The sequence below is a fragment of the Corynebacterium sp. 51B genome (assembly GCF_008930785.1).
GTDB lineage: Bacteria > Actinomycetota > Actinomycetes > Mycobacteriales > Mycobacteriaceae > Corynebacterium > Corynebacterium megadyptis.
This window is the reverse complement of record NZ_PQMK01000002.1, coordinates 57,672-114,615: the sequence shown is the minus strand read 5'-3', so window position 1 is coordinate 114,615 and position 56,944 is coordinate 57,672. Positions and strand designations below refer to the sequence as shown.

The window sequence follows — 56,944 nt, the reverse complement described above, 5'->3', positions numbered from 1 at the left end:
AAGACTCCGCCCCTGTGCGCCGCCTCATGAGCTTCCTGCCTGACACCGTCGGTGCGCTCATGACCTCGGATCCGTTGGTGATGACCCCGCAGCGTACTGTCGCCGAGGCGCTCGCTATGGCCCGCAACCCCGATCTGCCGACCTCGCTGTCCTCTATGGTGTTCGTGGTGCGCCCTCCCACAGCGACCCCTACCGGCACCTACCTGGGATGCTTGCACCTGCAAAAGCTGCTGCGTGAACCTCCTTCGGAGCTCATCGGCGGCTTGCTCGACCCAGATCTCCCACCGCTGTATGCCGATGACCTGCAGGAAACTGCGGCCCGGTATTTCGCCACCTATAACTTGGTGTGTGGCCCTGTGTTGGACGATGACGGCCACCTCCTCGGCGCCGTCGCCGTCGATGACTTGCTCGACCACATGCTGCCCGAGGACTGGCGCGAGACCGGCATCCGCCCCGCCCAGTCCGATACCACCACGCCCCTACAGGAGGCCTAGCTGATGAGCGATTACCGCAATAGCCTCGATACTCCCATGGCCACGCGGCGCCGTGGCCTCCGCATCAATGCGGACGCTGTGGGCGCCATGGCGGAAAGGGTTGCCCGTTTCTTCGGAACTGGCGAGTATTTGTTCTGGCAGACCATCTTCGTCATCACGTGGATCGCGTTGAACCTTGGCGCGTGGAAGTGGCAGTGGGACCCCTACCCCTTCATCCTGTTGAACCTGGCCTTCTCCACGCAGGCCGCCTATGCGGCGCCGCTGATTCTATTGGCCCAAAACCGGCAGGAGGACCGCGACCGCGTCTCCTTGAGCGAGGATCGTCGCCGCGCCGCCCAGACCAAGGCCGATACGGAGTTCCTCGCCCGCGAGCTGGCGTCGGTACGCCTCGCGCTGGGTGATAGCGTTACTCGTGATTATCTGCGCCGCGAGATGGAAGATCTGTCCGGTTTGCTTGAGCGCATCGAGGCGAAGCTGGATGATGAGTCTGCGGCACGCATCGCCCGTGAACACGGCGATCACCAGTCCTCCGAGTTCCATGAGCCCACTCAAGGCGATGTGGTAGACACCAACCGCCGCCCCCATAGCTAAAGCCTACAGTCAGGAAAATCGCACACCCCGATGTCTCATATTGAAGAATCCCTCGTCCGCCAGGCCCTTTCTCGCGTCGAAGATCCCGAAATTGGTCGCCCCATCACGGAGCTCGACATGGTGAAGTCGGTGGAGGTCACCGGCAACGATGTGGCAGTGGTGATCTATTTGACGATCGCCGGCTGCCCCATGAAGTCCACCATCACCGAGAATGTGCGCGCCGCTATCGAGGAGCTCGACGGCGTGGGCGAGGTCTCGGTCAGCACGGATGTGATGAGCGATGAGCAGCGCCGCAATCTGCGCCTGCGGCTGCGCGGCAGCCAGGATGATCCGGTTATCCCCTTCTCGCAGCCCGACTCCACCACCCGCGTGTTCGCCGTGGCCTCCGGCAAGGGTGGCGTGGGCAAGTCGTCGATGACGGTGAATCTGGCCGCTGCCCTCGCAGCGCGTGGGCTCAGTGTGGGCATTCTCGACGCCGACATCTACGGCCATTCCATCCCGCACATGCTCGGCAGCACCGAGGCGCCCAACATGGTCGAAGACATGATCATGCCGCCCCAGGCGCACGGCATTAAGCACATCTCCATTGCTCACTTCACCGAGGGCAATGCCCCTGTGGTGTGGCGCGGGCCGATGCTGCACCGTGCGATCACCCAATTCCTCACCGATGTGTTTTGGGGCGATATCGACGTGCTCTTGGTGGATCTTCCGCCCGGTACCGGCGATGTGGCGATCTCGATTTCCCAGCTGCTACCCACCGCCGAGTTGTTGATCGTCACCACCCCGCAGGCCGCCGCCGCCGAGGTGGCGGAACGCGCCGGCACCATTGCTCAGCAGACGCGGCAGCGGGTGCGCGGGGTTATTGAAAACATGGGGGCCATGGTGCTTCCCGACGGCAGCACCATGGACATTTTCGGCTCCGGTGGCGGTGCAACCGTGGCCGCCCGCCTCACCGAGCTCCTCGGCACCCAGGTGCCGCTATTGGGATCGGTGCCGCTCGACCCCGCGCTGCGGGAACAGGGCGATACGGGCACCCCGATCGCCGTGCATGATCCCAGCAGCCCTTCCGGCGCGGCGGTCACCGCAATTGCCGAGCAGCTGGTGCGCCGCGAGGGCTCACTCACCGGCGTCCAGCTGGGAGTGAACCCGAGGCGCTAGCAGCTGCGTGAGTCGCACATAGACACCACCCCGCCTGCGTGGAGGATCTTTTCTCTCACGAGGCGGGGTGTGGTGCGTTCAGGAGCAGCGCGGCCTAGGTGATGTCATCCCAGCTGAAGTTGCGGTTCTGCGGCCCGCTGGGCGGCATCTGCTGTGCCGGAGGCTGGGCGGCGGAATCGGCGTCTTGGCCACGGGTATTCGGCACCACCGTGCTTCCTGAGGCGGGTGGCACCGAGTTGCGGTCCCGATAGGCCTCGCCTTGAGTATCGCTGGCCATGATCTTCTTCGGATCAAAGGAGTCCAGATAGGAGCCATCGCCGTCGAAGAGCGCCTTGGTCAGGGCGGCTTTGGGCCCCATGGCGGTGAACTTCGACAGCTCTTGTACGGGCCGAGCCACCTCTTCGAACTCGGGGCCAATCTCATCATTAAGAGTCTGTTTGGTGCGGTTGATTGCGTCGCGGGCGGCGATGAACGCGGCACGGACGTCTTGGATAACTCCAGGCAGCCGGTCGGGGCCGACCACGATAAGCACCACTACGCAGACGACGAAAATCTCGCTCCAGCCGACGCTAGAAAACACCAGTCCCTCTTTCTTCTTCGCACCATCTCGCTACAGCAGGACACTACTTGTTTCAGATTCTAGCGCGCCACGCCAGCGCGATATGCACCAGGAGCAGCAGGCACACCCGCAGGAAAAAACAGCGGTGCTCTAGCGCCCCTGGACGTGACGAACAGCGCGGTAGAACACCTCGACGCGATCCATCAAGCTGGGTGCACTAGCGCGACTTATCTCGTCTGCGCCTGGCCCTTCCGGGCAAGACATTTCAATCTGGGCGAGCTTGGCGATGAGCGAACGCGGCGCCCGCAGCCCATCATTGACCCTTTGCCGCACTGACTCGGCGGCTTGACGCTGGCGATGAACCTCATGGCGGCACAAAGGGCAATGCACCAAGTGCACCCGAGCGCGGTCGGCGGCGATAGGGCTGAGCTCGTTATCCACGTAGGCGGCAATGGCCTCGGGTCCTAGGTGCTCGACTGAGTCGAAGCTATCGGCTTCGTTGCGGTAGTCGCTGATCATCTCCGTCGGTCACCTCACCATCTATGTGCTCGTATGTTCTTGTGTGCTGTGCTGCAGCAGCTGCCGCAGCAGTTCCGGCGCTAGCTGTGGTGCGGCACCAATAGCTTCGCGTTTTCATCATCCGCTGCGGCGGCCCGCTCCAACGAGGCGCGGAGCTGGGTCCGGCCGCGGTGAATCCTGCTGCGTACAGTTCCCATTTTTACCCCGAGAGTATCTGCAATTTCATCGTAGGACATGCCAAGTACGTCACAGAGCACGATCGCCACACGAAAATCGGGCGACAAACTATCGAGAGCCTCCTGCAAGCTGGGATCCAGATTGGCCACCTGATAGGCCTGCTCAGGGGTCAAGACGGTGCCGGGAACACGCTCATAATCCTCCGGCAGCGATTCCATCCGGATCTTGTTGCGGTGGCGCACCATATCGAGAAACAAATTAGTGGTGATGCGGTGGAGCCATCCCTCGAAGGTACCCGGTTGGTAGTTTTTCAGCGAGCGAAACACACGCATGAAGGTCTCTTGGGTGAGATCCTCGGCGTCGTGCTGATTACCGGACAAACGAAAGGCGAGGCGATACACGCTGTCTGCGTGCTCCTCGACGAGTTCGGCCCAAGTGGGCATCGATCCTTGTCCTGCGTCGAAGGCAGCAGTGCCGTGCAGCGGTTCCTCACACGCTGCAGCTGTAGGTGAATCTGCAGCGGCGGGCGAAGCGAGGGCAGGACGATCAGTCATGACAGCCATTGTGCCGTATGGAGATAAGAAATAACTGAGTTCCACACAACAATCCCGTAACGCTCAGCTGGGGATGAGCTGTCAGCACAGCTACTGCCCCCTTTTATGGCACTTGAGCCACACCTGTCACAGCTTTGCTGCTGGTGGTGCGTTGTTCCCCCGCCCTGCGCACCGCCATCTTAAAATAAGGCGCGTGACTGAGACTGCATACCGTGCTTTGACTGACTACATTCGCTCTACCGCCGTCACCAGCGAGAGCCTGCAGGCCGCAACGGAGGGCGCAGCGGAATTCGGCGTTCCCACACTCGACGCGATCAGCGGATCCGTATTGACCCTGTTGGGCTCCCAAGCTGCCCGTGGCGCCGAACCAAGCGCTATTGCTGTCACCCCCGCCGCCGCAGTGGTGGGCCTGCATCTCTTCGAAGGCATGGGCCCAGCTGGCCATCTCACCTGTATCGACCCAGAGCTCGAGCACCAGAAACTGGCGCGCCGGAGCTTCACCGAGGCAGGTATCGCCGCCTCGCGCTTCCGCTTCCTGCCCTCGCGTCCCCTCGAGGTGATGGGCCGGCTGGCCACGAACTCTTATGACATCGTCTACGGCGATGTGGCCCCGCAGGACATGCAGGCCTTTGTGGACTCCGCGTGGCCACTGATCCGCCCCTCCGGCATGATCGTCGTGGCAGCGAGCTTGCTCGATGGCACCGTGGCTGATGAGTCCCGCACAGACCGAGACACCGCCGCGGCCCGCGCCCTCGACGAACAACTGCGCGACTATCACGATGCCCTCGTCACCCGCCTCCCCCTGGCCGGCGGTCTCAGCATCATCAGCAAGCGCCCCTAAGCCGCGAGGACAGCGTCGTCACGCATACTCGCGACACCACACCATAGACGTCAGCGCCTGGGCTCTTCCTTAAGGGAAAAGCTCAGGCGCTGAAACGTGTGGATCTAGCTAGACGATCTCGTTTTTGCCCACGCAGACCACGCCGCCGGGGCTGACCTTGAAGCGGGACTTATCGCGCTCGTGATCGACGCCGATGAACTCGCCCTCGCTCACCTTGACGTTCTTGTCCAAGATGGCGTGGCGCACCACCGCGCCCTTGCCAATGCGGACGCCAGGCATCAGCACCGCGCCTTCGACAGTGGCGCCGTCCTCCACGATGACATTGTTCGACAGCACCGAGTTGCGCACCGTACCGCCGGAGATGATGCAGCCGGAGGAGACCATCGAGGACTGCGCTATGCCGCCTTGCACGAACTTGGCCGGCGGCAGGTTGCCGATCTCGGAGGTGTGGATGGGCCAGTGCTTGTTGTACAGGTTAAACACCGGGTGGACGCTAATGAGATCCATGTGGGCCTCGTAAAAGGCGTCCACGGTACCGACATCGCGCCAGTAGCCATGATCGCGCTCGGTGGAACCGGGCACCGCATTGGCCATGAAGTCGTAGACGTGGGCGTCGCCGCGCTCCACGAAATAAGGGATGATGTCTCCGCCCATATCGTGCTCGGAGTCGTCATTGTCTTCATCATCCAACAGGGCCTTGATGAGGGCCTTGGTGGTGAACACATAATTGCCCATGGAGGCATAGGTAACGTCCGGATCGTCCGGGGTAGCCGGCGGGTTCTCGGGCTTCTCGAGGAACTCGGTGATATTGCCGTCTTCATCGGACTGGATGCAGCCGAAGGCGGTGGCCTCGGAGCGGGGCACGCGAATACCGGCCACCGAGACGGACTTACCGGACTTGATGTGCTCCTCCACCATCTGGGAGGGGTCCATGCGGTAGACGTGATCGGCGCCGAAGACGATAACGTAATCCGGTTCTTCGTCATAGATCAGGTTCAGCGACTGCAAAATGGCGTCTGCGGAACCCGTGAACCAGCGCTTACCCAGGCGCTGCTGCGCGGGCACTGGGGTGATGTACTGCTCAGCGAGACCAGAGAGCTGCCACGACTGAGAGATATGGCGGTCCAAGGAGTGCGACTTGTACTGGGTGAGCACGCAAATCTGCATGAATCCCGCGTTGACAAGATTGGAAAGCACAAAATCGATGAGGCGATAGGTGCCGCCAAAGGGAACGGCTGGCTTGGCGCGGTCAGCGGTGAAGGGATACAGGCGCTTACCTTCGCCGCCAGCAAGGACAATTGCTAGAACATGTGGTTGGCGTTTCACGCCTTCCAATCTATCCCCTTTTATGTAGACGCGCCGGAAAAGTGGGTTACCCCATACACACTTCCGCCCCCTCGCTCGCGAGGTCACACTACTGTGGGGATTATGCGAGTTGGAATGATGACCAAGGAGTACCCACCGGAGATTTACGGCGGCGCAGGCGTGCATGTGGCGGAGCTGACCCGCTTCATGCGCACGCTGGTGGACGTCGATGTTCACTGCATGGGTGCGCCCCGCGATGAGAAGAATGTGTATGTCCACGGAGTGGATCCCGCGCTCGAGGATGCCAACCCCGCGATCAAGACCCTCTCCACGGGGCTACGCATGGCCACTGCCGCAAACAACGTGGATGTGGTGCACTCCCACACCTGGTACTCGGGCCTGGGCGGGCACCTGGCGGCGCGTCTCTACGACATCCCCCATATCGCCACCGCGCACTCCCTCGAGCCGCACCGGCCATGGAAGCGCGAGCAGCTCGGCGGCGGCTACGAGGTGTCCTCGTGGTCGGAGAAGAACACCATGGAATACGCCGATGCGGTGATCGCTGTGTCGGCGCAGATGAAAAACGCCATCATGGACGCCTATCCGCGCATCGACGAGAACCGGATTCACGTGGTTCTCAACGGCATCGACCCCGAGCTGTGGCATCCCCGCCCCACCTTCGATGATAACGAGGACTCCGTGCTCCGCGAGCTCGGCGTGGACCCGAACAAGCCCATCGTCTCCTTCGTGGGCCGCATCACCCGCCAAAAGGGGGTCGAGCACCTGGTGAAGGCCGCTTCTCACTTCGACGAGGGCGTGCAGCTGGTGCTCTGCGCCGGCGCGCCGGATACGCCCGAAATCGGCGAGCGCACCGCCACCTTGGTGCGGGAGCTGCAACAGCAGCGCGATGGCGTGTTCTGGGTGCAGGAGTTTTTGCCGAAGCCGAAGATTCAGGAAATCCTCACCGCCTCGGATACCTTCGTCTGCCCCTCCATCTACGAGCCGCTGGGCATCGTCAATCTCGAGGCCATGGCCTGCGGCAGCGCCGTGGTCGCCTCCGATGTGGGAGGTATCCCCGAGGTGGTCAATGACGGCGTCACCGGCAGCCTCGTGCACTACGATGCCGAGGACACTGAGGCCTTCGAACGCGACCTGACCGCCGCGGTCAATGAGATGGTGGCTGATCGCACCCGCGCCAAGGACATCGGCGAGAAGGGCCGGCAGCGCGCCGTCGAGCAGTTCTCCTGGGCCACCATCGCCGAGCAGACCATTGATGTCTACCGTTCTTTGATGTAACTGCTCGTAGCCGCACTCTTGCTCCCGCCCCAGCACGCCGCTGTGGGCGGGAGAGATGTTTTCAGGGCAGGCGGGGTGGCGTCGATAAGCGAGCGGCGGCAGCGCGGGCGTCACGACTAGGCTGGGGCCATGACCCACTACCCCACACACAGCACCCAGCTTGCGCCGGTGGAACGACATACGATTTTTCAAAACTCGCTGATGACGGCGCTGCTCGATGGCATTTACGACGGCGACATGACGGTGAGTGAGCTGCTGGGGCAGGGCAATTTTGGAATTGGCACCTTCGACGCCCTCGATGGGGAGATGATCATCGTCGATGGCCAGTGCTATCAGGTGCGCGGCGACGGCACGGCCCGCCCGGCGCGCCTCGACCAGTGCTCACCGTTCACGGTGGTGACCAACTTTGTGCCGCGCATTAGCGCCCACGCGCCGAATGACATGTCGCGCAGCGATCTCGGCGCCTATATCGATTCGCTCCAGCCGAGCGAAAATTACATGTATGCCGTGCGGATTAGCGGCCAGTTCCACGACGTGTCCGTGCGCACGGTCACCCGACAGGAAAAGCCCTATCGACCTATGGTGGAGGCAACGGCAGACGATACCGAGATGCATTTCGCGGATGTCTCCGGTGTGATCGGCGGGTTCCGCACCCCCGTCTACGAAAAAGGTATTTCCGTTCCCGGCTGCCACGTGCACTTCATTGATGATGCGCGCAGCCGCGGCGGGCATGTGCTGGATTTCCGCGTCAAGGACGCAATTATCGAGCTCTGCCCCGCAACGGAGCTGAACCTGCGGCTGCCGCTCTCCTCGGATTTCTCCCGCGCCGACCTCGCACCGGAGAACCTCGATGAGCAGATCCACACCACGGAAGTAAAAAGTTAAGTACTATCGACGCCGCAACGCTCTACCCATTGTGAACTGGGTGTGCGCCGCAGCCAATCGGTGCCCGAACAAAGTTGTCGAAAGAAACACTAGGTACGTTATGAGCCACCGCCCCGAGTTACACGTCACCGCCGAAGAAGGCATTCTTGCGGCCCCCGCTGGGGTGCTGCTGCACGACGACGTGTGGCACGTTTTCAACCAGTACAAGCCGAGCGCCTCGGCCAGCTCCCGCTGGGGGCACCAGGCCTCCCGTGCCCTGCCCTATGACTGGGACGTGTGCGATGATGTGCTCGCCACCCACGGCGACGAGGTCGAGCTGCGCGCCGGCTCAGTGATCCCCGTGGGTAAGGGCATCGACATCTTCTTTACAGCCGTCTCCGCAGACGCCACCACCATCAAGGTGGCCGAGATCGCCGACGCGGACGCCACCACCGAAACAGTGGCCGATGACATCTCGCACCTCGATAGGCACGTGGACAATGTGCACACCGTGGTCTCGGACTGCCACGGCTATTCCCACTTCCGCTCGCCCTGCGTGGTTCCTGATTGGCGCTCCACGCAACGCGATGATCACCACGGCTGGATTATGCTCGCCGTGGCCGGTTCTTCCGACAACCCCGACATTGTGGTGTTCGAATCCGCCGATCGCCGCGACTGGAACTTCGTGGGCCCGCTGCGCTGCGTCGGCACGCCCAGCGGCGTCAGCCACTATAAGCGCATCGTGTCTCCCCGCCTGATTCGTTTGCAGGATGAGGTGGACGAAAAGATTTATGATGTTTTGCTGCTGACCGTTGAAACCGACGGCCGCGATATCTCCGGCTATTTGGTGGGCACTCTCACCGATTCCGAGTTCAGCGTGATCACCCCCTTCACCCGCCTCGACCGGGGCCATGACTTCTCGCGCCCCCGCAACACCAATGTGGTGACCGGCTTCAACACGGATCCCGCGGCGCGCTACGCGTCGAGCACCATGTTCGGCCTGATGAACGGGGTGGGTCGCGGTGACGATCCCACCACCCATCTGAGCCTGCGGCAGGAAAACTGGGCCAATTGCCTCACCCTGCCGCGCCGGGTAACCCTGCAGGGCGGCATCCTCTACCAAACGCCGCGCGCTGGGCTTCCCGACGCCATCCGCGCCTCCGAGCACGCCCGCGCCTTCATTGCCCGGCTGGATGCCCAGCCGAGCGAGGACGCCGTGGTCGATATCGAGCTCCGCGATGCCACAGGCGCCGTCGCTGCACGCGTGTCCTATTCTTCCGATGAGATCGCGCTGGATCGCAGCATGAACCCGCACCACGAGGGCAGTGTCCCTGCCGTGGCGGAGCGCAGCAGCGAAGAAACCGAGGCGCTCTCCCTCATTGTGGATGGCTCCACCGTGGAAGTCTTTGCCGACGGCGGCTTGATCGCCATGGCCTCGCGGGTGTATTTCGATGGCGGCTGCCAGTCCATCACCTACACCGCCCGCCATGGCGCCCGGGTGGAATCGACCATGGAGATCGAGCCGCTCTAAACGCCACTCGCCGCCGCGGCTCGCCGCTCATCGCTTATGGGCCCGCACCCCCTGCATACACAGAGGGGGTGCGGGCCCAGTGCTGTTTTTTGAGCTGTGCCGGCGCTACCGGCTGCTCCGGCTAGTCGCCGACGCGAGCGAAGCGGGTGATGCTGGCGCGGGCGGTGATCTCCATGCGTTTGGGCAGCCCAGCCACGCGCTCGTTGAGTACATCCGGCTCGATGTGGCGCGCCGAGGGGCTCATGCCAATCTGGGCGGCGATAGAGGGCTGATCGAGGCTCATCCGGAACTCCACCAACTGCGGCGGCTGCACCGGGACGAGATACTCCGACATCTCCTCGATCAGGCGCTCGGTACTGCCCTGCTCCACATCCAGAATGCCGAGCGGCTCCCGCAGCTCACTCAGGTGCCCGGGTTCTGCGTTGAGCACCACCACGTTCCCGCCGGGTGCGAGCACGCGGGCAAACTCCGCGGCATTGTGCGGGGCGAAGATCAGGGTGAGGGCGTGGATAGAGTGATCGAGCAACGGCAGGCGCTCTAAAGCATCAGCGACCACGGCGCCGACGCGCGAGTGAGAGTCGGTGAGCTTTTCCGCAGCGGGAATAGAGACGTCGATGCCCACGCCACGGGAATCATCCACCGCATCCAGCGTGTGCGACAAATAGTAACCCGTGCCGGCGCCGATCTCGCACAAGGCGGGGGCGATATCGTTGCCCACTCCCGCGTCTTCGAGGGCCTCGTGCACGCCTTGAGTCACGGCTTCCACGAATGGTGCGTAGTGCCCCTGCGACAAAAAGGTTTCGCGATCTGCCACCATCTGGGCGTCATCGCCATCATGGGCCAGCCGGCCATTCGCCGCGAGGGTGACAAAGCCCTCGGCAGAGACCTCATAGATTCGCCCTGTCACCGACACGAGGCTGCGGTAGCCATCGTAGGACACCAGCGGGGTGCCGTCCACAGGGTCGGCGAGAAGGTCACTTACATCATCGAGCACAGCTACCGCCTATCTAGATCTTTGTTCGGTTCATGCGCCGCGCGGCATTGTCGCCGCGCATGATGGTTTCCGCAGCATAAGAGCGCAGACAAGGAATCCTCCTCGCTGCACTGGGCACAGAACATTTTTGCCCATGGTACAACCAGGAGGAGGAGCACCCAAACTTCACCCGTGGCCGTGCCGAGCACAAGCGCTAGGGCGAAGAGGGAAGCGGGAGGCTAGGCCTCCGCGACGTCAAGAAGATGGTGGCCAAGCTCGGCTGCTTCATCCTTGCTCAATTCCACCACCAAGCGGCCGCCACCGTCAGCGGGGATCCGCACCACGATTTTCCGGTTTTCTTCGACAGCTTCCAATGGTCCATTCCCCGTGCGCGGTTTTTGAGCAGCCACGATAAGCCTTCCACTATGACAAAAAATAGTTACAACTACCCATACATTCTACGCCGTGAAACGAGACCATGCGTTGCTTTTGTCCGGTGTACTCGGCCTTCACTGGCCCACAGTGGGCCAGCTCACGGTGTGCTGGGAGTGGTGGGAGTAACGGCGACGGCGGCATCAACGCCGAGCGATTCCAGCGGCGGCCGGCTGGCACACGAATCACGCTCGAGCAGGACTCGGGCCACGCTATCGGCGGTATGGGCCAGCTGCTGCAGCGGACGGTGCTTGTGGCGTTTGACCCCCAGGTCCGCCTCGGCGATGGCGGCGGGGCCGAAGCGTGCTGCGATATCGAGCACAATTCCGATTTCCACGCCGAAGTCAATGATGAAGGAGCAAGCGCGGGCACTTAAGCGACGCAGGGCGTACTCCCCCGCCAAGGGCTGGGAGATGTGGCCGAGCTCGGGGTGCAGAATCCGCAGCAGAGGTTTGGCGGTGAGCTCGGTGACGCGGCCACCGCCGTGTGGGTCCTCGCCGAGTGGTCGTCGATAGGCGGCTTTGACGAGGTGGATCGAGGGATCGGCCAGCGGCGCTATCAGGCGCCGCACGAGGTGCGGTGGCGGATTCTGTAGATCGGCGTCCACAAACACCACATAGTCGCTGCGGGCGGCGGCGAGGCCGCGCCAGAGGGCCTCGCCCTTGCCGGGGTGGGGCTCAATAGCGGGATGGATCTCGCGCCAGTTGAACACCCGTGCCCCTGCGGCGTCGGCACGAGCAGCGGTGCGGTCCTGGGAGTCGGAGTCGATGACGATGATCTCTGTTGGATCATCCTGCTGTACGGCCGCAATCACCTGGGCCACGGTGGCTTCCTCGTTGAGGGCAGGAATCACCACCGATACGCTGGCGCCGCCGAGGTGCTCGGAACACTGAGGGGACGGCGCAGACGGAGTCATATGTCTCGTTATATCAGGAGCGTGGCAGCAGCATCGATTCGCGCGCATCTATCTAGCGCGGGGCGTGCCGCCTAGATCAACCCTCGTTGCGCCCGCACCGGCGCCATATCGCCGGAAATCGCGGCGACCATGCGGCAGACATCCACGGTATCGCTCACTTGGTGGACCCGAAACGCCGCCACCCCGTGCGCTGCGGCATGCGCTGTGGCCGCGAGGGTGCCCGCCACCCGCTTATCCACGGCACGGCCGGTGGTCTCGCCCACAAAGTCCTTATTCGACAGCGCCATGAGCACCGGCCAGCCGGTAGCCACGACCTCATCGATGCGGCGCAAAAGCTCAAGTCCGTGATAGGTGTTCTTGCCGAAATCGTGGGTGGGATCAATCAGCACCTTATTCTCCGGTACCCCGCACGCCACGGCCCTTTCAGCGAGGGCACTGGTCTCAGCAATCACGGCGGCCACCACATCGTCATAGCGCACCCGGTGTGGGCGGGTACGCGGCTGCTGCCCGCCCGTATGAGAGCACACATAGCCCACCTTCTTCTCCCCGGCGAGCTCGACCAGCTCCGAATCCACCCCCGCCCACGTGTCATTAATAAGGCTCGCGCCTGCTTCCACGGCGGCGCGCGCCACCTCGGTGCGCCAGGTGTCCACCGAAATCGCTATCTTGGGGTGGCGCTCATGGGCGGCGGCAATGATCGGCACCACCCGGTCCACCTCTTCCGCAGCGGACACGAACTCGCCGGGCCCCGCTTTTACCCCACCGATATCGAGAATCGTGGCTCCTTCGCGCACAACGCGGTCGATGCGGGCGAGGGCGGCGTCGTCGCTAAACGTGGCCCCCTTGTCATAGAAGGAATCGGGGGTGCGATTGATGATCGCCATCACCGCCGGTAGCGGGCCGGGCCGAAACGCGGGGGACAAAGCGGGCATGAGGATCTCTCTCGTATGTGCTCGGGTCTACCCTGGGCTAGGCCTGCGGCGCCGCGGGCGGCTCGGCCAAGCCGAACTCGCTGTGCACGCGGGTGATGTGCTGCACGGCCTCGTCTATATCGTCGGTGATGATGAAGCGATCGACATCGTCTTCGTCAATAAAGCCCTCCTCGATCACCCGATCCAGCATCCACTGTTTCAGCGGGGCCCAGAATTCGGTGCCGATGAGCACGATGGGATAGTTGGTGATCTTGCCCGTCTGGGTGAGCACGAGCGCCTCGAAGAGCTCATCCAAGGTGCCGAAGCCGCCGGGCAGGCACACAAACGCCTGGGTGTATTTGAAGAGCATGGTCTTGCGCACGAAGAAGTAGCGAAAGTTCAGGCCCAGATCCACCCACTCGTTGAGGTGCTGCTCATGCGGCAGCTCAATGCCCAAACCCACGCTCAGCCCATCGGCATCGCTGCAGCCGCGGTTCGTAGCCTCCATCAGGCCCGGACCGCCGCCGGTGATCACGGCATAACCGGCCTCGGCGAGCGCCGCGCCGAGCTGCCGGCCCAGTGCGTAATAAGGGTGATCGGGCGCGGTGCGGGCAGAGCCGAATACCGTCACCGCCGGCGGCAACTCCGCCAGGGCACCGAAGCCCTCGACGAACTCGGACTGGATGCGCAACACCCGCCAGGGATCGGTGTGTAGCCAGTCGGCGGCGGCGGAGTGATCCAAGAGCCGTTGATCGGTGGTGGACTCCTGCGGGGACTGCTGCCGCATCAATACCGGGCCGCGGAGGCCACGGCGGGGCGAGTCAGGGGTGGTGTCGCTGGTCATATGCTCATCCATTCTTCGCTTCAGACATCTGTTTTTAGCTGTTCACACTAGCGTTGCGCGCGAACACGGCGTGGGAGTACACCACGGGCACACGCAGTGCGCTGCCAAGGCTACCCCGCGCCATCGCTGTGCGCAGGAGGCGGCATTCTGCTTTCATTACACCGTGGCGATGGCGCGCCTGGGAGCGCCGCGGGCCGAACCCTGCCCATACTTAAGCCGCAGCAAGCTGAAGGTAGGATGAGATTCATGCTCACACATGGTGCCACTGCAGTGGGAATTGCAAATATCGCGATGGATGGGACTGTTCTCGACACCTGGTATCCCCACCCCGAGCTGATTATGGACGCGGACTCGCACACGATGCCCTCGAGTTCCGGAACCACTCGCCTCGGTGCTCATCGACTGACCCCAAAAATGCTGTCGCTGGTGCGTATCGACGAGGACCGCATGGTGGAACAGGTGGCGGTGTCCACCACCATCCGCGATCTCTCCCAGCCGCCGCTCGATGCCCACGATGTGTTCCTGCGTCTGCATCTGCTTTCGCACCGCATTGTCCGCCCCCACGAGATCAACATGGATCGTGTGCTCGATCTCCTCTCCACTGTGGTGTGGACCAATAAGGGCCCATGTCTGCCCGATAATTTCGAGTTCGTGCGCACCTCCCTGCGTTCGCGTGGCCTCATCCACGTCTATGGCGTCGATCGTCTGCCCCGCATGGTCGACTATGTGGTGCCCTCTGGGGTGCGCATCGCGGAGGCCGAGCGGGTCCGCCTCGGCGCCTATCTCGCCCCCGGCACCTCTGTGCTGCGCGAGGGCTTCGTCTCCTTCAACTCCGGCTCGCTGGGGCCGACCAAAATCGAGGGGCGCATGTCCTCCGGAACGGTGATCGGGGAAAACACCCGGGTCGGCTTGGCCGCCACCGTGATGGCAGGGCGCAGCGAGACCAATCCGCGGGTGCCCACCACCATTGGCGAGGACTGCGTACTCGGAGTCAGCGCCGGCGTCATCGGGCTCGATCTGGGAGATCACTGCAGCATCGGCAATAACGTGGTGCTGGAGCCACACACCCCCGTGCTCTTCTTCGACGGCGACCTCCCCCAGCCCGGCGCGTCCATGGAGCATGGCCGGTGGGGCACCGCTGCGGACATGGCCGGTGGGAGCAACTGGACCGTGCGCTGCGCGGCAAGCGCCGGCACGATCGTCGCCTCCCAGGCGCCACAGCAGGCAACACCGGGCTATAACAGCTTTAGCTAAGGGGCATATCGGGCGACGAAGGGGCAGCATCGCGCCAGCGTGCTCCCCCTTATGCGATCGTGCTACCCCTTATGTGATGGGGCGGCTGGCAGAAAATGTACCGAGCGGTACAGAGTGTAATACGCTAGCTAACCATGACTACCGTGGACACAGCTGAGAACACACTCGGCTCAGGCTTAAAAACCCGCCACCTGACCATGATGGGGCTCGGCTCCGCCATTGGTGCGGGACTCTTCCTTGGCACCGGCGTGGGCATCAAGGCCGCCGGCCCGGCGGTGCTCTTGGCCTATATCGTGGCCGGCATCATCGTGGTATTTGTGATGCAGATGCTGGGCGAGCTATCTGCTGCCCGCCCGCGCTCCGGCTCCTTCTCCGAATATGCGGAAATGGCCTTCGGACACTGGGCCGGCTTCACGCTCGGCTGGATGTATTGGTTCATGCTCACCATGGTGATGGGCGCGGAGATGACCGGCGCGGCCGCCATCATGGGCTCGTGGTTTGGGGTGGCTCCCTGGATTCCGGCGCTCGTCTGCGTAGTATTCTTCGCCATCGTGAATCTGGCCGCGGTGCGCGGTTTCGGCGAGTTCGAGTTCTGGTTCGCCTTCATCAAGGTCGCCGTGATTATCTTCTTCCTGATCGTCGGCGTGCTCATGATTATGGGCTGGCTGCCCGGCCATGAGGCGGTGGGCTTGACCAACTTCATCGACGCCGGATTCGCCCCTAATGGCATCTCCGGTATCGCCGCCGGCCTGCTGGCTGTGGCCTTCGCCTTCGGCGGTATTGAGATCGTCACCATCGCCGCAGCAGAGTCCGAAAAGCCCCGCGAGTCCATTCGCGTGGCGGTGCGCTCGGTGATCTGGCGTATCTCCGTGTTCTACCTAGGCGCGGTGCTGGTGATCACTTTCCTGCTGCCCTACTCTCGTATCGGCGGCGCCGATTCCGCGGCGGATTCTCCCTTCACCATCATTTTGGGCATGGCGAATATCCCCGGCACGGTGGGCTTCATGGAGGCCGTGATTGTGCTCGCGCTGCTCTCGGCATTCAACGCCCAGATCTACGCCACCTCGCGCTTCGTCTACTCCTTGGCGCAGCGCGGCTACGCGCCTCATGCCTTCCGCTCGCTCAGCGGCAGCAACCAGGTTCCCACGCTCGCGGTGATCCTCTCGGTGATCTTCGCTTTCGGTTCCGTGGCCCTGCAGTGGTGGAACCCCGCGGGGCTCTTGGAGTTCCTCTTCAACGCTGTCGGCGGCTGCCTCATCGTCATCTGGGGATTCATCGTCGCCAGCTATCTCAAGCTGCACCCGGAGATGGAGCGCAACAAGGAAATCTCGGTCCGCATGTGGGGCTATCCGTGGCTCGGCTGGGTCACCCTCGCCATGCTGGCAGGGCTGACCATCCTCATGCTTTTCGACGCCTCCTCCCGCCCCCAAGTCAGCTCCGTGACGGTGCTGACCCTGGCGCTTGTCGCCCTGTCCTTCCTCACGAAGCGTTCGGCGCGAAAGAAGTAACTACGCAGCAGAGTGTGGGGGCATAAGCCCCTGCTGGCCGCAACACACAGCACACCCCGAGACGCCTGATATGCAGGCTGCTCGGGGTGTGGTGTATCTGCTTAAGTTCTGTGGAGCGTCGCCGCTGGGCTAGATTGGTGCCTGCTCCAGCACCACCCGTGTTTTTCTAAAGGTCCACAGCTTATTCACCACGAAATTCACGGGCATGGCCACCGCCGTACCGGCTAGGGCCGCCCAGTAGAGCTTGGTGCGCAGCCCTGTGGAGCCATCGAAGATATCCGAGGGCAGAGCCACGGGCGATTCCGGGTTGATGAGCAAGGTGGACACCACCTGGGTGACCACCAGCGCCCCGAGCCCAGCGATGAGGAAGGGGATGAACTGCTTCAGCCAGGAAGGCCGGTGCGAGGTGCGGAAGGTCCACATCCGGTTGAGCTGGAAGTTCGACATATTGGCCACCAGGAAGGCGATGGTCAAGATGATGTGGAACCAGCGGATGTGAAACTGGGTGCCCAGCAGGTTCATGGCGGCGTCTTCTTCGTGAATACCGAAACCGCCGTCGAGGATTTTCTTCACGACCACCACGGTGAGGAAGTTCACCACAACGCCGGAGGCGCCGACAATGCCAAACTTGAGGAATTGTCGGAAATTGCGGCGATAGCGCGAGGCCCCCGAACCGCTGCGCGGCTGGGCTACCTGGTGGTTAGTCACTACTCTCTCCCCTAGCGAATGCCATGTTGAATGCGGCTCAGGCGGGTATCCACCCGCTGGTGTTCATCCAGAGTTTACCCGCTGCATGCCGCAGAATAGGAACCTTGAGTGGCCCCTGGGCGCGGGTTATGGCCTAGGCCGGCGCTCGGCCGAAGCCTCCCGCGAGGCGCCGTGCAGCTGCCTCGATCGCGCTATCGCTGGCAGTGATAGATAATCGCACATGGCTGTGGCACTGCTCGTTATCGCCATAGAAGGTGCCCGGCGCGGTGATAATTCCGAGATCCGCGAAGGCCTCCACGGTCTCCTGGGCGCTGCGCCCTTGAGTGACCCAGAAGTACAACCCAGCTTCGGAATGGTCCACCTGCAGCCCCGCAGCGTCCAGGGCGGCGCGCAGTGTTTCGCGGCGCCGGCGATAGACCTCGTACTGCTGCTGCTCATGCTCCTCGCTGCTCAGTGCGCACACCATGGCGTGTTGCACCGCCCAGGGCAGCGATAGACCGCAGTGCTTGCGCACCTCGGCCACCTCGCCCAGCAGGCCGCTGTAGCCGAAGATGAAGCCTGCGCGATAGGAGGCCATATTCGAGGTCTTCGACAGCGAATGAATCACGATGAGATTCTCGAGGCTCTCCCCGCACACCTCGGGATGGGCGATGGAACGAGCCCGCCCAGAATAGTCCAAGCCGAGATAGCACTCATCGGAGGCAATAATTGCCCCGGTCTCGCGCGCCCACGCCACCAGTTCCTTGAGTTCGGCGGCGCTACGGACACGGCCGGTGGGATTCGATGGCGAGTTGATATACACAAAGTCCGCATCGGAGGCGATGATGTCCGAGACTTCTTCGGCCACCACGACGCGCGCCCCACACAGCCGCGCGGCGATATCGTAGGTGGGATAGGCGATCGCTGGTACGGCGATGCGGTGCTCGGCTCCGAGGCCCAGCAGCCACGGTAGCTGGGCGATGAGTTCTTTGGTGCCGACCACGGGCACAATCGCGGCCGCGGGAACGGGCTGTATCCCATAGCGGCGGTGCAGTGACTGCGAGATGGCGTCGATAAGCGCCGGAGTGCCCAGAGTCGGCGGATAGCCGGGATGGGTGGCGTGGGCGCGCAGGGACTCGGCGATGGGCTCGGCCACGGGATCGACCGGCGAGCCCACTGTCAGGTCGATGGCTCCCTCGGGGTGGGCGTGAGCGCGCTCGATAATGGGCCCGAGGCTATCCCACGGGAAGGCGGGAAGGCGACGGGCCAAGGGCTGGCGGGAACGCGCGGTCACGATGAGAGCCTCCCTGAACCTTTAAGCCTGGGGAGGTAGCTCGGCAACCAGCGGCGGATCGAAGTCCTGGGCGCCGAGCTTGGCGGCGCCGCCGGGCGAGCCGAGGTCATCGAAGAAGGCGGCATTGGCGTCGTTGTAGTCAATCCACTCATCCGGCACATCGTCCTCGTAGAAAATAGCCTCCACGGGACACACCGGCTCGCAGGCGCCGCAATCCACGCACTCATCCGGGTGGATGTAGAGCGAACGCTTGCCCTCGTAGATGCAGTCCACCGGGCATTCTTCCACGCACGCCCGGTCCATCACGTCGACGCAAGGCTGAGCGATGGTGTACGTCATGTGAGCTAACTCCTGAAAATGTGTGACAACTATGGTTGTGTGGTGTGCGCATCGGGGCGCGGGGGCCGCGGGCTTTTCTGCCACAACGGCATGAGACCGCCCGCGATTCCAGCGGCAAGTAACAAGACCGAGCGCAAACTAGACCCGACAAGCATATCCCCAGTCACCGACACCGAAAAAGTTAGGATCATATAACCTGACACCCACACGATTGCCGGTACGGCCGCCGCGAGCATGTTCTCCGTCCACAGTCGCGCCGTGCGGGTCAGCACCGCCGTGAAGAAGAAGGCGATCACGATGGTGTAGGGAAAAGGAATCGAGTTTCCGCCCGGCAACGTGATCCACGTGCCTAGATAGACCACCTCCAATAGCACCGACACCAGCGATCCCACCGATAACCACAGGAGGCCGCCGGCGATTTCACCGGTGCTGTGCTCGGCGTAGGTGTAGCGCTGTGGATGGCTAAGCTTCATCGCCTAGTCCTCCTTCCCACAGTGCGGGAGTTGGGCCAGTTCATCCTCGCCGAGCTCATAGATCTCATTCACCTCATCGAACACATCCGTGGCCTCGCGCGGCAGCTGTGGCCCCGCACCAATTTGATAGCTTTCGCTCGCCGTCACCGGCTGGGCAATGAGATTCGATAGCGCAAACACAGGAGTATCCGCCTCGGCCTGCGCGGGCACCGGGTTGGTGGCGCTCACGGAGCCGTCGGCGATCCAGATCTGGGTAGCGTGGGCCTTCATCGCCGCCACCTTCTGGGCCTGCTCCGCTGGGGTCAGGGCTAGGCGAATATCGGCGTGCTCGACCCGCGCGATCTCCGCATCGGCGCGGCGCCACGCCTGCGGAATGGAGCGGATTCCTGCGAAGCCGGCCTCGAGGTCCTCCTCCAGCGTCACCGCCCACAGAATGCGGGTGTGCCCCGGGGCGGCCCGGTGGGTGATGGTGTGCGCCGCGATGTGATCTGGGTGGCCATAGCCGCCGTCCGGGCCATAGGTGATCAACAGCTCAGGGCGGTACTCGGCAATGAGCTCCCGCAGCTGCTCGGTGGCCTGATCCAGGTTATTCACCAAGGCCTGCGGGTGCGCCGCGGAAGGATCGCCGGCCATACCGGAGTCTCGCCACTGCCCCGGGGCGCCGAGGTGAATCCCGCGCACCCCGAGAGCCGCCAGCGAGTCTTGGAGCTCGCGGATACGGAAACCGCCCAGCTGATCGGAGTGCTCGGCGACTAAGTTCTGGTAGGGATCACCAATCACCTCCCCCTGTTCACCCAAGGTGCAGGTGACCACGATGACATTCGCGCCGCGGCGCGCCAGATGGGCGAGGAGCCCGCCGGTCCAGATGGCCTCATCATCAGGATGGGCGTGGACAGCAAGAACGGTGACGTCGGTTAAGGGCGTCTCGGACTGCACAGTAGTGATCATGGGGTTTCGGTGTTCTCCTCAGGGGTGCCGATACGACTGGGGCCTAGGCCTTGGCGCACGCTCCAGCTGGCGGCGCCGGCGAGTCGCCCAGCATAAGGATCGACGGGCCACTCAGCGAAAGTGGAGGCGGGGCCGATAATACGCGCCCCTGCCGCATCAAGGCGGATGGTATAGGACAGCGGGTAGGTCAGGATCTCGCGATTTTCCACCGCCCGCACCGCCTCGGTAGCGGCGCTGTCATCCACCGTGCCGCCGAGATACTCGCGCAGCGTGGCATCGAGATCACTATCGCACAGCTGCGAGACGGCCACCCCACACAGATAGCGGGTCGCGAGCCCGATGGGAGTTTGCTCCGTGCGGGAGTGGGTGACAATACCGTCGATATGCCCCTCGGGCATGAGGGTGCTAAAGAGCTCGGCGGTGGTGGAGAGAATCACGTTCACATCGATCCCTTGCTGCGCGGCGAGATCGCTGATGGACCGCGCCGCCGTCACGGCCTCGTCATCGGCGGCATCCACGCCCAAGATGACGGAGCGGCCGCTGGGCAGTGCCTCCGGTTCTATCTCCGGCTGCGGGAACTCGCTGGGATCCGCCAGCCCGAGATGCGCACTACGGCCAGTGGCGAGCTTGGCCACGAGGGGGGCGTCGATAAGCCTGATAAAACCGGCCCGCTTCGCCGGGGTGTCCAGAGTCGGTGCCGTGGTATTGAACACCACGTCGAGGCGGCGATGATAGACGCGGGTGGCGGTCTCTACCCCGGGCACGAGCTGCAGCGCGGGTTCGGTGGTCTCCTCCAGCGAGAGATCGGCCAAATCCATCTGGCCGCGGCGCATCATCTCGGCGGCGCTCCCGGCCGAGCGAATCTCGCGGAAAATGAGCCTTTCGATCTTCGCCGGCTGCAGCCCCCAGTAGCGATCATTCCGTGACAGCACCACCTCGCCGCGCTGCCTGTCAACGGAGGAGACTTGATACCGCCCGCCAGAAACCGGCATGGTATTGGCCAGCACGCGATCGAATCCATCGGTGCCGGTGAGGAAAATATGGCTCGGTAGCAGGTGTGTGAACAACCTCTGCCACTGCTCCACGCGGTGGCCAAAGTCGACGGCCACGGACTTGCCGCCATTGCTGACACGAATGCCGGAGATCTGGCGATAGCCAGCGGTGTCAGCCGTGCCCGGAGTGGAGACGATGGATTCCCACAGGTATTGAAAATCGGAGCCGGTTATGGGAGTGCCATCAGACCATTGGGCCGCGGTGCTGATCTGATAGCGCACCGTCTGCACCGCATCGCCGACCGGTTCAATCTCCTCGGCGCTGGTGAGCAAAGAGGAATTGAGCTCACCGCCGACGAAGGCGCTGGGCAACACCAGCGCCGCCATTGATTCCACAAAAGGCGTGGAATCGGCGATCAGGTGCGGGTTAAAACCGTTGAGCAAGGGATCCATGCCCACGATGATCTTGTTGCGCTCAGCGGGATCGATGTCCTCGGGGCGCTCCGGCGGCGTGGAGGAGGACGTGGTACTGATCGTCCGCTCCACTTCCTCCACCGGCGGCGGGCCCGGATTGGCTGCACAACTGGCAATACTGAGAGCGACGACCACGCTGGTGCAGCTCAGCGAGGCACGGCGAAGCACATTGATCACCCTCATGAGTCTAGCGGCTAGGCCGGTGCGGCCGAGAAGTCGCGCTACTTGTTGCGGGCCTTCTCGCGGGCGCGGGCGCGGCCACGGTCGGTGGCAGAGAGAATCACCTTGCGCACGCGGATGCGCTCCGGGGTCACCTCCACGCACTCGTCTTGGCCACAGAACTCCATGGCTTCGTCGAGGGAGAGCACATGCGCCTTAGCCAGGGTAAAGGTGGCGTCCGCCGTCGCGGAGCGCATATTGGTGAGCTTCTTCTCCTTGGTGATGTTGACGTCCATGTCCTCATCACGGTTGTTCTGCCCCACAACCATGCCCTCATAGGCCTCCATGCCGGGCTCCACGAAGAACTGTCCACGATCGGCCAGCTGCATCAGCGCATAGGTGGTGACCTGACCGGAGCGATCGGCCACCAAGGAACCGGAGGCGCGATCCTTGATCTCGCCGGCCCAGGGGCGGTAGCCATCCGAGTAGTGATTGGCAATACCGGTGCCCTTGGTATCGGTCATGAACACGGTGCGGAAGCCGATCAGACCGCGGGCGGGCACCTCGAATTCCATGCGCACCCAATCGCTTCCGGTGGTGTCCATGGACATCATGATTCCCTTGCGGCTGGCCAGCAGCTGGGTCACGGCACCCTGGAACTCGGCGGGCACGTCGATGACCATGTGCTCGAAGGGCTCGTGGATCTTTCCATCGATGGTCTTGGGCACCACCTGGGGCTTGCCCACGGTGAGCTCGAAACCTTCACGGCGCATGGTCTCCACCAGCACGGACAGCGCCATCTCGCCGCGGCCCTGCACCTCCCAGGCGTCGGGACGCTCGGTGGGCAGCACGCGCAGGGAGACGTTACCGATGAGCTCCTGCTCGAGGCGGGCCTTCACCACGCGGGCGGTGAGCTTATCGCCACCGCCGCGACCGGCCATCGGCGAGGTATTCACGCCGATGGTCATGGAGATCGCCGGCTCATCCACGGTGATGCGCGGCAGCGGGGTCGGATTCTCCACATCCGCGAGGGTGTCGCCGATCATCACCTGGTCGATACCGGAGATAGCCGCGATATCGCCGGCGATAACCTCCTTGGCGGGCACGCGCTGCATGCCCTCCGTGGAGAGCAGCTCGGCAATCTTGACGGTCTTGGTGTGCTGATTGCCCTCATCGTCGTAGTGAATCCATGCCACCTGCTGGCCCTTCTTCAACACGCCGGCGTGCACGCGCACTAGGCCGATACGACCCAAGAAAGACGAGGAGTCCAAGTTGGTCACATGGGCCTGCAGCGGGGCGTTGATATCAGCCGAGGGCTCGGGCAGCACATCGTAGAGCACGTTGAAGAGCTCCTGCAGATCCTTCGCATCCGGCACATTGCCATCACCGGGGTTCTCGGTGGAGGCGGTGCCGGCGCGGCCGGAGGCGTAAAGCACCGGCAGGTCCAGCAGCGTCTCGGCGGCCGCCTGGGCTTCCTCGTCCTCCAGAGTGGAGGCCAGCTCGAGCAGCAGGTCCTGGGATTCTTCGACCACCTCATCGATGCGGGCATCGGGGCGGTCGGTCTTGTTCACGCAGATAATCACCGGCATCTTCGCCGCCAGGGCCTTGCCTAGCACGAAGCGGGTTTGGGGCAGCGGCCCCTCGGAGGCGTCGACGAGCAGCACCACACCATCGACCATGGACAGCGCCCGCTCCACCTCGCCGCCGAAGTCGGCGTGGCCGGGGGTGTCGATGACATTAATAATGAGATCTTCGCCATTCTTGCCCTGGCCCACACGTCGAATGGAGGTGTTCTTGGCCAGAATGGTGATGCCTTTTTCCTTCTCCAGGTCACCGGAGTCCATCACCCGATCGGCGATCTCGCCGTGGTCACCGAAGGCGCCGGATTGTTCGAGCATGGCGTTGACGAGGGTGGTTTTGCCGTGGTCAACGTGTGCGACAATGGCGACGTTTCGGAATTCGGTGCGCGCGGTAGTGTTGTTTTCGCTCACGGGCTTGTGTGTACTCCTGCAATATAGATGGTGATCGCGGCGCGCAGACGATGAAGAAGGGAACGCGCCTGTCGCCCACGCGTCATACGCGGGCAACGACTAGCCGAGTGTACCCCCTTTTCCGGCGATACCACATCTTTTAGAGTAGATTGTAACGAAATGGCAACAAAAACCTATCTATTCCGACAGTGACACATTCTCTTATGCCTTCACAGAGTGCGGTAGCTACTGCGGCCGTTGCGCGTGACGACGCCGTCCCGGGGCGGATACCCCGCAGGCCCGAGCCTTTCCCGTCCGCGGCCGCGATGATGATAGTGAACACAGGCCTAGCCCCACTCTGAGAAATGTATTAGTGTTGTGACTGTTGTGACTAATGTGGTTTAAGTGAAGTCTGTGGACTAGAGCTTTGTGCCCGTCGCATGTACAGCTTCCAAGAAAGGACACTGAAACCCCGTGAAACTCCGTACCCCGATCGCCGTCGCCTGCGCTGCCGCCCTGACCGTTGGCGCCACGCTTTCCGCCCCGCTGGCCACCGCGCAGACCAGCTCCGATATGACGATTCCCGTCATTACTAATCCCCAGCTGATCGACGATCTCAGCCGCCCCGCCCCTGAGGTGCTGGCTCAGGCCCGCGCTTTCGCCAACCAGCCCTTCATCCCCGAGCAGCTGCGTGACGCCGTGATCGCCGCCGTGGAGTTCTACGAGGGTGGCCACTCCCCCGCGGGTGCGCCGCTGCTGAAGCCGGAGAACACCCCCGAGTTCACCCAGTTCTACTGGCCCACCATCGCCGGCTCCTGCATCGGCGGCGAGCACACCGCCGTGGGCACCGCCATCGCTGTTCCCGGGCCGGCCGATCTGCCGCTGCCGGGTGTTCCCGCCGACGAGGCCGGCTTCGTGTTCACCGCACTCGGCACCCCAGGCCTAGCTGCAGAGCAGCAGGACGCACTCAACGTGCACTGGATGAATATCGACACCCTGCAGTTCGGCACCTCCCGCCTGGGCAATGGCGGCCTCAACCCCGACGGCCCCGCCACCCTCAACGGCACGGCAGCCACCGGCAAGGGCACCATCATCGCCGTTCTCGAGGGCACCGTGAATACCTCCGAGACCGCCTGCCACTTCGCCCCCACCGCCGCGATCTTCACGGTCTAAAAGCGACAGCGCAGGTATCTCATGTCCACCTCCCAGCCCGATGCACAGGATGGAGGCTCCACTGTGGATCTCCATCCCGTGAAGCAGGAGACCTTTGATGTCTCCGCGCTGACCAACACGGACCCCAAGGGCTACCTGCGCGCGGTGGATACCTACACCGAAACCGACTTCGGGCTGTACATGGCGCGCGGGGCGGATCATCCCCGCTTCGGCTATCTCGAATCGTGGCTCTTGCCCGATCTCGGCCTGCGCGCCAATATTTTCCACTTCCGCCCCGGGGTAGATGTAGACCAAGAGCTCTACATCGACATCGCAGATATCAACCGCGAGGGAACCACCTGGACCACGCGGGATCTCTACGTGGATCTCGTAGCCACCACGGGCACCCCCATCGACGTGCTCGACATCGATGAGCTCGCCGCCGCCACCTCCGCTGGGCTCATCACCGCCTCCGAGGCTGAGCGCGCCATCGATCGCACCCTCACCGCCGTGGAAGGCATCACCCGCTATGGCGATGACGTCCACCAGTGGCTGCGCTCGCGCGGTATCACCCTCGAGTGGGCGGACACCGTCACCCTCACTCCCGCGGGCTGCTGATTCGCTTAACGACGCCGCGCTCCACACCGGTAGCCTTGGCGGCATGACCGTGATCTATCACAATCCCCGCTGTTCCAAGTCCCGTGCCGCGCTGCAGTATCTGCGCGATCGCAGCATCGAGCCGACCATCGTGCGCTATCTCGAGGACACCCCCGATGAACAGACGCTCCGCAGCCTGCTCGCGGATGCTGGCCTGCACCCGCATGAGGCCATCCGCACCGGCGAATCCGAGTATGCCGAGCTGAGGCTGAGCCCCGAGACGCCGGAGGATGAGCTTATTGCGGCCATGCTCGCCCACCCGAGGCTGATCGAACGACCCTTTGTGCGTAGTGCCTCCGGGGTGGTTATTGCTCGCCCCACAGAGAAACTCGACGAGATCATCGACCCCGCCTGATTCTCCCCTAGATAGCACCTAAGGGCCGCTGCAGCACGTGCTGCGGCGGCCCTTGTGGCGTTGTGGAGCGGGTGGGGCTTACTCCCCTGCTCCGAGCTCGATGCCGAGCCCAGGCACGGAATCAATGAGATTCCGGGTGTAGTCCTGCTGGGCGTGATCGAAGATATCGTCCGCGCTGCCCTGCTCCACTACCTTGCCGTTTTGCATGACCACGATGTCATCGGCGGTCTGGCGCACCACAGCGAGGTCGTGAGTGATGAACAGATAGGAGAGATTGAACTCATCCTGAAGCTGCGTCAGCAGCTGCAGAATCTGGTTCTGCACCAGCACGTCGAGGGCGGAGACGGCCTCGTCCAAGACGATCACTTCCGGCTGCAGCGCCAAGGCGCGGGCAATAGCGATGCGCTGGCGTTGGCCGCCCGAGAGCTCATTGGGGTAGCGGCGCATGGTCGAACGCGGCAGTTGCACCACATCCAGCAGCTCGGCGACGCGCTTTTCCCGCTGCTCGCGGTTGCCCACCTTGTGCACCTTCAGCGGCTCCTCGATGCAGCGGTAGATCGAATACATCGGGTTGAGCGAACCATAGGGGTTCTGGAACACCACCTGGAGCTTGCGGCGCATATCGAAAAGCTCCTTGCGGCCCAAGGTAGACAGATCGGTGCCCTTGTAATACACCTTTCCCTCGGTGGGGTCGAGCAGGTTCAGCACCATATTCGCCACCGTGGACTTGCCCGAGCCGGACTCGCCCACCAGCGCCAGGGTGGTGCCGGTGCGCAGCCCGAAGCTGACATCATCGACGGCCCGCAGTTCCTTCTTCGCGCCGCGGGCGCCGCGGACATCAAAGATCTTGGTGAGGTTCTCCACGCGGATCACCTCGTCCTGTACCTGCGAGTGATCGCTGCTGAGCTTGTCCGTGGACTCCACACCCTGCTGCTGTGCCTGCTGAATGCGGGCGGAGGCCAGCGAGGGAGCGGCGTCGACAAGGCGACGGGTATAGGGGTGCTGCGGGTTGCGCAGAATCTTCAGCGAGGGACCCGACTCCACGATGCGGCCGCGGTGCATCACCACGAGGTGCTCGGCGCGCTCGGCGGCAAGACCCAGATCGTGGGTGATAAACAGCACGGCTGTGCCGAGTTCCTCGGTGAGGGTTCCCAGGTGGTCCAAGATGCGCTTTTGCACCGTCACGTCGAGAGCCGAGGTGGGCTCGTCGGCGATGAGCAGCTTGGGATGCGCGGCCAAGCCCATGGCGATCAGGGCGCGCTGGCGCATACCGCCGGAGAACTCGTGCGGATACTGCTTGGCGCGGCGCTCCGCGTCCGGCAGGCCCGCCTCCTCGAGCAGCTCGGCGACGCGCGCGTCGTACTCCTTTGGATCCACCACGTTATTGGCGCGCAAGGATTCCTTGATCTGGGTGCCGATGCGCCACACGGGGTTGAGGTTACTCATCGGGTCCTGCGGCACCAGGCCGATCATCTTGCCCCGGTATTCTTGGCGCTCCTTCTCGGAGACATCGGTGATGTCCTGGCCGTCGAAGGTAATGGAGCCGCCGGTGATCTTTCCGGTGCCGGGCAAGAGCCCGAGGATGGACATGGCGGCGGTGGACTTACCGGAGCCGGACTCGCCCACGATCGCCACGGACTGCCCGGGATAGATGGCGAGGTTGATGCCACGCACGGCATCCACGGTGCCGGTGGTGGACTCGAAGGAAATCTTGAGATCTTCGAAGGTCAATAGCGGCACGGAGCGGTCCACCTCGGCGGAGCTATCGGTGCCGGCAGGGGGCGTAGTATTCGTCATAATTATCGCTTCCTTGCCTTCGGATCGAGGGCGTCGCGCACGACGTCACCCATCATGATGAAGCTGAGTACGGTCGTCGCCAACGCCACAGCCGGGTAGAAGAGCACCATCGGCTGGGTGCGCAGCGAGGCCTGGGCGCGCGAGATGTCACCACCCCAGGAGACCACCGTCGAGGGCAAACCGATACCCAGGAAGGACAGCGTGGCTTCGGCCACGATGAAGGTACCCAGAGCCACGGTGGCGTAGACGATGATCGGCGCCGCCGCATTGGGCAGGATGTGGCTAAACAGGATCTTGGTGCGCGATGCGCCCAAGGCGCGGGCGGCAGTGACGAACTCTTCATTCTTCACGCTCATCACGGCACCGCGGGTGATACGGGCGATCGAGGTCCAGCCGAAGAGGCCAAGCACCACGATCACGGTGAACACCGTGCGGTGATCCTTAAACATCTGCATCACCACGATGGCGGCCAGCACCAGCGGCAGCGCGAAGAAGACGTCGGTGATGCGGGAGAAGATGGAGTCCACGATGCCGCCGAGATAGCCGGCTGTAGCACCGATGAGCACGCCGAGCACCACGACGAACATCGTGGTGAGTACGCCGACGAGCACCGAGGCGCGCGCCCCGTAGATGGTGCGGGCGAAAATGTCACAGCCCTGGCGGTCGAAACCAAAGGGGTGACCATCAGTGGGTCCCTGGAGGGAGTTAGCGAGCTCGCAGCTCTGCGGATCCACGCTGGTAAACAACTGCGGGACCAAAGCGAGCACGATAGCGGCGAGCATGAGTACGGCCGAGGTCCAGAACAGCGGACGGCGACGCAGGTTCTGCCACGCCTCGCCCCACAGGGAGGTCGGTGCGGACTCATCGGCCACCGCGTCGACAGCACCGAGGCCGGTTTCATCCACGGCGTCAACGAAGTGCTCTTGGCCCTTCTTCGTCTCAAAGGCGGGGCCTTGGAGGTTCTTCTCGGGGTTGAGGTGTGCGGGAGATGGTTTAGGCATAGCGAATCCTCGGATCGAGCACGGCGTAGATCAAATCCACGAGCAGGTTGGCCACAATGTAGACGAGCACCAGCACGGTGGTGAAGGACACCACGGTGGCGGGTTCGCCCTTGAGGATGGCTTGGTAAATAGCACCGCCGACACCGTTGATACCGAAGATGCCCTCGGTCACGATGGCGCCACCCATGAGGGCGCCGAGATCCGCGCCGAGGAAGGTGGCGACGGGAATCAAAGAATTGCGCAATACGTGGCGGCTCATCACCGTGCTGTCCTTCAGGCCCTTGGCGCGGGCGGTACGCACATAGTCGGCGGTGAGATTCTCGCTCACGGACTGCCGGGTCAGGCGCAGCACATAGGCGAAGGACACCGCGCCCAGCACGATCGCGGGCATAAGCAGCGCCTCGAAGGACTCATTGGGGCCAACCGTGGTGGGCAATAGCCCCCACTTCACGCCCACCATGAATTGCAGCACGAAGCCGATCACGAAGGTGGGGACGGCAATCACGAGCAGCGACAGCACCAGCACGGTGGAGTCGAAAAAGCCACCGCGGCGGATACCAGCGACCACGCCGAAGAGAATGCCGAAGAGGGTCTCGAAGGCCAGAGCCATGAAGGCGAGCTTGATGGTCACGGGGAAGGCATTGGCCATCACCGAGGACACAGGCTGGCCAGAGAAGGTGGTGCCGAAGTCAAGAGTAAAGATGCCCTTGATGTAGAGCAGATATTGGACGAGGAAGGGTTTATCCAGGTTGTACTCTTCCCTGATGCGTTGAGCCGCGGATTCGGATAGTCCACGGTCACCACCCAGGGCTTGCACAGGATCACCCGGCATGAGGAATACGAGCGCATAGATCAGCAGAGTCGCTCCGATGAACACCGGAATCATCTGCAGAACGCGGCGCCCCACATAGCGCAGCATAGGCGAGGACTTTCTAGGTTAGGTAGCGCGGTTGACGCGTCGATCCTCCCGCAAGCCACCACCGCTGGCCGATCCGATTGTCCTGTGATGCACGGAGAGCTCGGTGGTGCAGTGAGACTGGCGAGACTATCGCTTTAAATTACCAAAGCTTCACACACACCAGCACCCCTGGCCGCTGTGGATGACACCGTATGAGCGTTGAGAACTATGACTAGTCAGAGCGCAACGTCCTTTCGGAGACTCATCCCAAGGGCACCAGGGGTGCTGGGGATTAAAAGCGAGCGCTGCGCCCGGTAGTGCCGCCCCCGCCCGTGGGTACACGAGCTGGGCCACACCGCCGCAGGCGCAGGCGAGAACAGATTACTTCTTGGTGATCTGCTCGTAGACGGGGACGGACTTCCAGTTGAAGACCACGTTCTCCACGGTGTCGGCGCTGCCGCCGGTGACGTTGGAGTACCACAGCGGGATCGCGGGCAGATCCTCAAGCAGGATCTCCTGAGCCTCGTTGTAGAGCGGGGTGGCTTCCTTCACAGACTCAGCGCCGGCAGCCTCATCGAGCTTGGCATCGAAGTCCTTGTTGGAGTAGTCACCATCATTGGAGCTGGCGCCGGTGGCGTACAACGGCCCCAGGAAGTTACCCAGGCCCGGGTAGTCAGCCTGCCAGCCGGTACGGAAGGCAGTGGTGATCTCGCGGTTGGTCACCTCATCGCGCAGGGACTTGAAGTCCGGGTAGGGCTTGCCCTGGGCGTTGATGCCGAGCACGTTCTTCAGGGAGTTGGCAGTCGCATCCACCCATGCCTGGTGGCCACCATCGGCGTTATAGGCGATCTCGAAGGTGCCCTCGAAGGGAGCGATCTCATCGGCCTCGGCCCACAGCTCCTTGGCGCGGTCCGGGTTGAAGTTCAGCACCTCTTCGCCTTGGAGATCGGGGTCATAGCCGTCGATCACCGGGGAGGTGAAGTCCTTCGCCGGGGTGCGTGTGCCGAGGAAGATCTTGTCGGTAATCTCATCGCGGTTCACCGCCATCGAGATGGCTTCACGACGCAGCTTGCCCTCCTCACCGCTGAAGTGCTCCAAGCTCTCTGGGATGGTGAAGGACTGGAACACGGCGGCGGGCTGGTTCACCGCGCGGTCGCCGAGCTCTTCCTCAAAAGTGGAGAAGGCGGAATCCGGCACGGCATCTAGGACATCGAGGTTGCCAGAGAGAAGATCGGCGTACGCGGCATCCTGCTGCGGGTAGAAGGTGAAGCGCACGCCGTCGTTCTTCGCGGCACGCTCACCGTCGTAGTACTCGTTCGGGACGATGAGAGCGTCCTGCTGGTGGTTCCACTCTTCGAGCTTGTAGGGACCGGAGCCCACCGGGGACTCGCCGAAGGCGTCCATGTCCTCGAAGGCGACGTCGGGAAGCGGGAAGAAGGCGGAGTAGCCAAGGCGCAGCGGGAAGTCAGACTCGGGCTGCTGCAGCTCAATGGTGAAGGTGTAGCCGTCCTCTACCTTCAGCCCCTCCATCTCAGAGGCGCCGTCCTCATAGCCCATGATGGGCTCGAAGAAGTAGGCGGAGAGCTGCTCGTTCTCCATGGCGTAGTTCCAGGCCTTCACAAAGTTCTCGGCCTTGATCTCGGTGCCGTCGGAGAACTTCTTGCCCTCCTTGAGCTTCACGCGATAGGTCTTATCGCCCTCCAACTCGATAGAGTCGGCGAGATCGTTATGAACCTCACCCTCGGTGTCGTAGTAGACGAGGCCGGTGTTAATGAGGTCAATAATGCGGCCACCACCGGTCTCATTGGTGTTAGCCGGAATCAGTGGGTTCTGTGGCTCGGATCCGTTGGCGCGGATGTATTCAGCTCCGCTTCCCTCGCCAGAGCCGTTATCATCCGAGCACGCAGCGAGGCCCAGTGTGAGCGACGCGGCGCCAAGGATGGCCAGCGACTTCTTTAGCGTCATGGCGTTAGTTCTCCCATTCGAGGTAGGTCATGCATATGGTGATGTCATCGTGTTATGACGATCGCCTTTGCGGCACGTCACATCTTAGTTTGCCTGAGAACTAAACACGAAAAACTCTTAGCACACTGTGTGCTGCATCTTAGCTACCTTAACCTCCACCCCTTGTGGGGGGCCGGAAAAGATTTCTATAGGTCCCCAGAAACCACCCTCACTCAGGGGTAATTGGCGAGGGTGTGCGGGAAAAGTCCACATCCTGCCACGGCAGCACGAAGTGAATATGCCGATCCTCCTGTGCCGCCCACATATCCCAATAGGCCGCATAGCCCGGATCGCGCGCGAGCGCCCGCCGCTTGCGCTCGGCAGCGTCGAGATCGAGGAAGATCGTGGCCACCGGACCGCGCGCCCGGGCGGCCGCGACAGTGGCGGGGGTGATGGCCCCGCAGCCTTCCACAATCAGTGGCGCAGTGGCCTGAAGACTCCGCCACTGCCCTGCCCGCCCCTGCTCCCAGTCCCAGCGGTAGTATCCCGGCGCGATGGGTGCCAACACATCCTTGGCGACGATCTCACCGGCGGCGGCGAGCCCATGCCAACCTGGGTAGAGATCGTCGAGGTGCACCAGCTGGGCGCCGCCGCAGTCGGCCAACCAGCGTGACAGGGTGGTTTTGCCTGCCCCGGAGCGGCCGTCGATAAGCACAGTGCGTGGCATCTTAAGCCCCGAGGAAACGGAATGCCCCGCTGGCGATGGACACCCCGAGCGCCACAAAGGAAATGGCCAGGCAGGCGAGCAAGATGGCATAGTCGCGGCCGGACATGGTCGATTCCCGCGCCCAGGTCCGCTCGTGCTCGCTGCCGAAACCACGGGCTTCCATGGCGGTGGCGAGCTTAGAACCGCGGCGCAGAGCCACAACGAGCAGGGCGAAGATCTGGCCGAAGAAGCGGGTGAGGCGGCCGCGATCGCCGAGCCCGCGCGAGCGGCGCGCCCGCTCTAGGGCCCGCCAGTCGCGTTGGAAAAGACTCATCAATCGCACTCCGGCCACCGAACCGATGACGAAGCGGGCAGGCAGCTTGAGCACCTGGGCCAGCCCATCACCGAAATCGGTGGGATCGACTTTGTAGGAGACGAGCACCACGGGCAGGCCAATGGCGAGCACGCGCAGCATGATCGCCAGCGCCAGCTCGAGGGAGTTATCCGTGATGTGGGCGAAGAGGAAACTGGCGTATTCGGTGCCTTCGGGCCGGCCATAGAGGGCCATGGAAATACCCGAAATGGGCGTGACAGCCAGAATCGGCCAGCCGCGGCGAGCCAGCTGAAGCCAGGACATTCCGCACAGCGGCGTCACCGCGAGGGTGCAGAGCAGCGCCACCCCGGCCGAGACCCAATCCACGCTGATGAGCAGTGGTGTCGTGAGAAAGAGCACCCCCAGCAGCCGGGTGACGGGATTGGTGCCACGGAGCACATTCACGCGTGCGCTCATGCTGCCCCCTCCCCCGCCTGGGGTGCGGGGGCGTGCTTATCCACATGGATGCGGTGATCCCCTAGCGCGTCGATAAAGAGCTGATCGTGAGTGATGGAGGCGATCGCCACGCCCTCATCGGCCAGCTCGCGGATCAGATGCACCAATTCGGTGAAGGTGCGCCGGTCTTGGCCAAAGGTGGGCTCATCCAGCAGCAAGACCTGTGGGGCGGCAACCAGCGCCGTCGCCACAGACAAGCGGCGTTTTTGTCCGCCGGACAGAGTAAAAGGATTGGCCTCGGCGAGGTGGGCGAGCCGCAGCCGCTCTAAAAGCTCATCCACTCGGGGATGCTCCTTCAGATGCTTATTGCCGCTAATCACGCGCGGGCCCACGAGCAGCTCCTCGCGCACGGTGCGGGCGACAAATTGATGCTCGGGGTCCTGAAACACGTAGCCCAAGGTTTGGGCCAAAGCGACAGAGCGCAAGCGGTGCGGATCGACGCTGCGCTGCGGTGTGTGCACCCGCACGCTCCCGCGCACGGGCCGGAGCAGGCCGGCGACGCTGAGCGCCAGCGTCGATTTACCGGCGCCATTATCGCCGGTAATCACGGTGGAATGTCCGGCGGGAATGCTGAGGTTCAGCGGCCCCGCCACCGGCTGGTTCTTCTGCCACCCCACCATAAGATCCGTGGCGGATAGTGCTGCATCGGCGCTCGCCGGCACGGTGTGGGCGGCGGGTAGGTCGAGCTCCACCCCGGGAACCCACACTCCCTGCTCCGCCAGTTCGGCACCATGCTCGGCGATGACGGTGTCGATGGGCCCGTCGGCGGCGATATCGCCCGTAGCGCCCACGACCACCGTGCGATCGAGGTGCTGCTGCCAGATGTCTACCCGGTGTTCCACCACGATGAGTGTCGCCCCAGTGCGCTCGGCAACGGCGATCACCGCATCGCGGACCTCGCGCACCCCGGTGGGATCGAGGTTGGCGGTGGGCTCGTCGAGCACAATCACCCGCGCGCCCATCGCGATCACCCCGGCCAAGGCGAGGCGCTGTTTTTGCCCGCCAGATAGCTCTGCGGTGGGATGATCCAGCGGCAGACGCAGCCCCACCAGCTCGAGTGCCTCGGGTACTCGCCGCCAGATCTCCGCACGCTCCACGCCGAGGTTCTCGCACCCAAAGGCGACATCATCGCCCACGCGCGAGCTGATGACCTGCGAGTCGGGGTCTTGGAGCACCATTCCCACGAGGCCACGGGCCTGCTCGGGCGAGCGCCCCGCAACAGTGATGCTGCCGTGCTCATCGCCCTCATCCTCGCCGCCCAGCACGCCGGCGATGGCGTGCAGCAGTGTGGACTTGCCCGCTCCGGACTGCCCTAAAACGAGCACCCGCTCACCCTGCTCGATCTGCAGATTAATGGAGCGCAGAGTCGGGTTTTTTCGGCCTCCGTGCCGCCAGGAATAGTCCCGCACATGCACGGGGGCAGCGGCGTCGCTGAACTGCGACAGACCGTGTGAGTGCTTCACTATGGGTCACTTTCCTCGAGATTCTCGCCGTGGGCGGCGACGCACCCACGCGCTGCGGCGGATGCGGTTCGGGCAGCTTAGACTTCAGCGCGGTGTTCGCGGCCTACCGCGAAACGATCCAAGGCGCCAGCCGCTGCGAGCGCCCGCACCAGCACATAGCCGAGCAGACCCGCCAGGAAGAGACCGGAGACGATCAGGGTGGAAAGGTAGGTGATATTAAAGAGCAGCGACTTGGCGTAGTTGGCGCTGAGCACCAGCTCCAGCAAGAATGCCCCAACTGCGGCGCCGGCACCGGCCAGCATGGCCACGACGGGAGTGAAGCGTCGATAAGCAAAAATGAGGAAGATCAGCTCCGCGCCAATTCCCTGCACCAGACCGGAGTACAGGGTCTCCGGGCCCCACTGGCTACCCAAGGTGGCAGAGACGGCGGCGGCGAGCAGTTCCACGAAAATCGCGGCGCCGGGCTTGCGAATCACCAGCCCGCCAAGAACGCCGCCGAGCAGCCACACGCCCACGGCGATACCGCCCAAACCAGGGGTGAGCGCGTCTGCGGCGGTGTACCAAGCGTAGCCCACCGAATTCCAGATCCAGAAGATCAGACCGGTCGCCACACCCAATACGGCGGCCACCACGATGTCGACGACGCGCCACCGCGAGGCGGTGCGCTGGGTTGATGATGTCATGAAAAAGTACCCTCCCTCTCGCCGGAATTACCCGGATCAGGTTCACACGGTGTGTTCTCAGCCCCAGCGCGGCCTATGGCGCGCGGGCACCCGCGGTAATGTCAGTATTTAGTATGCTTAGGCAACGGCGCGACTCCCACACAGATAAACGCACAGGCCAGAGCTGGTGCATGCACAATGTGTGGAGTTCGGGCGCCGGTACACGGCTCTTGCAACACTAGCGGGGCTAGTGCACCCTAAGCAACCGCTTGTTTCCCCCTATCTAGTTAGGACCTCCTCATGGCCGGTGGGCTTGCAGCGCTTCTCGACGACGTCTCCCTTCTCGCTCGAGCTGCCGCCGCGAATATTGACGATGTGGCTCTCCACGCGGCCAAGACGTCTACCAAGGCCGCCGGCGTGGTGGTCGATGATGCGGCTGTGACCCCGAAGTTCGTCGCCGGAGTCTCGCCTTCGCGCGAGCTGCCCATGATCTTCCGGATCGCCCGGGGCTCGCTCTTTAATAAGCTCATTGTGATCCTGCCGCTGGCGTTGCTATTGAGCTGGCTGGTGCCCTGGCTACTCAACCCGATCCTGATGGTCGGCGGTGCCTTTCTCTGCTTCGAAGGCATGGAAAAGGTAGTCGAGCTAGTCACCGGCGCGGAGGGCAAACAGACCCCGGCCTCCGCCAATAAGTCCGTGGATGAGGACCAGCTGGTCAAAAGCGCCATCGCCACCGATCTCATTTTGAGCGCGGAGATCATGGTGATCTCCCTCAACCAGGTGGCCCACCTGACCTTCGGGGTGCGCACCGCGGTGCTCGTGGTGGTGGCCATGGGCCTGACCGCGCTGGTCTATGGCGCGGTGGCGCTGCTGGTGAAGATGGATGATGTGGGGCTCAAGCTCGCCTCCTCCGATAACTCCGGTGCCGCCGCCTTTGGCCGCGGACTGGTCGCCGCTATGCCGAAGGTGCTGGCCGCGATCAGCGTGATCGGCACCTTCGCCATGCTCTGGGTCGGCGGGCACATTATCGTCCACGGTGCCGCCGAGCTGGGATGGCGTGGCCCCGAGGACCTGATGCATTCCCTCTCCCACGGCCACTACAGCTTCCTCGGCTGGTTGATTAATACCGGCTACTCGCTCGTGGTCGGTGCGATCATCGGCAGCATTCTGGCCACGGCCGTGCACTTCTCGCCGCTAAAGCGCAACCACTAACGCAACCACTACAACTTCACTACAACTTGGGCGGGGTATATCTCCGCAGGCGCCGCACTGGGGTGAATCTCCGCTGCGGCGCCTTTATTGATGGGCATTACTACATAAGGCCCCTATTTTTCTGCTCTTTGCTCCTGCAACCCGAGATTCGCAGCGCGCAGCAGCACCCCGCGCGACCCTCGCTACCCCCAGATGGGCGTAGACGCGAACCCTCGACAGGCCTCCTAGCTGGGAAGCCTCGCCTTTCTTAGATTTTCCTGAAATTCTATAGAGGCTGTTCTTATATCCGTACCGACTCTGTTATTGTGAGACCGAGTTTCCCACCATGTGAAACTTTTTTTGAGAGTGAGGTGCGCGGCACACTGCGGCGCATCGGAATCAGTAGAAAAGAGACCGAGACATGTCTACCTCCACGAGCACCGCAGGTAGCGCCGAGGTCGCCCAGGGCCGCGAAACATTCTCCTCGCGGCAGGCGTTCCTCTTCGCTGCCATCGGCTCCGCTGTGGGCCTAGGAAACATCTGGCGCTTCCCCTATGTTGCCTATCAGTCCGGCGGTGGCGCCTTCCTCATCCCCTATATCGTCGCCTTGATCACCGCGGGTATCCCGCTGCTGTTCTTCGACTTCGCCGTGGGCCACCGCTTCCGCGGCTCGGCACCGAAGGCATTTCGTCGTCTGAAGTCCTGGACCGAGCCGGTCGGTTGGTTCCAGGTAGGTGTGTCCTTCTTCATCACCATCTACTACTCGGTGATTATTGCGTGGGCCGCCATCTACGCGTTTAGCTCCATCGGCAAGTCCTGGGGCAATAATGCGGAGGAATACTTCTTCAACGACTTCCTGCAGATTGACGCCACCTCCATCAACAGCCTGAACTTCGTGTGGCCTATCGCCATCGTCCTCGCCGTCGTGTGGGTACTGGTCCTCGTCGTTCTGGCTTTGGGCGTGGATAAGGGCATTGGCCGCCTGTCCACCTGGGCGATCCCGGTGCTGGCCGTGATGTTCATCGGCATGGTGATCTACGCGCTCACCCTGCCCGGCGCCGCCGCCGGCCTGAACGCCTTCTTTACTCCTGATTGGTCAGCACTGAGCAACCCGACGGTGTGGATCTCCGCCTATGGCCAGATCTTCTTCTCACTCTCGGTGGCCTTCGGCATCATGCTCACCTACTCCTCCTACCTGAAGCCGCGCTCCAACCTTACCGGCACCGGCCTGGTGGCCGCCTTCGCTAACTCCTCCTTCGAGGTGCTGGCCGGTATCGGCGTGTTCGCCACCTTGGGATTCATGGCAACCCAAGCGGGCGTGGGCGTGGACGAGGTCACCTCCTCCGGCCCGGGCCTGGCCTTCGTGGCCTTCCCCACCGTTATCTCGGAAATGGGCGGGCTCTGGGGCTCGGTCTTCGGCGTTGTGTTCTTCGCCTGTCTCGTGATCGCCGGTATTACCTCCCTGCAGTCCCTGCTTGAGGTGGTCATCGGCGCCTTCCAGGACAAGTTCGACCTTCCCCGCGTGCAGGCTGTGCTGCTGGTGGGCGGCTCCATGGCTGTGATCGCCATGATCTTCTTCCCCACCACCTCGGGTCTGGTCACCCTCGACATCGTGGATAAGTTCACCAACAACATCGGTATTGTCGCCGTCGCTATCGCCGCGATCATCGTGGTGGACTGGATTCTGCACCGCACCGATGAGCTGGCACTGCACCTCAATGCCGTCTCTTCCTTCCGCGTGGGCAACACCTGGCGCATCTTCGTCGCCAATATCACCCCCGTGGTGCTGGCGATCATCCTCTTCCAGGAGATCACCTCCCTGATCGCCGAGCCCTATGAGGGCTACTCCCCCGCCCAGCTGGGCATCTATGGCTGGGGCGTGATCGGCGTGATCTTCATCGGTTCGATGGCGCTGACCATCCTGCCGTGGCGCGGCAATCAGACCCTCGATGGCCCGCCCGGTTCGGACTTCGGTGTGGATGTCGATCATTCCCTCGGCTTCCGCGGCATCGGCGACGATGGCCCCGAGGCCACCCTCCACAAGACCGCCGACACCAAGGAGGCGCACTAATCATGACCGGTACTGCAATCATCATGATGGCCCTGTTCATCCTCGTCATCTGGGGCGGGCTGGTGTACTTCAGCGTGCAGCTGATGAAGCACCCCGACGAAACCTCCGGCTTCCTCGGCGCTGATCCCAAGGCAGACGATGACATCCTGCTGAAGCTAGAAAAGAAATAAGCCAGCACCGACCTCGTGCTCAGGCCCATCAACCCGCGTGCTTCTCGACGTTGCGCGCGGGTTGACCGCGTTATCCCCCAAGGCGATGCACTGCTGGCCGCTGCGTGCCTCAAGACACGCGCCCAGTGGCGACGACGGTGGCACAAACGGCACGGTCCGCCCTATTCTGGGCCGCACACTAAAAAGCCGAAAAATAATGTGAAAGGACGTGTACGTCGTGCCTGATCTGAATTCTGTGACCGTCGCCGTTGTGGCGACTCATGGTTTTGACGATGATGAGCTCTCCAACCCCATCGCCGCCATCATCGAGGCCGGTGGGCAGGCGCTTGTGGTCTCCACCGAGGCCGGTGAGATCGAGAGCAAGAAGGGCTCCACCGTATCGGTGGATGTCACCACCGACAAGGCGGATGCCGCTGATTTTGATTGTTTGCTCTTGCCTGGCGGAACCAAAAACGCCGATACCATCCGCACCGATGCCCACGCCATAGCACTCGTGAAGAACCTGGTGGAGGCCGGCAAACCAGTGGGCGTGATCTGCCACGGTGGGTGGATTCTCAGCGACGCCGATGTGCTGCGCGGCCGGACCATCACCTCCTATCACTCGATGAAGACCGACCTCATCAACGCGGGGGCCACCTGGGTTGATCGCGAGGTCTGTGTCGATGGCGCACTTATCTCCTCGCGCACCCCCGCCGACCTGCCCGCCTTCAACAAGGAGATCCTGCGCGCCTTCGCCGCCGCGCACTAAGTCTCCTCGACTCCAACCACCCGCCTAGGTGGGGGTTAGACCAACAGTAGCTGGCCACCCTGGGTGCGGATTTCACGCAACGCCGCCAGCGAGCTCTGCTCCGCCACCCCAGCAGTCAAAGGCACGAGAAGCCGCACGGCGAAGCCCTCTGCAAGGCCATCGAGACAGGTGGCTCGCACGCAATAGTCCGTGGCGATGCCGGCAACATCGAGGGTTGTCACCCCGTGTTCCCGCAGCGCCTCGGCGAGGCTGGTGCCATGCGGGGTGGCTCCTTCGAATCCTGAATACGCCGCAGTGTATTCGCCTTTGCTGACGTCAATGCGTATCTGCTCGGGGGCGGCCGCGGCAGCATTATCGAGCGCCCGCAGCGCCTGGGGATGTAACTCCGCTCCAGTAGTGCCGGCCACGCAGTGCCGCGGCCAGCTCTCGGCATAATCGGGCTCATCTGCAAAGTGGGATCCCGGATCGATGTGCCAATCGCGCGTGACCGCGCACACCGCATAGTTGCGGGCATGGGCGGCGCAGAACTCCGCCGTCGCCGTCAGAGCGTGGGCGCCGCCCTCCACGCCGAGGGCGCCCCCTTCGACGAAGTCATTTTGCCCGTCCACGAGGACAAAAGCGGAACGATCCTGCGGGGCCGAATAACTCGTGATGTCAATACCAGCGGCGCGTAGCGCCTGAAGTGTGAGAGTAGTCATAGCTACCACTCTAGACGCGTACGCCCGACACTCTTGACCACCCACCGCCGGCAACCCTATTATCTTCATATGCACGAAGATAAGAAGCTAAGGAATGGTTCACCTAAACGCGCCCCGAGTGATCACGTGCACGTACCTGCCATCACCGAGAGCGGCTCTTTGGAACTTGCCGCCGCTGAAGTGCTCAAACTGCTCGCGGACCCCACGCGCATTCGTATTATCCTCACCCTGGGTAAAACCGAAGAGATGAGCGTGAACGAGATTTCGGCCACCGTCGCTAAGCGTCCCGCTACCGTCTCCCAGCATCTCGCCAAAATGCGCCTCGCGCGGATGGTCACCACCCGCCACCAGGGCACCAGCGTCTACTACTCACTGACCGATGAGCACGCCATCCAGCTAATCAGCGAGGCCATGAACCAGGCTGAGCACGCCGTGAGCGCCGAGGCGCTCTCCCACACCCACGACACTTAAAGGCATCGGCATGCTTTCTGTTCTTCGCAATCACCGCTACGCTCGGCTTTTCGGGGCCCAAGTTATTGCTCTCGTGGGTACGGGATTACTCACCGTTGCCCTGGGCCTACTCGCCTTCGATATCGCCGGCAGCCAGGCCGGCAGCGTGCTGGGCACCGCGCTGAGCATCAAGATTATTGCCTATGTGCTGCTCTCCCCCGTGGCCACCACGCTGCTCGCGGGGTGGAATCCCAAGGTGGTGCTGGTATCGGCGGATGTGGTGCGCGGTCTCATTGCCTGCGGCCTGCCCTTTGTCACCGAGACGTGGCAAATCTATATCCTCATCTTTATCCTGCAGGCCGCCTCGGCCACCTTCACCCCGACCTTCCAGGCCCTCATCCCCGATGTGCTGCCCGATGAAGAGGACTACACGCAGGCACTGTCCCTGTCTCGCCTGGCCTACGATTTGGAGTCGGTGCTTTCGCCGCTTCTCGCCGCCGCGCTGCTGGCCGTGATGAGTTATCACCTGCTCTTCCTCGGCACGATCATCGGCTTTGCCTGCTCCGCCGCGCTCATTCTCAGCACCCACATCGAGGAGTATCGCCGCACCCTCGAGATCGACCGCACCGAATCCATCTTCCGTCGCCCCCTCGCCGGGGCCCGCATCTTCCGGCGCACCCCAGAACTGCGCGGAGTGGCATGGTCGAACCTCACCGTGGCCGCGGTCGGGGCGATGGTCATCATCAACACCGTGGTGGTGGTGCGCGATCAGCTGCAGCGACCAGACTCCGATCTCGGCATCTTGCTCGCTTTCTTTGGCACCGGCTCGATGTTCATTGCCATCGTGCTGCCGCGGCTGCTGCACTACGCAGTAGACACCACAGTCATGGTCCTCGGCGCCATCAGCGCGCCGCTACTCCTCGCTGCGGTAGCACTCGCCCTGCACGGTGCGGCCGCGTGGTGGCTGATGTGTCTGCTCTGGGCCCTGCTCGGCGCGAGCGCCGCACTCATTGCCACCCCGAGTTCACGGCTGCTGCGCCGCCACAGCACCGTCGATAACCGCACCGCCGTATTCGCCACCCAGTTCAGCGCGTCCCACGCCTGCTACCTGCTTACTTACCCAACCGCGGGCTTCATCGGCAGCCTCGTCAGCCTCTCGGCCGCGGCCTGGGCACTGGGTGTTCTCGGCGTGATGGGGGCAGCGGGAACCGCACTGTGGTTCGCCCGCGCCAAGCGTAGCTAGCGGGCCCAGTCCCCGCCCGCACGCGGCACCCACCCCACCCCCCTATCGCCTGTGGAGAAGCCATAGGGGGTGTATAACCCCTTGTGCCGCGCTGCCTGCGCCTCTAGGGTTGATGGCACTATACCTTCTTTTCCCATAGTTGCCCCCTAGGGGCTTTTTGCTTGCCCCACCACCGTCCGCGGCGGGCGGCGAGCTCAGGAAAAGAGGGCGAAACCACCCACGTGCACGCAACCTGCGAAAGGAACCTAGTACCCCCGTGAATGACACCACAGCCGCCTCGGCGCATGCGCGCGATAAGAGCCGGACTATCAAGAACATTATTGATAATCACGGGGTGAAACTCGACTGGCAGAAAGCGTTCTACCAGGACATGCACGCCAATCCGGAGCTGTCCGGATTTGAGGTGGAAACCGCCCGGAAAATCGCCGCGCACCTGCGCAACTTCGATTGCGAGGTACACACCGGCATCGGCGGCCACGGCATCGTCGCTATTTTCCGCAATGGTGATGGCCCCACCGCGCTGTTCCGCGCAGACTTCGATGCGCTGCCGGTGAAGGAAACCTCCGGCGCCATTTACGCCTCCACCCGCACGCGGGTGCGCGAGTCTGGGGTGGAAACCCCGATCATGCACGCCTGCGGGCACGATATGCACACCACCGCCCTGCTCGGCGCCTGCGCCGTCATGGACTCCACCCGCGATAGCTGGTCCGGCACCTTCGTGGCGCTCTTCCAGCCGGCCGAGGAGATTTCGGTGGGCGCGGCGGCGATGGTCAATGATGGCCTCGCCGATATCATCCCGAAGCCCGATGTATGCTTTGGCCAGCACGTGATCGCCGGCCCCGCCGGCCGCATCCTGTCCCGCCCCGGAGCGGCACTTGCTGCATGCGACACCATCACCATCAAGCTCTACGGCAAGTCCGCGCACGGTTCCATGCCGCACAACTCCATCGACCCCACCTACCTGGCGGCGATGATCGTGGTACGCCTGCAGGGCATCGTCGGACGCGAGATCAACCCCAATGACTTCGCCGTGATCACCGTCGGCTCCCTGATTTCTGGGCACACCAATAACACCGTGCCCAGCGAAGCCACCTTGGTGCTCAACTGCCGCTTCTATGACAACGAGGTCAAGCGCAAGACCTACCAGGCCATTAAGCGCGTGGTGCACGGGGAGTGCCAGGCATCTGGCTGCGAGCGCGCCCCCGAGTTCCGTTTCTCCAATCACGGCGAACTCACCGAGAATGACCCCGTGGTGTATTCGCACGTGCGCTATACCTTCGACGAGGTATTCGGCGAGGAGAGCGTGGACGCCAAACGCTGGACCGCTTCGGAGGACTTCACCAATATCCCCCGCGCCTTCGGCGCCCCCTACTTCTTCTGGCTGGTGGGTATCACGCCCCGCGAACAGTGGGATAAGGCTCTCGCCGAGGACACTATCGAGGACATCCCCGTCAACCATGCCGGCAACTTCCTCCCGGATTATGAGCCTTCTGTGGATGCCTCCACCAAGGCCGCACTGTGCGCCGTGCTCACCTACTTGGTAGACGATAAGTCCGAGGCCACCATCCAGCGCCCGGACGAGGCGAACCTGCCGAAGAATCTTCCCTCCGATCCCACTGAGGTGCGCTCGGAGGCCGTGGTGGAATCCGCGAACCTCCCCGACGCCGAGGCCGCGCACCGCGCCCACGAGCTGCGGAAGTAACACCAGCGGCCACCGCCCCTGCTGAGACGGGGGCCGCAGACGCCACAGACCACCGATCCCCACTCCTGTCATGGGAGAGGATCGGTGGTCTGTGTTATGTCGTGCGGTAGTACCCGCAGCCATCAGCCGTAGTGTCAGCCGGGGCGGACACTTACGGCAGGCGCCGGCTACTTCGAGGTCGAGCTCGTCGTGCCGGTGCTGCTGGCGGTGGAGGGAGTCTCCGACACCAGGGTGGCGTCGCTCTCGCTCTCACACTTGGTAGAGCGGGTGTTATCGCCGAGCAGGTGCACCTGGATCATGTTGGTGTTACCGGGGATTCCGGGAGGAGTACCGGCAACAACCACCATCACGTCATCGCGTTCATACTCGCTCATGGACAGCAGAGCCTCGTCGACGGCCACCATCATCTCATCGGTGTCGTGGACGGTTTCGGTCAGGAAGGTCTCCGCACCCCAAGACAGTGCCAGCTGCGAACGCACGGCCGGATCGGGGGTGAATACCAACAGCGGCAGCGGGCAGCGCAGGCGAGCCAGGCGCTTCGCGGTATCGCCGGAGGTGGTGAAGGCCACCAGAGCCTTGGCGTTCAGGCGCTGGGCGATATCGCGGGCCGAGTAGGTGATCACGCCACGCTTGGTGCGCGGAACGTGAGTCAGCTGCGGCACGTCGCCGTCCTTTTCCGCAACCCGCACGATGCGGGACATGGTGCGCACCACGTTGTGCGGATCCACACCAACGGAGGTTTCGCCGGAGAGCATGACGGCATCCGCACCATCCAGCACGGCGTTGGCCACGTCGGAGGCCTCGGCGCGGGTCGGGCGGGAGTTTTCGATCATGGAATCCAGCATCTGGGTGGCCACGATCACCGGCTTAGCGTTCTCGCGTGCGATCTGGATGGCACGCTTCTGAACCAGCGGCACCTCCTCCAGCGGTACCTCCACGCCGAGGTCGCCACGGGCAACCATGATGGCGTCGAAGGCTAGCACCACGGACTCGAGAGCCTCAACGGCCTCGGGCTTTTCGAGCTTGGCGATGACGGGGACGCGGCGGCCCTCCTCATCCATGACCTTGTGCACGAGCTCGACGTCGGCCGGGGAGCGCACGAAGGACAGGGCGATGAAGTCCACGCCCAGGTTCAGCGCGAAGCGCAGGTCCTTGATGTCCTTCTCGGACAGGGCCGGCACGGAGATATCCATACCGGGCAGGGAGACACCCTTGTTGTTGGACACTGGGCCACCTTCGGTGACCTCGCAGACGACGTCGTTGCCATCGACCTCGATGCAGACGAGGCCGACCTTGCCGTCATCGACCAGCAGGCGGTCACCCGGCTTGGCGTCATTGGCCAGGTTCTTGTAGGTGGTGGACACGCGGTCGTGGGTGCCTTGCACATCGTCCACAGTGATGCGGACGGTTTCGCCGGTCTCCCACATAGTGGAGCCGTCGATAAAACGGCCGAGGCGGATCTTGGGGCCCTGCAGGTCGGCGAGGATGCCGACAGCGTGACCAGTCTTATCGGTGGCCTCACGGACCCAGCGATAGTTCTGTTCATGGTCGGAGTGATCACCGTGCGAGAAATTCAGGCGAGCCACGTCCATGCCGGATTTGACGAGCTCAAGAATGCCCTCCTCACTAGCAACGGCGGGACCGAGGGTACATACGATTTTCGTTCTCCTATTCACGCTTCCCCACTGTAGTGCTCCTAGCGCAATCCGGCTACACGCGCCGCATTGAAGAAAGCGCTGGAAGACGCGCTAACAGCCCCGCAGAACCCCATACCGCGCTGTTGTTTTATCCATGGAAACGTCCACAAAACCACACAAATGCAGGTCAAACAGGCACAAACCCACATTGTGATCTGGGTTCAACTCGGCCCGAGTTGTGCGAGATGTGGCCACAGCCACCCTGTCTGGCGAAGTTGATCACATTGCCCCGCAGCAACACCCACAGCGTCGCCCGTGGCACTGCTGCACGCGGCACTCACCAATACATAAAACCGCACTCACCACGTGGTGAGTGCGGTTGCTCTGCTCTCGGCCGGCACGGTATCGGCGCACGATCGCCGCGGGGCCGAGACACAGTGGGCGCGACTATTCTGGTGCCTCAGAGTGTGCTCTGTGGATACTCCACAGAAGCAGCCTGGGGCTGCGCGGCGTCGCGGTGGCGCTGCCGCGCCCGCATCATGATGAATACGAGTACCGCGGCGAGGAACACCACAGCGGAGACAACGGTATTGACCCGCAGGCCAAAGATATGGGTGGCCGCATCCGAGCGCATCAGCTCGATGACGAAGCGGCCTGCGGTATAGCCGGCCACATAGAGTGCGAATACCTGGCCGCCGCGCAGCGAGAAGCGCTTATCTGCCCACAGCAATAGGGCGAAGATGATGAGGTTCCACACCAGCTCGTAGAGGAACGTCGGGTGCACGGTGGCCAGCACCTCGCCGGTGGAGCGGCCCGTGACCGGCGCGAGCATTCCAGTGGCGTCTACGCGCTCATAGATCTCCAGCGCCCAGGGCACATCGGTGGGATAGCCATAGAGCTCTTGGTTGAACCAATTGCCGAGGCGGCCGATGGCCTGGGCCAAGATGATGCCGGGGGCGACGGCATCGGCAAAGGGGGCGAGCGGGATCTTCTTCATGCGGAAATACACCGCCACGGCAATGGTGCCGAGGGCGATCGCACCCCAAATACCCAGTCCGCCATTGGTGATTTTCACCGCGTCGATGGGGGAACAACTCTCGCAGAAGTACTTATCGTGATCGGTGATCACGTGATACAGGCGGCCGCCGATGATGCCGCTGGGCACGGCCACGAGAGCCGCATCGTAGACGACCTCGCCATCGCCACCGCGATCCTGATAGCGCTTTTTGGTCAGCAGTAGCGCCGCCACGATGCCGGCGATGATGCAGAGCGCATAGGCGCGGACGGGAATGGGGCCGAGCTGCCATACGCCCTGCGGCGGGGAGGGGATGGCGCGGGTCAGCCCCGCGCTGAAGCGGCCGAGGTCGCCCGAGAAAAGCGCAGACGGGAATCCGGCGGAAATAAACTGGTCTAGCACCGTGTGAGATCTCGCTTCGTGAATCGCTAGCGGGTGGAGGGACACGCCGGATGCTGCCCGGCTGCCACCAGTTTACGACACAGCCCCGCGGGGTCCTCATGGGTGACCAAGGAGGTGGAAATGATCACCGCATCCGCGCCCCAGCCGGCGTAGGTCATCAGCTGCTGCGGGGTATCGACGCCCGACATGGCGATGCGCACCACCCCGCTGGGCAGGCCGGGGGCGATTTCAGAAAAGGCCGTGGGGTTGAGCTCGAAGGTATCCATGGACCGGGCATTCACCCCGATGAGCGTGGCCCCGGCCTGCACCGCCCGGCTTGCTTCTTCGCGCGTATTGACCTCCACCAGGGCGGTCATGCCTAAAGATTCGACGCGATCGAGCAGCGCCTCGAGCCGGTGCTGATCCAAGATGGCGGCAATCAACGGCACCACGTCTGCGCCGAAGTAGCGGGCCTCGTGGATCTGGTAGGGATCAATGATGAAGTCCTTGGCCATCACCGGCACATCGACTGCTTGTTTCACCGCGCGCACATCCCGCAGATCGCCGTTGAAGCGGCGACGCTCGGTCTGACAGGAAATGATGCGCGCCCCCTCGCGCTCAAACTGCTGGGCCAAGAGTGCGGGGTGTTCGATGGCGGCGAGCTCGCCTTTATTGGGCACGGCGCGCTTGAGCTCGGCAATAATGGAGCATCCCGGTTGAGAGAGGGCGGCGCGGGCATCCCGCGCCTTCGGTGCCGAGAAGGAGAGCCTTTTGATCTCTTTAAATGGCAGGTGGTGCTCGCGCGCCTTCACGTCCTCGCTGACGCCAGCGAGAATGCGCTCGATCTCCGAAACCATGCCGTGTCCTTAGGGTGTGCCCGGCGGCTGTGGTGGCCTGTATAAGAATCGCACCACCGCCCTGCAATTAACTCTTTTAGGCTATAGCCTGCCATGGGCTATCCCTAAATTAGCCCTGTTTCCGCAGCTCACAGCGCCTCTATACGGAGTTATGCAGAGAGCTTAACGGGTGGATGTGTTGCCTGCGTCATTGTTGTCTGTGGAGGTGTCCGGGGCCTCGGTGGGATCAATATCTTCATCGAGGGCATCCCACATCACGCGCCCAGAGTCGGGGGATTCCCGCAGATCTTCGCCGAGTTTCTCGCGCCGCGCCGCCCGCTTTTCGTATTTATTCGACGCCGCGCGCGCCTGTCCTGGCTGCAGCAGCAACAAGACCCCACCGAACACCGCGCTGGCGCAGGCGACCAGCGCCAATGCGGGACCAAGGGTGGAGCTATCAACGGCTTGGATGCTGGCCCACTCGGTGAGTGTCTGCACCTGTTGGGAGGTGCCGGCCGCGGAGGCGCCCGCATCGTGGGAGTCCGCGAGCAGCAGCGCCCGCGCCCGCGAGGGGTCCGGCTCGCCTCCCAGCACGCTGAGCGGGGCATAGCCGCCGACTACCCCAGCCACAGCCACCACGCCACCAATGACGCGGCGCACGAGGGGACGCAACACCGCCGCCGCTACCACCGAGGCGAGAAAGAGCAGGGCGATGGCGGCCAGCTCGGTCGACCACGTGGCGCCGAGAATCTCAAAGGAGGCTGCACCGGATTTATCGTCGAAGCTATCGACGCTCACCCACACCATGCGGGTGGATACCCACGCCACCACGGCGCCCAGGGCAATCGCCCCCAAGGCCATCCAGTACTTGGCGGGGCGCTGGGCTGTGCTGCGCGAGCTCACTGCTGTTCTCCTTCTGCATCCTCGAGCACGCAGCCGAAGCTGAGCTCACGGTCATCGAAGCAGGTGCGGCTGCCGGTGTGGCAGGCTGCGCCGGTCTGGTGCACGCGCATCAAGAGGGTATCGCCATCGCAATCCGCGGCCAGCGAGACCACCTTTTGCACGTGCCCGCTGGTTAGCCCCTTGATCCAGTACTCCTGGCGGGAGCGGGAATAGTAGGTGCCGCGACGCGAGGCCAAGGTGTAGGCCAGCGCGTGCGCATCCATCCACGCCATCATCAATACTTCCTCGCCGCGTTCCTCCTGCACCACCACGGGAACCAGGCCATCGGCATTAAAGCGCACCTGCGCGGCAACAGCGGGGTCCAGCTCATAATCGGCGGGATTACTACTCGGCATCATCGTCTCCCTCGGCGGCATCGGGCTGCGCGGCGGCAGCGGGCTGCACGGCCGGGGCGACGCCGCCGTCCCGGCTGGTGCGCACCTCCAGGTTGGCGTCGATAAGCGCCTGCTTGCAGGAGGCAATGCTGACTTCTTGGAAATGGAAAATGCTGGCCGCGAGCACCGCATCGGCACCGGCCTCAATGGCGGGCGGGAAATGCTCGGCGCTACCGGCGCCACCGGAAGCAATCACGGGCACGGACACGGCATCGCGGACGAGGCGGATCAGCTCGGTGTCGAAGCCCGCTTTGGTGCCATCGCCATCCATGGAGTTCAGCAGGATCTCCCCCACCCCGCGGCGCTCGGCCTCGCGGGCCCACTCGATAGCGTCGATCTCGGCGGAGCGGGTGCCGCCGTGCGTAGTGACCTCAAACCCGCTGGGTTGCGGCGTCCCACCGGCGGGCACGCGGCGGGCATCGAGGCTGAGAACCACGCATTGGGACCCGAAGGTTTCCGCCAATTCGGTGAGCAGCTCGGGCCGGGCAATCGCGGCGGTATTCACGCTCACCTTGTCCGCCCCGGCGCGCAGCAGCTGGTCCACATCCTCCACGCTGCGCACCCCGCCACCAACGGTGAGTGGGATGAACACTTGATCCGCGGTGCGGCGCACCACGTCGAGCATGGTGCCGCGGCCGGCGGTAGAGGCGGACACGTCGAGGAAGGTAAGTTCGTCTGCTCCCTCGGCGTCATAGCGGGCGGCGAGTTCCACGGGGTCACCGGCATCGCGCAGCCCCTGAAAGTTCACGCCTTTTACCACGCGCCCTTGATCCACATCTAGACACGGAATCACTCGCACTGCTACGCCCACGGTTGTTCGTCCTTACCCACGATTGTTGTTCACGATTACAGAGTTTTTGACTGTAGTTGAATTCTCGCTATCAGTCTCCCACGCACCGGCCGGTACACCGCGTACGGGGTGGGGGCTTATCGACGCCACCCTCCAGCCACCAGCAGCTGCGGCCCACCGCTGCACCCGGCTGCCTTGATGCGCCCCTAGCCGGCCTGCCGGATGACGTCCATGACCACCTCGTGGATCTCTGGGGTGGCGGCCACCATGCCGATGCCTCCGGGCCGCCACGGCGTGCCGCCAAGGTCGGTGACCACATTGCCCGCCGCGGTGTTGAGCACATAACCGGCGGCGTTGTCCCAGGGGTGGGGGCTGAAGCTCACGGCCCCACCGAAGCGGCCAAGGGCGGTATAGGCGAGATCCACACCCACCGAGCCGCTGATGCGCAGCCGCGGGAAACGGGTAATGAGCTCACCGAGCAGGGCGTGGCGCAGTGTCGTGGGGAAGCGGGAATCGCGGGGCGAGACAATGGAGCCGAACCCGAATTGGGTGATCGAGCGCACATGCTCTGCCGGCTGCGGCGCCGCCACCCCGTTGAGATACACCCCCGAGTGCGCCGTGGCGGAGAGCAGCTCACCGGTGGCGGGCAGCGCGGTCAGGCCCACCACGGCCTGCCCGCCGACGATGAGGCTGACCAGGATCGCGCATTGCGGGTTGCCGGCGGAGTAGTTAGAGGTGCCGTCGATGGGGTCGATCACCCATTGCGGGTCGGGGGTCGTGGCGGCTGCTGCGTAGTCGCGCACCGCGCCAAATTCTTCCCCAGCACAGGCGATACCGGTGTGGGCGAGAAGTTCCTCGCTGAGCGTGCGCTCGAGCTGCAAGTCCACGGCGGTGGCGAAGTCCCCCGGCGCCTTTGTGACGGCAGGCGGGGAGCCGAGTCCGCCGCGAAAGACCGGCAGCAGCGGCTGCAGGATGCCTTCTGCGGTGCAGCGCAGCTGCTCGAGCTGCTGGGCGTCATAGTCCGTCTGGGGTGTCTGCGCCATGGTGGTCTCCGCCCAATCCTGATGTGTCGGTGCCGTGCTCGTCGCTAGTCCAGCGCGTCCACGGCGGCCTGCACCTCGGCGAGGCTAAAACGGTTTTCGTAGAGGGCCTTGCCGATGATCACCGAGTCGATACCCTCGGCGCGGTGCTGGGCCACGGCTAGGACATCCTCGATGCTGGAGATGCCGCCGGAAGCGACGATGCGGGCATCGGTAGCGGCGGCCACATCGCGCAGCAGTTCAATATTCGGCCCGGTCAGGGTGCCGTCCTTGGACACGTCGGTCACGACGAAGCGGCTACAGCCGGCGGCGTCGAAACGCTCGAGAACCTCCCAGAGATCGCCGCCATCGGAGACCCAGCCATTGCCGCGGGTACGCCATTCACCATCGATGTGCTTGACATCGAGCCCGATCGCTACCGCCTCGCCATAGCGCTCGAGAACCGCCTCGGCCCAGTCCGGGTTTTCCAGTGCCGCGGTACCGATATTCACGCGGGCGGCACCGGTGCCGAGGGCGCGCTCGAGGGAGGCATCGTCGCGGATACCTCCGGTGAGCTCGACCTTGATGTCGAGTTTCCGAATCACCTCTGCCATGAGCTCGTGATTGGAGCCGCGCTTGAAGGCGGCGTCGAGGTCCACAAAGTGCAGCCACTCGGCGCCCTGCTCTTGCCAGGTGCGGGCCGCCTCGAGCGGGCTGCCATAGCTTTTCTCTGTCCCAGCCTCGCCTTGGTGCAGACGCACGGCCTGGGAATCTACAACGTCGACGGCGGGAATGAGAGTAAAACTCATGACGATCAAGGATCCTTCACGTGAGAAGAGTCGGTGGCCGCTACTCGGGCCCGGGCGGGATTAGCTTAGAGCGTAGCAATCCAATTGCGCAGCAGCTCGGCGCCGCTGTCGCCGGATTTCTCGGGGTGGAACTGGGTGGCCCACAGCGGGCCGTTTTCGACGGCGGCAAGAATGCGATCGCCACCGTGCTCGCTCCAGGCGAGCTTCGGGGGCAGGAAGGGCTCTTCTACCTGCATCTCCCAGGAGCGCACGCCATAGGAGTGCACAAAGTAGAAACGCTCCGCTGGGTCAATGCCGTCAAACATGCGCATGCCGGCATCGGCCTCGACGGTATTCCAGCCCATATGCGGCAATACATCCGCCTCGAGCCTTTCCACCGTGCCCGGCCACTCCCCCAGCCCCGCGGCATCCACGCCATGTTCGACGCCGCGAGCAAACATCACCTGCATGCCGACGCAAATACCCAGCACGGGCCGGCTTCCGGCGAGACGCTCCCCGATCAAACGCGGCCCCTGCACCTTTTTCAGCCCCTCCATGCAGGCGGCATAGGCGCCGACCCCAGGAACGAGCAGACCGTCGGCGGCGAGAACCTCGCGCGGATCGTGGGTGACCAGCGTGGTCACGCCGTGGCGTTCAATTGCTCGGTGCGCCGAGCGCAGGTTTCCGGCACCATAGTCCAGAATGGCCACTGTTGTTGTCATGAGGTTGTCTCCACCTTGTTGTGTGCTTATCGACGCCACCCTGCAGCGGCGGGGCTGGCGCATCCACGAATTCTAGCCTGCGGTGGCCGAACCTAGCCGCGCTTCTTGTTTTTCTTTCCCCGCTTCCAGCCGCCGGGGCGCGGGGCACGGCGCAGCAGCAACTCCACCGGCACGGCACTGGCGCCGACGCGGCGGATCTTGCGCATGCCATAGACGGCTTTGCGGGCCACCGGCACTTGGCGCAGCTGGGCGCGGGTATTGCCATATTCGGCGATACGATGTCGGCCCATCACCGCATCGGCGTAGCTGATCATCAGCCCCACCACGACCAGGCCGGCGCCGACGATAAAGGCGTCCTGGTAGGCGGCGCGGGCGGCCACGATGCCGAGCACAAAAGAACCCATGCCGGTGCCGGTGTCATAGGACATATTCCACAGCGCGGAGGCTTCGGAGACCTTCGAACGCGGCAGTCGGTTGAACATGGCCAGCAGGGCCTCGTTTTGGATGGCGCCGAAGCCACCACCGAAGGCCAGTGCCGCAAAGAGCAGCAGCCAGCTGGGCCACTCGAAAATAATGATCACGGCGATAGCGACGAGACCCAGTGCAGAGAGAATCTGGGCGGGGCGCATGGTCGCCCCGGCCTCGCCGCGGCGATCGGCCACCACGCCTGAGAGGAAACGGAAGATCATCTGTGCGCCACCGACGACCGAGAGCACGATACCGGCGATAAAGGCACCCGTGTTGGGATCCATATCGCGGATCGCGGCCGGCAGGAAGGAGGACACCGCACCGAAGCCCATGGCCACCGTGGAGATGGCGATGGCGGGCACGGTGATGAGTTTCCACGTGGCGACGCGCTGGTTGAAGCCCTCGGACTCCTCTTGGTTATCCGTGACGGGATTGGGCCGCACCGGCGGAATGAGCACGCAGAGCGCCGCGCCGGAGACGCCGATCACTGCGGCGATGATATAGACCACCGTGAAGCTGACATTATCGGCCACCGCGAGGCCAATCGGCAAAAAGACCATCTGCGATAAGCCGACGCACACGCCCAGCATGCCGGAGGCCTTACCCAAGAAACGCAGCGGAACGATCTCGGCGATGAGGGCGGCCTGGGCCACGGTGATAGCGCCGAAGCCCACGCCGCGAAGGGCGGAAAAGAGCAGCGCCGGCACCACTGTCATACCCAGCAGGTGGCCGAGGGCGGGCACGCCGAGCATGAATGCCGAGGCCACCATCACCGGCCGGTATCCGACGGCGCGGATGGCCTGCGGGGTGAAATATTGGGTGAGCACGGTGGCGGCCATGAAGATGGCCGTGGTCGCACCAGCGAGGGCGTCGGAACCACCGGCATCAATAACGGCCAGCGGCACCACCGGCAGCAGAATAGAGAAAGCGCCGAAGGCCGAGCCCACTGCGATGAGCGTGGCAATAAACCCGGGCGACTTCCACATGCTGGGCAGTTCTTCGAGTTCTGCTCGTGAAAGTACCCGAGTACTCATCTAGGCTCCTAACTCTCCAATCATCCACAACACCCCGCCAGCGAAGCCAATCAGGGCTAATACACCTAAGACTATCGTGAGTACTTTTTGCTCTGCCCTATAGGCCGAGATAGCGCCGCCGACCAGCAAACCAGCCACCATGAACAGCAGATATATCAACCACGAGGTGCCCGTGCCTCGCTGCATATCGGCGGCGGCGAGAACGTAAAACTGCATCTACAGGCTTCCCTTAGTCGAGGGCACACCACTCACGCGCGGATCCTTTTCCACCGCCTGGCGCAGGGCGCGAGCCACCGCCTTGTACTCGGCCTCGGTGATGTGGTGGGGGTCGCGGCCATAGTGGCAGCGCACGTGCAAAGCGATCCGCGCATTAAGCGCCAGGGTTTCAAAGAAGTGATGGTTGATCACGGTGGGATAGTGCCCACCGATCACCGCCGTGAGCATCTGGTCCGGCTCCCCCTTCATCACGCAATAGGGGCGGCCGGACACATCCACGATGCCCTCCACCAGGGACTCGTCCATGGGCAGCTGGCAGGAGCCGAAGCGGCGGATACCGGATTTATCTCCCAGCGCCTCCGCGAAGGCCGTGCCGAGCACGATGCCGGTGTCCTCCACGGTGTGGTGGGCATCGACCTCAATATCGCCCTTGGCGCGCACCTCGAGGTCGAAGCTGCCGTGGCTGGCAAAGGCGTGCAGCATGTGGTCGAAGAAGGGCAGCTCGGTGGAAATATCGGCCTTACCGGTGCCATCGAGGTTCAACTCCACCGAGATGGTGGATTCCTGGGTGGCCCGCTCGATGCGAGCGCGGCGCTCCTTATCGGCGGTTTCTGCGCTGATGCGCTGATCCCTGCTGTGGCTGAGATCGGGCATGATGTGCTCCTTGGTCTTTACGCCGGCCCCGAGCACTGTGGCTGGGACCGGCATGGTGTGCGTGTCGTGTTCTGAGAACTCTGCTTATATATTCTGCTGAATCTCGCGTGCGGCGGCGAGGAAGGCATCATTTTCCTCCGGCAGGCCCACGGTCACGCGCAAGAAACCGTCCACGCCCACGTCCCGGATCAGTACTCCCCGATCCAAGAACTGCTGCCACACCTGGTGGGCATCGGCGAAGCGTCCGAAGAAAATGAAGTTCGAGGAGCTATCAACCACCTCGTAGCCGATCTCCTTCAGCTCTGCGGCCACCCGATCGCGCTCCGCGGCAAGGGTGGCGACCGTGGCCAAGGTGTCCTCAGAGTGCTTCAGCGCCACCACCGCGGCGGACTGGGTGAGTACGGAGAGATGATAGGGCAAACGAGTAAGCATCACGGCCTCAACAAAGGCGGGCGCGGCCACAAAATAGCCCACGCGGGCGCCAGCGAAGTCAAAAGCCTTCGACATCGTCCGCGAGATCACGAGCTTGTCCGGATAGGTATCGAGCAGCGTGGCAGCCGAGGATTGATCGGAGAACTCCGCATAGGCCTCGTCCACGATCACCACGCCCTCGGTGGCCTCGATGATGGTGGCAATATCCTCCAGCGAGGTCAGCCCGCCCGTGGGGTTATTAGGGGTGGTCACAAACACCACGCTGGGTGCGTGCTCGGCGATCGCGGCGAGCGCCCTATCGATATCGATATCGAAATTCTCATCGCGGGGACAGTTGAGAAACTCCGTCATGGTCGATTCGGAAAGAATCGGGTGCATGGAGTAGCTCGGCTGGAAGCCCAGGGCGGACCGGCCGGGGCCACCGAAGGCCAGCAGCAATTGCTGCAGCACCTCATTAGAGCCATTGGCTGCCCAGACATTGTCTACGGTGACCTCGACCCCCGTCTGGCGGGAGAAATACTCGGCCAACGCGGTACGCAGCTCCACGCTGTCTCGCTCCGGGTAGCGGTTGAGGCGCGCGGCATCGGCGGCGAGGCGTTCCTGCAGCTCAGCGACGATCGCCTCGGAGGGCGGATAGGGGTTCTCATTGGTGTTGAGTGCGACCGGCACCTCGAGCTGCGGCGCACCATAAGGCGATTGCCCGCGCAGGCTATCGCGTAAGGGCAGGTCATTCAGCGAAGGGTGGGAAGCTGCCATGAAGTCTCACGCCTCTTTCTTCTTAGTCGGTGGCTGCGTCGGTGCGGGCCTTGATGGCCTCACCGTGGGCGGGCAGGGCCTCGGCATCGGCGAGGGCGATCACGGCGGGGCCGATCTCGCGCAAGGCCGCGTCGTTGTACTCGATGAGGTTCACGGCCTTCAGGAAGGTGTGGGTAGACAGCCCCGAGCTGTGCCGCGCCGTCCCCGAGGTGGGCAGCACGTGATTGGACCCGGCCGCATAGTCACCCAAGGGCACCGGCGAATAGGTGCCCACAAAGATCGCCCCCGCGTTGCGGATCTTCTCCGCATCCGCCCGAGACTGGCGGGTGTGCACCTCGAGGTGCTCGGCCGCATAGGCGTCGGCGGCGCGCAGCGCCTCGTCCATGGAATCGACCAGCACGATGCCGGACTGGGCGCCACGAAGGGCCTGGGCCACGCGCTCAGAGTTCAGCGTAACGGAATAACGCTGCTCCACCTCACGATCGACGGCGGCGGCGAACTCTGCGGAATCAGTAATCAATACAGACGCCGCCATGACATCGTGTTCGGCCTGGCTGATCAAGTCATAGGCCACCTCCACGGCATCGGCGCTGTCATCGGCGACGATGGCGATCTCGGTGGGGCCGGCCTCCGAGTCGATGCCCACCACGCCGCGCACCAAGCGCTTAGCGGCGGTGACAAAGATGTTGCCCGGTCCGGTGATCATATCGACCGGCTCCAGACCGGCGCTGTCATCGCCATAGGCCAGCAGGGCCACCGCTTGGCCACCGCCAACGGCCCAGACCTCGTCCACACCGAGCAGCTCGCAGGCAGCCAAGATGGTGGGGTGTGGCCAGCCGCCGAACTGCTGTTGCGGTGGCGAAGCCACTACTAGGCTGGTCACCCCGGCCTCCTGGGCGGGGATGACGTTCATCAACACCGAGGAGGGGTAGACGGCATTGCCGCCGGGCACATACAGCCCGACCCGCTCGACGGGAATGAACTTCTCGGTCACCGTGGCCCCGTCGGCCAAAGTCGTGGTGCTGCTCTGCGGAACCTGGGCGGCGTGCACCTGACGAA

General features: G+C 63.4%; 58 protein-coding genes and 1 riboswitch (2 of these 59 only partly in view). Of the genes, 19 read left to right on the top strand and 39 right to left on the bottom strand.

The genetic code is table 11. The features are described from left to right. The 3 genes in view from GBB14_RS03530 to GBB14_RS03520 are tightly spaced (at most 30 nt apart) and all read left to right on the top strand, a layout consistent with a single transcriptional unit that may run on beyond the window. Positions 1-494, top strand: partial view of a magnesium transporter MgtE N-terminal domain-containing protein gene (locus GBB14_RS03530; protein WP_151529916.1) — the 3' portion only. It extends 811 nt beyond the left edge of the window; the window shows 494 of its 1,305 coding nt (coding positions 812-1,305); its start codon lies off the left edge, out of view; its stop codon occupies positions 492-494. 3 nt (positions 495-497) lie between these two features. After that, positions 498-1,085 carry a DUF1003 domain-containing protein gene (locus tag GBB14_RS03525; protein WP_151529915.1) on the top strand — a complete coding sequence of 196 codons (588 nt, stop codon included), beginning with the start codon at positions 498-500 and terminating at the stop codon, positions 1,083-1,085. A gap of 30 nt (positions 1,086-1,115) precedes the next feature. Next, positions 1,116-2,243, top strand: a complete 1,128-nt coding sequence (locus GBB14_RS03520; protein WP_151529914.1) for an Mrp/NBP35 family ATP-binding protein — start codon at positions 1,116-1,118, stop codon at positions 2,241-2,243. Between the two features lie 94 nt (positions 2,244-2,337). On the opposite strand, the gene tatB is transcribed toward GBB14_RS03520, so the two are convergent. The 3 genes from tatB to sigE all read right to left on the bottom strand — a co-directional run bounded on the left by tatB (position 2,338) and on the right by sigE (position 4,052). After that, positions 2,338-2,823 (bottom strand): Sec-independent protein translocase protein TatB, encoded by a 486-nt coding sequence (gene tatB, locus GBB14_RS03515; RefSeq protein ID WP_151529913.1) that lies wholly within the window; start codon positions 2,821-2,823, stop codon positions 2,338-2,340. Between the two features lie 129 nt (positions 2,824-2,952). Next, positions 2,953-3,321 carry an anti-sigma factor gene (locus GBB14_RS03510; protein WP_151529912.1) on the bottom strand — a complete coding sequence of 123 codons (369 nt, stop codon included), beginning with the start codon at positions 3,319-3,321 and terminating at the stop codon, positions 2,953-2,955. Positions 3,322-3,401: 80 nt separating this feature from the next. Next, the gene (gene sigE, locus GBB14_RS03505) at positions 3,402-4,052 is read right to left on the bottom strand and encodes an RNA polymerase sigma factor SigE (protein WP_151529911.1); all 651 of its coding nucleotides are present in this window, start codon (positions 4,050-4,052) and stop codon (positions 3,402-3,404) included. A 193-nt stretch (positions 4,053-4,245) separates the two neighbouring features. Here sigE and GBB14_RS03500 point away from each other — a divergent pair, with 193 nt between their 5' ends. Then, positions 4,246-4,893, top strand: coding sequence for an O-methyltransferase (locus tag GBB14_RS03500; protein WP_151529910.1), 648 nt, complete (start codon positions 4,246-4,248; stop codon positions 4,891-4,893). Positions 4,894-5,001: 108 nt separating this feature from the next. Here the strand turns inward: GBB14_RS03500 and glgC are convergent, their stop codons facing one another. Then, positions 5,002-6,219, bottom strand: coding sequence for a glucose-1-phosphate adenylyltransferase (gene glgC, locus GBB14_RS03495; protein WP_192795942.1), 1,218 nt, complete (start codon positions 6,217-6,219; stop codon positions 5,002-5,004). A 102-nt stretch (positions 6,220-6,321) separates the two neighbouring features. On the opposite strand from glgC, the gene glgA reads away from it, so the two are divergent. The 3 genes from glgA to GBB14_RS03480 all read left to right on the top strand — a co-directional run bounded on the left by glgA (position 6,322) and on the right by GBB14_RS03480 (position 9,889). Further along, positions 6,322-7,494 carry a glycogen synthase gene (glgA, locus tag GBB14_RS03490; protein ID WP_151529908.1) on the top strand — a complete coding sequence of 391 codons (1,173 nt, stop codon included), beginning with the start codon at positions 6,322-6,324 and terminating at the stop codon, positions 7,492-7,494. A 129-nt stretch (positions 7,495-7,623) separates the two neighbouring features. Beyond that, the gene (gene budA / locus GBB14_RS03485; RefSeq protein ID WP_151529907.1) at positions 7,624-8,379 is read left to right on the top strand and encodes an acetolactate decarboxylase; all 756 of its coding nucleotides are present in this window, start codon (positions 7,624-7,626) and stop codon (positions 8,377-8,379) included. Positions 8,380-8,479: 100 nt separating this feature from the next. Beyond that, a complete protein-coding gene (locus tag GBB14_RS03480; RefSeq protein ID WP_151529906.1) occupies positions 8,480-9,889 on the top strand; it encodes a GH32 C-terminal domain-containing protein in 1,410 nt (469 codons plus the stop codon). A gap of 121 nt (positions 9,890-10,010) precedes the next feature. Here the strand turns inward: GBB14_RS03480 and GBB14_RS03475 are convergent, their stop codons facing one another. The 5 genes from GBB14_RS03475 to GBB14_RS03455 form a co-directional block, all read right to left on the bottom strand. Further along, complete coding sequence (locus GBB14_RS03475; RefSeq protein WP_151529905.1) at positions 10,011-10,883, bottom strand: methyltransferase domain-containing protein; 873 nt, start codon at positions 10,881-10,883, stop codon at positions 10,011-10,013. A 218-nt stretch (positions 10,884-11,101) separates the two neighbouring features. Further along, the gene (locus tag GBB14_RS03470; RefSeq protein ID WP_151529904.1) at positions 11,102-11,272 is read right to left on the bottom strand and encodes a DUF3117 domain-containing protein; all 171 of its coding nucleotides are present in this window, start codon (positions 11,270-11,272) and stop codon (positions 11,102-11,104) included. A 122-nt stretch (positions 11,273-11,394) separates the two neighbouring features. Next, on the bottom strand, positions 11,395-12,210 hold the full coding sequence (locus GBB14_RS03465) for a glucosyl-3-phosphoglycerate synthase (protein ID WP_151529903.1): 816 nt from the start codon (positions 12,208-12,210) through the stop codon (positions 11,395-11,397). 71 nt (positions 12,211-12,281) lie between these two features. Continuing rightward, positions 12,282-13,142, bottom strand: a complete 861-nt coding sequence (folP, locus tag GBB14_RS03460; protein WP_151529902.1) for a dihydropteroate synthase — start codon at positions 13,140-13,142, stop codon at positions 12,282-12,284. Positions 13,143-13,179: 37 nt separating this feature from the next. Continuing rightward, on the bottom strand, positions 13,180-13,965 hold the full coding sequence (locus tag GBB14_RS03455; protein ID WP_151529901.1) for a TIGR00730 family Rossman fold protein: 786 nt from the start codon (positions 13,963-13,965) through the stop codon (positions 13,180-13,182). Between the two features lie 246 nt (positions 13,966-14,211). Here GBB14_RS03455 and GBB14_RS03450 point away from each other — a divergent pair, with 246 nt between their 5' ends. After that, positions 14,212-15,219 carry a DapH/DapD/GlmU-related protein gene (locus tag GBB14_RS03450; protein WP_151529900.1) on the top strand — a complete coding sequence of 336 codons (1,008 nt, stop codon included), beginning with the start codon at positions 14,212-14,214 and terminating at the stop codon, positions 15,217-15,219. Positions 15,220-15,353: 134 nt separating this feature from the next. Next, on the top strand, positions 15,354-16,727 hold the full coding sequence (locus GBB14_RS03445) for an amino acid permease (protein WP_151529899.1): 1,374 nt from the start codon (positions 15,354-15,356) through the stop codon (positions 16,725-16,727). Positions 16,728-16,856: 129 nt separating this feature from the next. On the opposite strand, the gene GBB14_RS03440 is transcribed toward GBB14_RS03445, so the two are convergent. From GBB14_RS03440 to typA, 7 genes are all read right to left on the bottom strand, one after another. Continuing rightward, complete coding sequence (locus GBB14_RS03440) at positions 16,857-17,435, bottom strand: GtrA family protein (protein ID WP_151529898.1); 579 nt, start codon at positions 17,433-17,435, stop codon at positions 16,857-16,859. 133 nt (positions 17,436-17,568) lie between these two features. Then, positions 17,569-18,708: a succinyldiaminopimelate transaminase gene (dapC, locus tag GBB14_RS03435; RefSeq protein WP_192796154.1), complete on the bottom strand. Its 1,140-nt coding sequence runs from the start codon at positions 18,706-18,708 to the stop codon at positions 17,569-17,571. 21 nt (positions 18,709-18,729) lie between these two features. Continuing rightward, positions 18,730-19,047 (bottom strand): ferredoxin, encoded by a 318-nt coding sequence (gene fdxA, locus GBB14_RS03430; protein ID WP_151529897.1) that lies wholly within the window; start codon positions 19,045-19,047, stop codon positions 18,730-18,732. Positions 19,048-19,076: 29 nt separating this feature from the next. Further along, positions 19,077-19,520 carry a hypothetical protein gene (locus GBB14_RS03425; RefSeq protein ID WP_151529896.1) on the bottom strand — a complete coding sequence of 148 codons (444 nt, stop codon included), beginning with the start codon at positions 19,518-19,520 and terminating at the stop codon, positions 19,077-19,079. A 3-nt stretch (positions 19,521-19,523) separates the two neighbouring features. Further along, positions 19,524-20,468, bottom strand: coding sequence for an N-acetyl-1-D-myo-inositol-2-amino-2-deoxy-alpha-D-glucopyranoside deacetylase (gene mshB, locus GBB14_RS03420; protein WP_151529895.1), 945 nt, complete (start codon positions 20,466-20,468; stop codon positions 19,524-19,526). Next, positions 20,465-22,111 carry an ABC transporter family substrate-binding protein gene (locus GBB14_RS03415; RefSeq protein ID WP_192796153.1) on the bottom strand — a complete coding sequence of 549 codons (1,647 nt, stop codon included), beginning with the start codon at positions 22,109-22,111 and terminating at the stop codon, positions 20,465-20,467. The genes mshB and GBB14_RS03415 overlap by 4 nt, the downstream gene beginning before the upstream one ends. A 44-nt stretch (positions 22,112-22,155) precedes the next feature. Then, positions 22,156-24,084, bottom strand: coding sequence for a translational GTPase TypA (typA, locus tag GBB14_RS03410; RefSeq protein ID WP_151529893.1), 1,929 nt, complete (start codon positions 24,082-24,084; stop codon positions 22,156-22,158). 453 nt (positions 24,085-24,537) lie between these two features. Between typA and GBB14_RS03405 the strand changes: the two genes are divergently transcribed. From GBB14_RS03405 to arsC, 3 genes are read left to right on the top strand one after another with little or no spacing between them, the layout of a single operon-like run. Next, positions 24,538-25,236, top strand: a complete 699-nt coding sequence (locus GBB14_RS03405; RefSeq protein ID WP_151529892.1) for a hypothetical protein — start codon at positions 24,538-24,540, stop codon at positions 25,234-25,236. 21 nt (positions 25,237-25,257) lie between these two features. After that, a complete protein-coding gene (locus tag GBB14_RS03400; RefSeq protein WP_151529891.1) occupies positions 25,258-25,833 on the top strand; it encodes a DUF402 domain-containing protein in 576 nt (191 codons plus the stop codon). 43 nt (positions 25,834-25,876) lie between these two features. Beyond that, a complete protein-coding gene (arsC, locus tag GBB14_RS03395; protein WP_151529890.1) occupies positions 25,877-26,227 on the top strand; it encodes an arsenate reductase (glutaredoxin) in 351 nt (116 codons plus the stop codon). 78 nt (positions 26,228-26,305) lie between these two features. Here the strand turns inward: arsC and GBB14_RS03390 are convergent, their stop codons facing one another. The 8 genes from GBB14_RS03390 to GBB14_RS03355 form a co-directional block, all read right to left on the bottom strand. Further along, positions 26,306-28,024: an ABC transporter ATP-binding protein gene (locus GBB14_RS03390; RefSeq protein WP_151529889.1), complete on the bottom strand. Its 1,719-nt coding sequence runs from the start codon at positions 28,022-28,024 to the stop codon at positions 26,306-26,308. Between the two features lie 2 nt (positions 28,025-28,026). Further along, positions 28,027-29,025: an ABC transporter permease gene (locus tag GBB14_RS03385; RefSeq protein ID WP_151529888.1), complete on the bottom strand. Its 999-nt coding sequence runs from the start codon at positions 29,023-29,025 to the stop codon at positions 28,027-28,029. Next, positions 29,018-29,944 carry an ABC transporter permease gene (locus tag GBB14_RS03380; protein ID WP_151529887.1) on the bottom strand — a complete coding sequence of 309 codons (927 nt, stop codon included), beginning with the start codon at positions 29,942-29,944 and terminating at the stop codon, positions 29,018-29,020. Before GBB14_RS03380 ends, GBB14_RS03385 begins: the two co-directional genes overlap by 8 nt. 360 nt (positions 29,945-30,304) lie before the next feature. Beyond that, complete coding sequence (locus GBB14_RS03375; protein ID WP_151529886.1) at positions 30,305-31,888, bottom strand: ABC transporter substrate-binding protein; 1,584 nt, start codon at positions 31,886-31,888, stop codon at positions 30,305-30,307. Between the two features lie 208 nt (positions 31,889-32,096). Beyond that, the gene (locus GBB14_RS03370; protein ID WP_151529885.1) at positions 32,097-32,594 is read right to left on the bottom strand and encodes a hypothetical protein; all 498 of its coding nucleotides are present in this window, start codon (positions 32,592-32,594) and stop codon (positions 32,097-32,099) included. Between the two features lies 1 nt (position 32,595). Continuing rightward, positions 32,596-33,351, bottom strand: coding sequence for an energy-coupling factor transporter transmembrane protein EcfT (locus GBB14_RS03365; protein WP_192796168.1), 756 nt, complete (start codon positions 33,349-33,351; stop codon positions 32,596-32,598). Between the two features lie 8 nt (positions 33,352-33,359). Then, positions 33,360-34,847: an ABC transporter ATP-binding protein gene (locus tag GBB14_RS03360; protein ID WP_370451590.1), complete on the bottom strand. Its 1,488-nt coding sequence runs from the start codon at positions 34,845-34,847 to the stop codon at positions 33,360-33,362. 95 nt (positions 34,848-34,942) lie between these two features. Continuing rightward, complete coding sequence (locus GBB14_RS03355; protein ID WP_151529883.1) at positions 34,943-35,548, bottom strand: ECF transporter S component; 606 nt, start codon at positions 35,546-35,548, stop codon at positions 34,943-34,945. Then, positions 35,543-35,652, bottom strand: a riboswitch (TPP riboswitch). (Overlaps the previous gene by 6 nt.) A 175-nt stretch (positions 35,653-35,827) precedes the next feature. Between GBB14_RS03355 and GBB14_RS03350 the strand changes: the two genes are divergently transcribed. From GBB14_RS03350 to GBB14_RS03335, 4 genes are all read left to right on the top strand, one after another. Next, on the top strand, positions 35,828-36,739 hold the full coding sequence (locus GBB14_RS03350; RefSeq protein ID WP_151529882.1) for a DUF808 domain-containing protein: 912 nt from the start codon (positions 35,828-35,830) through the stop codon (positions 36,737-36,739). A gap of 400 nt (positions 36,740-37,139) precedes the next feature. Then, the gene (locus GBB14_RS03345; protein ID WP_151529881.1) at positions 37,140-38,789 is read left to right on the top strand and encodes a sodium-dependent transporter; all 1,650 of its coding nucleotides are present in this window, start codon (positions 37,140-37,142) and stop codon (positions 38,787-38,789) included. Positions 38,790-38,791: 2 nt separating this feature from the next. Then, positions 38,792-38,959 (top strand): methionine/alanine import NSS transporter subunit MetS, encoded by a 168-nt coding sequence (gene metS / locus GBB14_RS03340; protein ID WP_151529880.1) that lies wholly within the window; start codon positions 38,792-38,794, stop codon positions 38,957-38,959. Between the two features lie 217 nt (positions 38,960-39,176). Next, positions 39,177-39,707, top strand: coding sequence for a type 1 glutamine amidotransferase domain-containing protein (locus GBB14_RS03335; RefSeq protein ID WP_151529879.1), 531 nt, complete (start codon positions 39,177-39,179; stop codon positions 39,705-39,707). A gap of 35 nt (positions 39,708-39,742) precedes the next feature. Here GBB14_RS03335 and GBB14_RS03330 read toward each other — a convergent pair whose 3' ends face one another. Then, positions 39,743-40,405 carry an isochorismatase family protein gene (locus tag GBB14_RS03330; protein WP_151529878.1) on the bottom strand — a complete coding sequence of 221 codons (663 nt, stop codon included), beginning with the start codon at positions 40,403-40,405 and terminating at the stop codon, positions 39,743-39,745. Between the two features lie 69 nt (positions 40,406-40,474). On the opposite strand from GBB14_RS03330, the gene GBB14_RS03325 reads away from it, so the two are divergent. The 3 genes from GBB14_RS03325 to GBB14_RS03315 all read left to right on the top strand — a co-directional run bounded on the left by GBB14_RS03325 (position 40,475) and on the right by GBB14_RS03315 (position 43,800). After that, entirely contained in the window at positions 40,475-40,876 is a 402-nt protein-coding gene (locus tag GBB14_RS03325; RefSeq protein WP_151529877.1) for a metalloregulator ArsR/SmtB family transcription factor, read from the top strand. Between the two features lie 10 nt (positions 40,877-40,886). Then, positions 40,887-42,098, top strand: a complete 1,212-nt coding sequence (locus GBB14_RS03320; RefSeq protein ID WP_151529876.1) for an MFS transporter — start codon at positions 40,887-40,889, stop codon at positions 42,096-42,098. A 256-nt stretch (positions 42,099-42,354) separates the two neighbouring features. After that, the gene (locus GBB14_RS03315) at positions 42,355-43,800 is read left to right on the top strand and encodes an amidohydrolase (RefSeq protein ID WP_151530315.1); all 1,446 of its coding nucleotides are present in this window, start codon (positions 42,355-42,357) and stop codon (positions 43,798-43,800) included. 167 nt (positions 43,801-43,967) lie between these two features. On the opposite strand, the gene pyk is transcribed toward GBB14_RS03315, so the two are convergent. From pyk to hisD, 14 genes are all read right to left on the bottom strand, one after another. Next, positions 43,968-45,476 carry a pyruvate kinase gene (gene pyk, locus GBB14_RS03310; RefSeq protein ID WP_192796152.1) on the bottom strand — a complete coding sequence of 503 codons (1,509 nt, stop codon included), beginning with the start codon at positions 45,474-45,476 and terminating at the stop codon, positions 43,968-43,970. A gap of 421 nt (positions 45,477-45,897) precedes the next feature. Then, positions 45,898-46,779 (bottom strand): prolipoprotein diacylglyceryl transferase, encoded by an 882-nt coding sequence (gene lgt, locus GBB14_RS03305; protein ID WP_192796166.1) that lies wholly within the window; start codon positions 46,777-46,779, stop codon positions 45,898-45,900. A gap of 101 nt (positions 46,780-46,880) precedes the next feature. Further along, on the bottom strand, positions 46,881-47,690 hold the full coding sequence (trpC, locus tag GBB14_RS03300; RefSeq protein WP_151530317.1) for an indole-3-glycerol phosphate synthase TrpC: 810 nt from the start codon (positions 47,688-47,690) through the stop codon (positions 46,881-46,883). A gap of 162 nt (positions 47,691-47,852) precedes the next feature. Then, the gene (locus tag GBB14_RS03295) at positions 47,853-48,572 is read right to left on the bottom strand and encodes a TIGR02234 family membrane protein (RefSeq protein ID WP_225976685.1); all 720 of its coding nucleotides are present in this window, start codon (positions 48,570-48,572) and stop codon (positions 47,853-47,855) included. Next, the gene (hisI, locus tag GBB14_RS03290; protein WP_151530368.1) at positions 48,569-48,967 is read right to left on the bottom strand and encodes a phosphoribosyl-AMP cyclohydrolase; all 399 of its coding nucleotides are present in this window, start codon (positions 48,965-48,967) and stop codon (positions 48,569-48,571) included. Before hisI ends, GBB14_RS03295 begins: the two co-directional genes overlap by 4 nt. Continuing rightward, on the bottom strand, positions 48,957-49,817 hold the full coding sequence (gene hisF / locus GBB14_RS03285; protein ID WP_225976684.1) for an imidazole glycerol phosphate synthase subunit HisF: 861 nt from the start codon (positions 49,815-49,817) through the stop codon (positions 48,957-48,959). Before hisF ends, hisI begins: the two co-directional genes overlap by 11 nt. Positions 49,818-50,002: 185 nt before the next feature. After that, the gene (locus tag GBB14_RS03280; RefSeq protein WP_151530318.1) at positions 50,003-50,839 is read right to left on the bottom strand and encodes an inositol monophosphatase; all 837 of its coding nucleotides are present in this window, start codon (positions 50,837-50,839) and stop codon (positions 50,003-50,005) included. Positions 50,840-50,883: 44 nt separating this feature from the next. Beyond that, the gene (gene priA, locus GBB14_RS03275) at positions 50,884-51,624 is read right to left on the bottom strand and encodes a bifunctional 1-(5-phosphoribosyl)-5-((5-phosphoribosylamino)methylideneamino)imidazole-4-carboxamide isomerase/phosphoribosylanthranilate isomerase PriA (RefSeq protein ID WP_151530319.1); all 741 of its coding nucleotides are present in this window, start codon (positions 51,622-51,624) and stop codon (positions 50,884-50,886) included. Positions 51,625-51,689: 65 nt separating this feature from the next. Further along, entirely contained in the window at positions 51,690-52,325 is a 636-nt protein-coding gene (gene hisH, locus GBB14_RS03270; RefSeq protein WP_151530320.1) for an imidazole glycerol phosphate synthase subunit HisH, read from the bottom strand. 92 nt (positions 52,326-52,417) lie between these two features. Next, a complete protein-coding gene (locus GBB14_RS03265) occupies positions 52,418-53,827 on the bottom strand; it encodes an MFS transporter (RefSeq protein WP_151530321.1) in 1,410 nt (469 codons plus the stop codon). Then, complete coding sequence (locus GBB14_RS03260; RefSeq protein WP_342447790.1) at positions 53,828-54,013, bottom strand: hypothetical protein; 186 nt, start codon at positions 54,011-54,013, stop codon at positions 53,828-53,830. A gap of 30 nt (positions 54,014-54,043) precedes the next feature. Then, on the bottom strand, positions 54,044-54,697 hold the full coding sequence (gene hisB, locus GBB14_RS03255) for an imidazoleglycerol-phosphate dehydratase HisB (RefSeq protein ID WP_225976683.1): 654 nt from the start codon (positions 54,695-54,697) through the stop codon (positions 54,044-54,046). Positions 54,698-54,781: 84 nt separating this feature from the next. Beyond that, a complete protein-coding gene (locus tag GBB14_RS03250) occupies positions 54,782-55,885 on the bottom strand; it encodes a histidinol-phosphate transaminase (protein WP_151530323.1) in 1,104 nt (367 codons plus the stop codon). Between the two features lie 22 nt (positions 55,886-55,907). Next, positions 55,908-56,944, bottom strand: the 3' portion of a protein-coding gene (hisD, locus tag GBB14_RS03245) for a histidinol dehydrogenase (RefSeq protein WP_151530324.1). Its footprint extends 280 nt past the window's final position; the window shows 1,037 of its 1,317 coding nt (coding positions 281-1,317); its start codon lies off the right edge, out of view; it ends in the stop codon at positions 55,908-55,910.

Bases quoted from the DNA above. Each gene is read 5' to 3' on its own strand.
- folP (WP_151529902.1), bottom strand. From the start codon at position 13,142: ATGCCCGCTTTGTCCCCCGCGTTTCGGCCCGGCCCGCTACCGGCGGTG.
- GBB14_RS03425 (WP_151529896.1), bottom strand. From the start codon at position 19,520: ATGAAGCTTAGCCATCCACAGCGCTACACCTACGCCGAGCACAGCACC.
- fdxA (WP_151529897.1), bottom strand. From the start codon at position 19,047: ATGACGTACACCATCGCTCAGCCTTGCGTCGACGTGATGGACCGGGCG.
- GBB14_RS03345 (WP_151529881.1), top strand. From the start codon at position 37,140: ATGTCTACCTCCACGAGCACCGCAGGTAGCGCCGAGGTCGCCCAGGGC.
- GBB14_RS03355 (WP_151529883.1), bottom strand. From the start codon at position 35,548: ATGACATCATCAACCCAGCGCACCGCCTCGCGGTGGCGCGTCGTCGAC.
- hisH (WP_151530320.1), bottom strand. From the start codon at position 52,325: ATGACAACAACAGTGGCCATTCTGGACTATGGTGCCGGAAACCTGCGC.
- GBB14_RS03265 (WP_151530321.1), bottom strand. From the start codon at position 53,827: ATGAGTACTCGGGTACTTTCACGAGCAGAACTCGAAGAACTGCCCAGC.
- mshB (WP_151529895.1), bottom strand. From the start codon at position 20,468: ATGATCACTACTGTGCAGTCCGAGACGCCCTTAACCGACGTCACCGTT.
- GBB14_RS03450 (WP_151529900.1), top strand. From the start codon at position 14,212: ATGCTCACACATGGTGCCACTGCAGTGGGAATTGCAAATATCGCGATG.
- GBB14_RS03520 (WP_151529914.1), top strand. From the start codon at position 1,116: ATGTCTCATATTGAAGAATCCCTCGTCCGCCAGGCCCTTTCTCGCGTC.
- priA (WP_151530319.1), bottom strand. From the start codon at position 51,624: ATGAGTTTTACTCTCATTCCCGCCGTCGACGTTGTAGATTCCCAGGCC.
- GBB14_RS03465 (WP_151529903.1), bottom strand. From the start codon at position 12,210: ATGACTCCGTCTGCGCCGTCCCCTCAGTGTTCCGAGCACCTCGGCGGC.
- GBB14_RS03350 (WP_151529882.1), top strand. From the start codon at position 35,828: ATGGCCGGTGGGCTTGCAGCGCTTCTCGACGACGTCTCCCTTCTCGCT.
- trpC (WP_151530317.1), bottom strand. From the start codon at position 47,690: ATGGTTTCGGAGATCGAGCGCATTCTCGCTGGCGTCAGCGAGGACGTG.
- GBB14_RS03380 (WP_151529887.1), bottom strand. From the start codon at position 29,944: ATGCTGCGCTATGTGGGGCGCCGCGTTCTGCAGATGATTCCGGTGTTC.
- budA (WP_151529907.1), top strand. From the start codon at position 7,624: ATGACCCACTACCCCACACACAGCACCCAGCTTGCGCCGGTGGAACGA.
- GBB14_RS03390 (WP_151529889.1), bottom strand. From the start codon at position 28,024: ATGACGAATACTACGCCCCCTGCCGGCACCGATAGCTCCGCCGAGGTG.
- GBB14_RS03260 (WP_342447790.1), bottom strand. From the start codon at position 54,013: ATGCAGCGAGGCACGGGCACCTCGTGGTTGATATATCTGCTGTTCATG.
- GBB14_RS03525 (WP_151529915.1), top strand. From the start codon at position 498: ATGAGCGATTACCGCAATAGCCTCGATACTCCCATGGCCACGCGGCGC.
- glgA (WP_151529908.1), top strand. From the start codon at position 6,322: ATGCGAGTTGGAATGATGACCAAGGAGTACCCACCGGAGATTTACGGC.
- GBB14_RS03330 (WP_151529878.1), bottom strand. From the start codon at position 40,405: ATGACTACTCTCACACTTCAGGCGCTACGCGCCGCTGGTATTGACATC.
- GBB14_RS03250 (WP_151530323.1), bottom strand. From the start codon at position 55,885: ATGGCAGCTTCCCACCCTTCGCTGAATGACCTGCCCTTACGCGATAGC.
- GBB14_RS03370 (WP_151529885.1), bottom strand. From the start codon at position 32,594: ATGCCACGCACTGTGCTTATCGACGGCCGCTCCGGGGCAGGCAAAACC.
- hisB (WP_225976683.1), bottom strand. From the start codon at position 54,697: ATGCCCGATCTCAGCCACAGCAGGGATCAGCGCATCAGCGCAGAAACC.
- GBB14_RS03510 (WP_151529912.1), bottom strand. From the start codon at position 3,321: ATGATCAGCGACTACCGCAACGAAGCCGATAGCTTCGACTCAGTCGAG.
- GBB14_RS03325 (WP_151529877.1), top strand. From the start codon at position 40,475: ATGCACGAAGATAAGAAGCTAAGGAATGGTTCACCTAAACGCGCCCCG.
- GBB14_RS03320 (WP_151529876.1), top strand. From the start codon at position 40,887: ATGCTTTCTGTTCTTCGCAATCACCGCTACGCTCGGCTTTTCGGGGCC.
- GBB14_RS03280 (WP_151530318.1), bottom strand. From the start codon at position 50,839: ATGGCGCAGACACCCCAGACGGACTATGACGCCCAGCAGCTCGAGCAG.
- hisI (WP_151530368.1), bottom strand. From the start codon at position 48,967: ATGCCGAGTAGTAATCCCGCCGATTATGAGCTGGACCCCGCTGTTGCC.
- GBB14_RS03445 (WP_151529899.1), top strand. From the start codon at position 15,354: ATGACTACCGTGGACACAGCTGAGAACACACTCGGCTCAGGCTTAAAA.
- GBB14_RS03455 (WP_151529901.1), bottom strand. From the start codon at position 13,965: ATGACCAGCGACACCACCCCTGACTCGCCCCGCCGTGGCCTCCGCGGC.
- GBB14_RS03480 (WP_151529906.1), top strand. From the start codon at position 8,480: ATGAGCCACCGCCCCGAGTTACACGTCACCGCCGAAGAAGGCATTCTT.
- metS (WP_151529880.1), top strand. From the start codon at position 38,792: ATGACCGGTACTGCAATCATCATGATGGCCCTGTTCATCCTCGTCATC.
- GBB14_RS03385 (WP_151529888.1), bottom strand. From the start codon at position 29,025: ATGCCTAAACCATCTCCCGCACACCTCAACCCCGAGAAGAACCTCCAA.
- sigE (WP_151529911.1), bottom strand. From the start codon at position 4,052: ATGACTGATCGTCCTGCCCTCGCTTCGCCCGCCGCTGCAGATTCACCT.
- GBB14_RS03375 (WP_151529886.1), bottom strand. From the start codon at position 31,888: ATGACGCTAAAGAAGTCGCTGGCCATCCTTGGCGCCGCGTCGCTCACA.
- arsC (WP_151529890.1), top strand. From the start codon at position 25,877: ATGACCGTGATCTATCACAATCCCCGCTGTTCCAAGTCCCGTGCCGCG.
- GBB14_RS03400 (WP_151529891.1), top strand. From the start codon at position 25,258: ATGTCCACCTCCCAGCCCGATGCACAGGATGGAGGCTCCACTGTGGAT.